The sequence below is a fragment of the Streptomyces venezuelae genome (assembly GCF_008642355.1).
Classification (GTDB): domain Bacteria; phylum Actinomycetota; class Actinomycetes; order Streptomycetales; family Streptomycetaceae; genus Streptomyces; species Streptomyces venezuelae_B.
The window spans coordinates 7892011-7945864 of record NZ_CP029193.1 but is presented as its reverse complement, the minus strand read 5'-3'; the positions used below and the strand labels follow the sequence as shown (position 1 = coordinate 7945864).

Below are 53854 nucleotides of genomic sequence, written 5' to 3'. Positions count from 1 at the left end.
GCGCGAGGAAGCCCGTCGCGTCGGCGACCAGAACCGGGTAGGGGGCTCCGCTCCACGGGAAGTCGGGTCCCGTGAGGGCGGCGGTCTGCATGTGGGGGGAGACCAAATATCGAGGACCCGCTGGGCGAGTCCCTCACCTCACCAACTCAGAGGGAAAATGTTGCCTTGCGGCAACGATCCCGCACGGGGCGCCCTCCTGGCAACCCGCTCATCCGGTGAGAAGTGCGACAGGGCGTTCGAAGAACGTCTCCAGGGAGACCGTGGCCTGCGTGCCGCTGACGCCGTCGATCGCGTAGAGGCGACGCAGTACGTCCTGGAGTTGTTCGGTCGTCGACGTGCGGACCTTCAACAGGACCGATGCGCTGCCCGCGATGACGTGGGCCTCCTGTATCTCCGCGATGGCCGCGAACGCGTCGGCGGAATCGCCCATCCACGCCGTGGATTCGACCATCACGAAGGCCAGCACCCCGCGGTCGAGGGCCGCCGGGTCGACCTCGACGGTCGTGCGCCGGATGACTCCGCGCTCGCGGAGTTTGCGCACGCGCTCGTGGGCGGCGCCCGCGGAGAGACCGGCTCCCTTGCCGAGCGCGGCGTACGAGATGGTCGCGTCCTCTTGAAGGAGCGCGATCAGCCGACGGTCGATGTCATCCACGGTCACCATGGCGCAACCATACAGCGTTCTGACATAGTCACGATCAACCGAACATCATTCGGCCTGGGACCGCGAAGGGGTATTCATGTCCGGCAATGACAGCACTTCCCTGTACGAGATCCTGGACGAGCGGTTCCGTACCGGGCGCTGCGCGAACGGCGACGACCGACTGGAGCGGCTGTACGGGGGTTGCCGGTGGGCCGAGGGGCCTCTCTACCTCCCCGCCTGGCGTCAGCTCGTCTGGAGCGACATCCCCAACGACCGGCTGCTGCGGTGGGACGAGTCGACGGGCGCGGTCTCCGTCTTCCGCTCCCCCGCCGGGCACGTCAACGGCAACACCCTCGACCGGGAGGGCCGCCTCATCAGCTGCGAGCAGGGCAACCGGCGGGTGACGCGCACGGAACCGGACGGCAGGATCACGGTGCTCGCCGAGCGGTACGAGGGAAAGCGGCTGAACAGCCCCAACGACGCGGTTGTCCGCTCGGACGGATCGGTGTGGTTCTCGGACCCGGACTTCGGGATCACCAGCGACTACGAGGGACACCGCGCCGAGCCCGAGATCGACGGCCTCAACGTGTACCGGATCGACCCGTCGACGGGCGAGGTGCGTCTGGTGGCGGACGGTTTCGGGGCGCCGAACGGACTCGTCTTCTCGCCCGACGAGCGGCAGTTGTACGTGTCCGACACGCGCGGCGGCTGCATCCGGGTCTTCGACGTGCGCGAGGACGGCACGCTCTCCGACGGGAAGGTGTTCGCCGAGGCGAAGGACGACGTCAGCCGGTTCGACAACATCCGCTTCGACGACGGCGGCCGCTTGTGGGCCGCCGCCATCGTGGGAGGGGTGCACTGCTACGACCCCGACGGCACCCTCATCGGGCGGCTGCGGGTGCCGGAGCCCGTCTCCAACATCACGTTCGGCGGCCCGAAGAACAACCGGCTCTTCATCACCGCGACCAGCTCGCTGTACTCGCTGGTCATGGCTGTCACCGGGCTGCCGCGCGTGCGTCGTTGAGGTCGAGCGTCAGAAGCGGACGTCGGAGCAGGCGTAGAAGGCGTTGCCGGTGTCCGCGATGGTCCAGACGCCGAGGATGATGTGTTGGCCGGTCTTCTGGGGAAGGACGCCGGCGTGGGTGACCGTGGAGCCGGGCTGACGGCCGCCGAAGGGCACCGCGAGGAACGGTTGCGGGTCCAGGTCGGCCCTGGTCAGCGGCTTGGTCGGGTCCCAGCCGTCCTTGGTGATGTAGTAGCGGAAGTCGGTCGTGGCGTGGCGGGCGGTGATGCGCCAGACGAAGGTGTGGCTCTGACCCGCGGTGAGCTTCGTGGTGGGCCACTTGCCGCCGCGCGGATCGTCCAGTTCGGAGAAGCGTCCGATGCCGCCCGAGCAGATGTGGCCGTCGCCGGGCCCGCGCGCGGGGAAGCCCTTGGGGCCCTCCACGCTCGGCGGCTCCCACTGGATCTGCCCGCAGTTGCGGACGGTGCCGTTGCCGCACAGTTGCTGGCGGCTGACGGGCGAGTCGGTGTAGCCGTGGGCCTGGGCGCTGCCGCTGGTGGCCAGCATGGCCGATCCCGCGAGGCCGAGGCCCAGGAGTAACGAGGTGAGCTTCTTGCGCATGAGGTGCTCCCGTGGTCCGAGAGGATGCGGTGGGGTCACACGTCCGACGCGGTCTAGACCAAGTTCGAGGCTAGTCCGGCGAGTTGAGCATGTCCATACCAATGAAGCCCCGACGGGCGGAGCCCCGGCCGACGACCCGTGGGCTCCTTCCGCCGGGGCAACCCGCACCGCTCACTCCGTGGCTTCCGCCTCCACCGGCTTGGGGATGAGGAAGGACGTCGCGAAGGCCGCCGCGATGAGGGCGACACCGGCGATCATCCCGGCCGTGTAGCCGGCGGGTGACGTCTTGTCGGCCGGTTCCGCGGCGGTCTGCACGGCGTACAGGACGGCGAAGCTGAGCCCCGCGCCGAGGTTGAAGGCGCCCGCGTTCAGGCCGGGCAGGAAGCCCGGGTTCTCCTTCGGCGAGAGCACGATGCCGAGCCCGTTGAGAACGATGTTGCCCACGCCCGCGTAGGTGACGCCGATCAGGATCGACGCGGCGAGCAGCAGCAGGCGTGAGTCGGCGTGCAGCGTGAACAGCATCAGGGCGACCGTCACGGCCGAGCCGATGAGCCCGAGGCGCAGGACGCGTCCGTAGCCGTACGTGGCCGCGAGGCGTCCGGCGAGGGGGCCCATGGCGAGGCCCGCGAGGGCGTACGGCGTCAGGGTCCACCAGGCGGACTGCTCGGCGCTCATGCCGAATCCGGCCTGCGCATCCTGCGCGAAGGCGGGGATCATGCCGTTCATCACGGCGAACACGCCGGTCATGGTGAGGACCGTGGTGAGCAGCAGGGCCCAGGTGGAGCGCTGCCGCAGGTGGCGGGTGGCGACCAGCGGGTGGCTGCTGCGGTCCTCGACGCGCCAGAACAGGGCGAAGGCGAGGGCGGCGACGACGAGGAGGCCCACGACGAGCGGCCAGTTCGCATTGCCGAGCTTGCCCGCCTCGTTGAGGGCGATCAGGGCCGCGCCGACCGAGATGACCAGGAGGGTGACTCCGGGCCAGTCCATGCGGGTGTCCGTGCTGTCGGCGGAAGCGGCGGCCTTCGACTCGGGGGTGAGGGTGGCGACGAGGAGCGTGGCGATCGCGGCGACACCGGCCATGGCCCAGAAGACGGACTGGAAGCCGTGGTGGTCGGCGAGGTAGCCGCCGGCCAGCGAGTCGACGCCCGCGATGCCGCCGTTGACGGCGGTGATGACGCCGAGGAGCGTGCCGTACTTCTTCGGCTCGTGGACCTCGTTGCGCAGCATGATCAGGCAGAGCGGCACGGTCGGTCCCGAGACGCCCTGGATGACGCGGCCCGCGAAGAGCATCGGCACGCTCTGGGCGAGGGCCGCGACGACGCAGCCCACGACCATGAGCGCGAGCATGCCCGCGAGGACCTTGCGCCGTCCGACGAGGTCGCCGAGGCGGGGCAGGAAGAGCGAGAAGAGAGCGGCCGAGGTGAAAAACGCGGTCTGGGTGAGGCCCACCTCGGCGGAGGTCGCGCCGAGGGAGTCCTCGATGTTCTTCAGGGCGGGGCTGAGCATGCTCGCGTTGAGCTGGAAGGCGAAGCAGGCCGCGAGGAGCGCGGTGACCAGGACTCCGATGCGCACCGGGCGGGAGCCGCGGGCGCCGCCCGGAGCGGCGGCGGGTTCGGTGAGGGCGTTCATGCGCTGACGTCACCGATCCGCTCGAGGGCGTCCACGATCAGGTCCCAGAAGCGTGTGTGGTCCAGGTCGACGGCGACCTGGGTGGTGCAGTCGTCCGGGGCGGGGGCGCGGAAGTCCGTCACGGTCATGCCGAGGGTGAGGGTTCCGGTGAGCTCGATGTCGACGGGAGCCTTGCGGACGGTCATGACGCTCGGGTCGATGACGTAGGCGACGGCGCACGGGTCGTGGACGGGCGGGGCGTCGAAGCCCTGGGCCTCCAGGTACATGGCGCCGAAGAAGTCGAGGAGTTCGTTGACGAAGAGGGCGGGCCCGGTGCCGACCTTGCCGATGCGCTCGATGACCTCGGGGGTGGCCAGGGCCTGGTGGGTCAGGTCGAGGCCGACCATGGTGACGGGCCAGCTCTCGTTGAAGACGATGTGCGCGGCCTCGGGGTCGATCTTGATGTTGAACTCGGCGACGGGGCTCCAGTTGCCCGTGTGGTAGCCGCCGCCCATGAGGACGACTTCGCGGACGCGCTCGACGATGCGGGGTTCCTTGCGGGCGGCCAGGGCGATGTTGGTGAGGCCGGCGGTGGGGACGATGGTGATCTCGCCGGGCTCGTGGGCCATGACCGTGTCGATGATGAGGTCGACGGCGTGGCGCTCGTCCAGGGCCAGGGTGGGCTCGGGCATGACCGGCCCGTCGATGCCGCTCTCGCCGTGGATGTCGGGGGCGTTCTCGACGTCGCGGACGAGGGGGCGGGGGCAGCCCGCGGCGAAGGGGACGCCGGTGATGTTCGCGATGCGGGCCACCGACAGGGCGTTGCGGGTGACCTTCTCCAGGGTCTGGTTGCCCACCACGGTGGTGACGGCTACCAGGTCGACATCCGGGTTTCCGTGCGCCAGGAGCATGGCGATCGCGTCGTCATGTCCGGGGTCGCAGTCCAGGATGATCTTTCGGGGCATCGCGGAACCTCTTTGTTCGGCTGAGCGGGCGCTGCGCGTGTGGTGCGTGTGCGGCGACGCTAGGGAAAACGTTCTCCCAAGACTGTGTGCACCGGCGCGAATTATGTCAATGGTCAACGACACACCCTGGCAAACTCGCCCGGAACGGACATGGGTCCGGAGCGCGTCGGCGCTCACAGAATTGGTCCAACAGGGAGAATACGCCCGGAAAATCAGCCCTGGTGACGCCGTTGGCCCGCTGATAACGTTTGCCGAAACGCATCGAAGGGTGGGCGCGGCGTGGCCGACGTAACGCTGAGAGACGTGGCCCGGGTCTCCGGCTGCTCCGTCGCCACGGTCTCCCGGGTCCTCGCGGGCACGCGCCCCGTCGGCGCGGAGACCGCGCGCCGGGTCCGGGAGGCCGCCGAGACGCTCGGCTACCGGCCGAACCACGCGGCACGCGCCCTGCGCAGCCGCTCCACCGGCACGGTCGGGCTCGTCCTGCCGCAGATCACGAACCCGTTCTACCCGGCGCTGGTGCGGGAGTTGACGCACGCCCTGCACGCCGGTGGCCGTGCCGTACTCCTCGCCGACTGCGACGACGACCCGGTGGCGGAGGCGGAGTACATCGCGGATCTGCTCGGGCGGCAGGTCGACGCGCTCCTGGTGATCCCGGCGCACGAGGAGCGCAGCAGGGACGCGGTGACCGCGGCGGCGGCCCGGGTGCCGCTCGTCCTGATGGACCGGGGCTGCGGGCCCGCCGTCGCCGACTCCGTGGCGGTGGACAACACGGCGGGCATGGCGCTCGTCCTCGACCATCTGGCCGCCGCGGGCCGCCGCCGCGTCTGCTTCCTCGGCGCGACCGGCACGGCCTCGGCCGCCGCGGAGCGCCGGGCCGCCTACGCGGCGGGTGCGGCGGCGCTCGATCCCGGGGCGCCGGACCAGGTGGCTCTCGGCGACTTCTCCGTGGAGTGGGGCAGGGCCGCGGTCGACGAGGTGTGGGCCGCCCGGCCCGACGCCCTGGTCTGCGCGAACGACCTGATCGCCATCGGCGCGCTGCAGCGCCTGCAGCAGCTGGGCGTCGACGTGCCCGGCGAGGTCGCCGTCACGGGTTTCGACGACATCCCGATGGCCGCGCTCTCGGCGCCGGGCATCACAACGGTCCGCCAGCCGGTGACCGAGCTGGCGGCGGAGGCGGCACGCCTCCTCGGCCGCCGTCTCGCGGGGGGCGAGGAGGGCAGCCCTCGCCAGGCGATACGGCTCACGCCCGAGCTGGTGGTGCGGGAGTCGAGCGTGGCGCGGCCGGCGGGCACGGCGGGCGGCACGGTTCCGGCGCCCGGGGGCGCCGCTTCTCTCCTCGCCGATTAGGTCCCGTACGCGTGCGAACTGCTCCCGCCGACCCACGGGGCTGCCCGGACCCGAGGGCTTCCACCGGGAAGACCTCGGCCTCCCCCCGCCAGCCCCACGCCCCTCAGTTCAGGGATCCCGGCACCGTCCACGCGTGCACCGGGACGTCCTCCGAGGCCAGTTCCAGGGAGCGGCGGAAGATGTCGCGGTCGTGGGCGCCCGCTCGGCGGGCGCATCGGTGCCAGTGCGCGGGGGAACGGCCGGAGGCGACACGGGCCTCGATGACGCCCAGCCACCGCTGGATCTCCGCGTCCGCCACGTCGGCCCCGGCCAGACCGCGGGCCGCGCGCGTCAGAAGGGAGCGGACCAGTTCGTGCGCGTTCCGCCGCACCGGTGCTCCGTCGGCCCGCGGCCACCACAGGGTGGCGTTCAGTCCCTGGCGGGCGGCGGCGTAGAAGTTGGCACGTGCGTGCGTGAAGGGCAGGTCGGGGACCACCGGCTCGTGGTCGGCCGCGTGGTCGAGGACGAGTCCGGTCAGCAGGGCGGTGTTGGCGGCCATGTCGGCGGGGGTGGGACCGGAGGGCAGCGCGCGCATCTCGATGCGTAGATGCCCGTCGCCGGCGGGGTCGTACACGGGACGGTTCCACCACCAGACGGTGCCCATGTGCAGCCGCAGCTCCTCCAGCTCCGCGGGCCCGCCGTCGTGCGTGGCTTCCGTCGGCGGTGTGTCGGCGCAGATCGGCGCGAGCGGGCGGTGCCTGCACGCCGCCTCCATGAGCTCGCCGACGCCCTCGCGCACCCATCCCTCGCCGAAGCCCGTCCGTTCGTACGAGTCGGACGAGGACGAGCGCCGCGTACCGAACGTCTGTTCGTACCACGGTATGCGGGTCTCGTCCCACAGCAGGCGGCCGAAGAGGACGGGCGAGTTCGCGCAGACCGCGAGCACCGGGGCGATGACGAGTTGCGCGGCGTTGTAGAAACGGGCGAAATCCGCCACCGGGGCCGTCAGGTGGACCTGCCAGGAGCTGACCGCGCCCTGCGCGCACACGGTGTCGGAGCGCATGCGGCAGCTCTGCTCCCCGTGGACGCTCAGGTCGCGCGGGGCGCGGCCGAGGGCCTCGTCGAGGATGCCGTAGCGGCGCTTCGGGGAAACGTTGTGGCGGGTGAGGTCACCGGGGCGCAGGGTGGGCAGGATGCCGGAGCAGTACGGGACCGCGCCCAGCGGCAGGGCGGCCTTCGCGACCGCCTGGAGCAGGTCGCGTGCCTCCTGGTGCAGGGCGGTGAAGGGCGCGCCGCGCAGGGGGACGGGACTGAGGTTCGCCTCCAGGTTGTACCGGTTGACCTCAAGGACGATTCGCGGGTCGGCCGCGGCGAGGCGGACCTCCTCGTTGCGTGCGACGGGAAGGCCGTCGTCCGGGTCGGCGAGGAACATCTCCAGTTCGGCGCCGAGCATGGGTTGCGGAAGGCCGAAGGAGGAGCGGGCCACCGTCTCGTCGAGGACGGCGAGGGACTGTTCCAGCCTTGCGCGGAAGAGCTGGTGGTCCTGATCCGTGAACACGGTCTGCCGCAGTTCGCGACCCATGGCCTGCTCCTAGTCCGACGCACCGACACGACAGCTCCCGTCCCGCGACGGGAGACAACCCACCGTTTGGAGTCGTTTCACAGCAGTATGTGGCGATTACCCGTCCTCGGCGCCCCGAGAACGGTGAGGCGGGGCCCGGCGCCGCAGAAGACAGGCGCCGGGGGCCCGGATGTGGGGCGGCGCGAGCGCGCGACTCCACGTCCGGGCCCGGAGGCTCAGCGGCCGACCCTCCATGTGAGTGAGTCCGTCAGCAGGGATCGCAGCTCCGGGGCGCGGACCGCGTCCGTCGGGTCCGTGGCGCGGACCGTCAGCTCGTGCGTGCGGCCGTCGGCCGGGACGCCGAGGGAGCGGGGCGAGACCACCAGGTCGCCGCGGGCACGGCGGACCTCGCGGCCGTCGACGCTCCAGCGCAGCCGGATGCCGTGCGCGGCGCGCACGCGGACCTTGCCGTCACGGCGTACCGCCTGGTCCGTGGGCGTCACCGCGGTGACGACCGACGCGTGCCGGTGGAAGCCCGCGATCATGGCTTCGCGGCCGGGCAGGTTGAACTCGCGGCCGAGGGTCCGCATGATCGAGTCCTTGGTGGGGCGGTGGAGACCGCGCGGGTGGTAGCCGCCGCCCTCGTACGCGCCCACCGTGCCGCCGTCCGGCGAGGTCCGGCCGATCCACCGGTACCACTTCTTCTTCTGGGCGGTGAGCTGCGCGGCCGTCAGCTTGCTGATGTTGCTCTCCCAGGGCTCGGCACCGGTGTACGTGCCGTACTCCTCGTACCAGTACTCGTCCGCCAGCTTGCCGAGGGAGTGGCCGGTCTCGTGGACGACGACCTGGTCGGACTGGGCGTTGTCCGAGGAGGCGGTGGCGATGCCGTCGTAGCCGTACGGCGAGGTGATGTCGTTGTAGCCCGCGCCGCCGTACTTGGTGGAGTTGGCGAGGACGATGACGAGGTCGGGGTCCGTGGCCTTCTTCGCGTACGACTCGACTTTGTTCGTGTCCACGCACAGCAGGCGCTCGATGCCGTCGCAGAAGAAGGCCGAGCCGAGCGCGGTGTCCTTCACGGTGCCGTTCGTCGGGTCGTTGGAGACGCCGGACTGCCGGGAGACCGCGTCGACCGCCCAGACGTTGAACAGGCTCTTGTACGACGCGTAGGGCTCGACGGCCGAGACCTTCGCCCACTTCGCGCGCACGTCGGCGTGGAAGTCCTCCTGCTGGGAGGCGGTGTAGCCGTCGCCGATGAAGACGACGTCGAGCTTGGTGGCGGTCGGTCCCGCCTGCACGATCGGGACGACGTCGCCGTCGCCCTTGATCTTCTTGCGCTCGGCCGACGAGAGCGCCGGGGAGGCGGGGACGTCGGTGTGGCGCGGGTGTGCGTCGGGGCCCGTGAAGTACTCGACGCGCTGGGGCTGTGCGGTGGCGGTCGGCTCCGGGGCCGGGTCGGCGGCTGCCGCCGTGCCCACGGGCCCGGTGGCCGCGGCGACCGCGGCGAGGGCGATGCCCGTGGCGAGCGCCATCCGCAGGGGCGCGCGTCTGGTGCGCATGGATATTCGATGCGTGGGGGGCATGGGCGTCCTTCCGAAGTCCGCGATATAAATGGCGGGTTAAACAGAGTTAAGGCGCGGCTCAACGTAGAGGCTCGCGGGAGTCGAGGCAATGGGTGCGCTTCAATTTGCTGCTGGGGCGGGTGAGTTCACGCCGCCGGGCCGAGCGCCGCACCCAGCGCCTGAATGAGCGGTTCCGCCCGGTGGCGCGTACGAAGAGTCAGGACTCCCGAGAGAGGACGCAGTGACGCAGAAGAGTTCCGAGGACCTGCCACCCGACGACCCGGCCGAGATCGGGCGGCGCGTCCTGCGCCTGCGCGGCGAACGAGGCCTCACCCAGCGGCAGTTGGCCGAGCCCGCCTACACCGCCGCGTACGTCTCCACACTGGAGTCCGGCAGGGTGCGACCCTCGGAGGCCGCGCTGCGCCACCTCGCCGAACGCCTCGGCGTCAGCTACGAAGAGCTGGCCACCGGCCGGCCCCCGCACCTCGCCGCCGAGTTGCGCCTGCGCCTCACCGACGCCCGCCGCGCCCTGGCCACCGGCGCACCCGAAGACGCGGCCGACCTCTTCCGCACCGTCCACGAGGAAGCCGTCACGCACACCCTCGACGAGGAACAGGCCGACGCGCTCCTCGGACTCGGCGACTGCCTCCTTGAGTCCGGTGACCTCACGGGCGCCCGCGAGCAGTTCGCCGCCGCCGAACGACTGCTCGCCGACCGGCCGCTGCCCCGCCACGTACCCGCCGTACGGGGACGCGCCACCGCCCACCTGCTCAGCGGTGAACTGCGGTACGCCTGCTACCTCCTGGAAAGCACGCTCGACGAACTCGACACGGCCGGGCTCCACGACCCCGAGGCCCTGCTGCTCCTCTACACGGCTTCCATCGCGCCCTACATGGACATGGGCGCGCACGCGCGGGCCGCCCACGCCGCCGAGCTGGCACTCGCGCTCGCCCCGCGCGTCGACGACCCCGCGCTCGTGGCGGGGATGCACCGCGGGGTGGCCCGCACGCTCATCGCGGAGGGGCGCATCGCCGAGGCCGACGCGTCGCTCGCCAAGGCCCAGGAGCTGTACCGCCAGCTGCAGATCCGCACCGAACTCGCCCACTGCCACTGGATGCGCGGCTACGTCCACGCCCAGGACGGCGACCTGGAACACGCCGAGAACGAGCTGCGCACGGCCCGCGACATCCTCGCCTCCAAGCGCGCCGCGCTCTTCACCGAGCAGGTCGAGGTCGAACTCGCGGACGTGCTGCGGCGGCGCGGCAGGACCGACGAGGCCGAGGCGCTGCTGCGGCCCCTGCTCAGCGCGGGCGACGGGGACGACGGGGGCGCCGGGCCCCTGGGAACCGGACGCGGCGCGGTCCACGCGGGCGGCGCGCACCGGCTGCTCGGCCTCATCGCCGAGGAGCGGGGCGACGCCGAGCGTGCCGAGGAGCACTACTGCGCCGCGCTGTCACTGCTCGAACGCTCCAGCGCGGTGGGCGACCTGGCCGACCTCTGCCGCCTCCTCGGTGATCTGCTGCGGCGCACGGGGCGCGTGGAGGCGGCGATGGACGCGTACCGCACGGGCCTCGGCCACCGGGCCGCGCCCGGCACGACCACGCTGGGCCCCGCACCCGCCACTCCCCCGATGTGACCTCTGCATCGAAAGATGTACGGCGATCTCCTCCACCGTCAGGACTCCCGTGATCGTTCTGGCGCCCACGATGGTGAGTACCCCTCGCCGCACGCGGTGACGAGCGGCGGCGACCGGCATCGAGGAGTGACAGTGGTTCTGGGACGGGCACTCGGCGGCGGCGTCATCATGGGCGTGGCACTCGGCGCGGGCACGGCGGTGGGGCCAGTGCTCGCGGACGGTCTCGGCCTCACCGGTTTCGCGGCGCGGCTGCTTCCCGCCGTGCTGGTCAGCGCGGTCGCGATGCCGCTCGTCGTGCTCACGCTGCGCCGCCGCGGCGGCTCCTTGCGGGACATCGGCTTCGGCGGCCCACGCGGGAGTCTGCGGGCCCTGTGCGTCGGCGCCGGGGTCACGGTCGGCGCCGCGGCGCTCGTGCTGGGCGCGGCGACGGCGGCCGGGCTGCTGGGCCGGCCCCACCTGGACGTGCCCGAACTGGCCGGGTTCCTGGTGACGAACGGCGTGGTCGCCCTGCTCCTGGAGGCGCTGCCCGAGGAGACGACGCTGCGCGGACAGACGTGGACCGCGCTGCGCGGCCGGTTCGGCGGCGTCGTCTCCGCGCTCGGCACGACGGCCGTGTTCCTCGTGGTGCCCGGTCTTTCGACCGTGGTGGAGGCCGGGATCGCGCCCCTGGTCGGCGGCGACGCGGGGCCCGTCGGCCTCGCACCGGGCGGACAGGACCCGGTCGACTACCTGATCCTGCTGACCTTCTTCGGCCTGATGCTCGTGACGGCCCGCACCGCGGTGCGGCGCGCCCCGCTGTGGGCCGGCATCGGGGCGCATCTGGCCTTCCTGACCGTCAACCGGGTCGTGTTCGAGGGGGACGAGCGCGACGCGGGCTGGTCCGTGCACGTGTCGTCCCCGGACGTGGAACTCCTCGTGCCGGTGTATCTGCTGGTCGCCATGGCCGGGTTCGCGGTGTGGCGGCGGGTGGAAAGGCGGCGCGGGGGCGTCGGTGCATCCGGACCGGGGGCGGGAGCGCCGTCCACGGCGTCCGCCGACGCGTCGCTCAGTCGTCGAGCAGCCGCCACGCGGTGAGCGCGAGCCTCGCCCGGACCAGCCCGGTGGGCTCGGTCAGGTCGACGGCCATGCTCTTCCCCCAATTGCTCGATTCGCCGGGCGACGCTGCTGTGATGCAGGTGGAGGAGGTCGGCGGCGCGTCGCAGGGAGCCGGTGGTGCAGTAGGCGTCCAGCGTCTCCAGGTCTTCCGGGCTGTCGGCGAGGGCCGCGACGGCGGCGACGTCGGGGTTGTCCCGTACGGCGTCCCGCGGAACCTGCGCGAGCAGGGCTAGCGCCCCCAGTTCGTCATAGGGCACGGCCGGCCGGAGGTGGCGAAGCGCAGGGCCGTGCGCGCCTCCCGCCACGACCGGTCGGGGCTGCCCGCGGCGCCGATGCCCGCGCGTACACCCGCCGGGAACGCGCTCCGGTCGACGGTGGGGGCCAGGGGGACCCCCACCCCGGCGAGCGGCGCAGCCTTCACCGGGCGGGCCGGGCAGATCAGGCGGCCGATCCGGTCGAGCGGAAGCCGCGCGTACGGCGACCACGCGCACCGGCAGGTCGGCGGCGAAGCCCAGGAGCCGCAGGGCGCGCGCTCGTGCGGCCTCCTCGCTGTCGGCACTGATGGCGAGTTCGACCAGGGCGGGGTCGGCCATGGTGGTGCGCGCCGGGCCGTACCGCTCGACGACCGCCGCCGGGCGGCGATGGCGAGCCGGTCCAGGAGCACCGATCGCGCGGCTCGGGGAGGTGGTGCGGCGCGCGCTGGCTGACTGAGGGGGCGGCGCGATCCGGGCGGGGCGGCGCGGATACGCCTCATGGACGCCGCCGGGGGGCGTGCTGCACGATGGGCGGGCAGACCGATGCCTGGAAGGGAGCGGCCTCTTGGCCTCCTCACCGCCCGCGTCCGCGTCATCGTCCGCCCGCCGTGCCGTCCCGTCCGCCGCCGACGTCGTGATCATCGGGGGCGGGGTGATGGGTACGAGCATCGCGTTCCATCTCGCCGAGGAGGGTGTACGGGACATCCTGGTCGTCGAGCGCGGCGAACTCGGCGGCGGGAGTTCGGGGAAGCCGATCGGCGGGGTGCGGGCGCAGTTCTCCGATCCGCTCAACATCGAGCTCGGCCTGCGCAGTCTGCGCGCCTTCCGTGACTTTCCGCACCGGCCCGGCGCGGACATCGGCCTCGACATGGTCGGCTACCTCTTCCTGCTCACCGATCCGGCCCAGGTCACCGGTTTCGAGGCCGGGGTGCGGACCCAGAACGCCCTCGGCGTGCCCAGCCGCCTGATCGGCCCGTCGGAGGCGCGGGCGCTCTGCCCCTACCTGACCACCGACGGCCTGGTGGGGGCCGCGTACTCCCCCGACGACGGACACGCTCGCCCCGCGCCGGTCGTGCGGGGGTACGCGCGTGCCGCGGCGCGGGCCGGCACCGTGTTCGCCACCGGTACCGCGGTCACCGGCATGGACGTGACCGGCGACCGCGTCACGGTCGTCCACACCGACCGCGGGCCGGTCTCCTGCTCGACGGTCGTCTGCGCCGCCGGGGCGTGGTCGCAGCGCATCGGAGCCATGGCGGGCGTGGAGCTGCCGGTCCGGCCGCTCCGCCGCCAACTCGCCTTCACGGCGCCGCTCGTCCCCGCCGCGCCGCGCATCCCGTTCACGATCGACTTCGCGTCGTCGGCGTACTTCCACAACAGCGACGACGGGCTGCTCCTCGGCCTCGCCGACCCCGGCCAGACCGAGGGTTTCGACACCACGTGGACGCCCGGGTGGCTGAAGCTGTTCCGTTCCGTGGCACGGCAACGGGCGCCCGCACTGGCGCAGATGGAGACGGCCGGCGGCTGGGCGGGCCTGTACGAGGTCACGCCCGACCACAACGCGCTGATCGGCCGCTCCGACGCACCCGTCAACTTCCTCTACGCCACGGGCTTCTCCGGTCACGGGTTCCTCCAGGCCCCTGCGGTGGGCGAGATCGTCCGCGACCTGTACCTGGGGCGGCGGCCGTGTGTCGACGTCGAGCCGCTCGGCGCGCACCGGTTCCGCACGGGGTCCCGGAGCCGCCGCCCGGAAGCCCACGTGGTGTGAACCGAAAGGACGACACGTCGATGGTCGAGCAGTGGCGGCTGCGCGCCGGGTTCGCCGAGCGGCTCTCGCGGATGTACGGGCGTGAGGTCCCCGCGTACACGACGCTGGTGGACGTGTCCCGCGAGGTCAACGAGAACGTGCTGCGCCGGCGCGGCACCGACGCCGAGCGCCTCGGCTCCATCGGGCGCGTGACCGCCGAACGGCACGGCGCCATCCGCGTCGGCACCCCGCGCGAACTGCAGCAGGTCGCCCGGGTGTTCGGCGCCCTGGGCATGCACCCGGTCGGTTTCTACGACCTGCGCGAACCCCCGGCGAGTGCCCTGCCCATCGTGTCGACGGCGTTCCGCCCGGTGGACGAGGACGAGCTGGCCCGCAACCCCTTCCGGGTCTTCACGTCCATGCTCACCGTGGCCGACGCCCGCTTCTTCGACGACGGTCTGCGTTCCCGCCTCGACGCCTTCCTCGCGGACCGCGAACTGTTCCCGCCGGAGCTGCTCGCGCTGGCCGACCGGGCGGAGGCGGAGCGGGAACTGTCCGAGGCGGACGCCGAGCGGTTCCTCGAACTCGCCGTATGTGCCTTCGAGTTGTCGGCGGACCCCATCGACGCGGAGTGGTACGCGTCGCTGGAGCGCGTCTCCGCCGTCGCCGCGGACATCGGAGGCGTGCGCAGCACCCACATCAACCATCTCACCCCGCGCGTCCTCGACATCGACGAGCTCTACCGGCGCATGACCGGACGCGGCATCGAGATGATCGACACCATCCAGGGGCCGCCGCTCTGGCCGGGGCCGGACGTGCTGCTCCGCCAGACCTCGTTCCGCGCGCTGGCCGAGCCGCGCGCGATGCGGGGGGCGGACGGCAGCGTGCGGCGCGGCGCGCTGCGGGTGCGGTTCGGCGAGGTCGAGGCGCGGGGCATCGCCCTGACCCGCGAGGGCCGCGTCCTCTACGACCGGCTGCTCGGCCTCGTCGACGAACGGGCCGCGTCCCGCCCGGCCGCCGAGCGGGGCGCGGTGGCCCGCGCCGTGTGGGCCGAGCACCTGCCCGCCACCGAACACGAACTGGCGGCGCGGGACCTCGGGTTCTTCACGTACCACGCCGTCCCCGACCGGCCCGCGGACGGCGGCGGCCCGCCCACCGACCTCGCCGGGCTCCTCGACGGCGGCTGGCTGCGGGCCGAGCCGATCGTGTACGAGGACTTCCTGCCCCGGTCGGCCGCCGGCATCTTCCGGTCCAACCTCGACGACACCGGCCCCGGGGACCGTACGGGGGAAGGTGACGGGGAAGACGGTGCGTACGACGCCGACCGGCTCTCCGCAGCGATGGGCCGCGATGTCCTCGACCCCTTCGCGCTGTACGAGCGGCAGCGGGACCGCTCCCTCGCCCTCCTCCCCCACGCACTGCGTCCCACCCGCGCACCACGTCACCAGGGAGCGTCATGACCGGCATCGCCCTGCCCGCCACCGACGAGCTGCGCGCCCGCGCCCGCTCCGCACTCGACCGCGTCGGCGTCGCCGTCCCGGAAGGCAACGGTCTGCGGGCCCGCACCCCCATCACCGGCGAGGACCTCTTCGGACTTGCCGCGACCGGCACCGCCGGGACCGAAGAGGCGCTCGTGGCGGCCCGTGCCGCCTTCCTCGACTGGCGCACCACCCCCGCCCCGCGCCGCGGCGACCTGGTCCGGCGCCTCGGTGACCTGCTGCGCGACCACAAGGACGACCTGGCGGACCTGATCACCATCGAGGCGGGCAAGATCCGCTCCGAGGCGCTCGGCGAGGTGCAGGAGATGATCGACATCTGCGACTTCGCGGTCGGTCTGTCCCGGCAGCTCTACGGACGCACCATCGCCTCCGAGCGTCCGGGGCACCGCCTGGCGGAGACCTGGCATCCGCTCGGTGTCGTCGGCGTCATCTCCGCGTTCAACTTCCCGGCCGCGGTGTGGTCGTGGAACACGGCCGTCGCCCTGGCCTGCGGCGACACCGTCGTCTGGAAGCCGTCCGAACTCACCCCGCTGATCTCCCTGGCCTGCGACCGGCTCCTTGCCCGGGCGGCCGATGACGTGGGTGTGCCCCGCGACGTGCACCGGCTCCTGCTCGGCGACCGCGCGGTGGGCGAGCAGCTCGTGGACGATCCGCGGGTCGCGCTGGTCAGCGCCACCGGGTCCACCCGAATGGGACGTGAGGTCGGCCCGCGCGTCGCCGCCCGCTTCGGCCGCTCCCTGCTCGAACTCGGCGGCAACAACGCGGCGGTCGTCGCCCCCTCCGCCGACCTGGACCTCGCCGTGCAGGGCATCGTGTTCGCGGCGGTCGGCACCGCCGGGCAGCGCTGCACGACGCTGCGGCGCCTCATCGCGCACCACGACATCGCGGAGACACTCGTCGGGCGCCTCACCGCCGCGTACGGGAAACTCCCCATCGGCGACCCCTTCGACCGGACGACACTGGTCGGCCCGCTGATCTCCGCACGGGCACTCGCGGAGATGCGGGGCGCGCTGGACCGGGTGCGCGGCGAGGGCGGCGAGGTGCTCGCGGGCGGCGCCCGTCGTCCGACGCCGTCCGCGCCGGACGCGGTGTACGTGGATCCCGCGGTGGTGCGCGTCGAGCGGCAGACGGACGTGGTCCGCGGGGAGACGTTCGCGCCGATCCTGTACGTCATGACGTACGACACCTTCGACGAGGCGATCGCCCTCCACAACGACGTGCCCCAGGGGCTCTCGTCGAGCATCTTCACCCGCGACCAGCAGGAGGCGGAGCGTTTCCTGTCCGCCGAGGGCTCCGACTGCGGCATCGCCAACGTGAACATCGGGACGTCCGGGGCGGAGATCGGCGGCGCGTTCGGCGGCGAGAAGGAGACGGGCGGCGGCCGTGAGTCGGGTTCCGACGCGTGGCGTGCGTACATGCGGTCGGCCACGAACACGATCAATTACTCGAGCCGTCTCTCCCTCGCCCAGAACGTCAGCTTCCTCTGACCCGTACCCGATGCCGGTGTGGCCGCCGGTGACCAGGGAGACGCTGGCGACAGCGCGAGAAGCGGCGCACCGGACGACCGACGGCCCTCCGGCACGGTGAACGTTTCCCGTGCCCGCCGCGTCACAGGAGCAGCCGCGTCCGGGCTCCACTCAGGAGGTCACATGCTCGCCCGTCCCCTTCGCCTACCCCTCGCGGTCGCCGTGTCCGGCGCGGTCCTGGTGACCGGTTCCGGGTGCGGCGGGGAAGCTCCTCGCGACAGCTCGGACGATGCCGCCCTCGCGGACCGTGCCCGGCAGGTCGCCAGGGCCTGGGACGGTTCCCCCGCGGCCACCGCCTGGCGCGCGGGCTATCACCCCACCGGGGAGACGGTGCGGCCGCCACGAGGCGGGCTGCGCGGCCGGGCCGACGAGCGGGCCTTCGAGGACGGGCGTTTCGTCCTGCGGGGCAAGTTGCCCGGTCCCGGACCCAGGGACGGCTGGGTGAGATGGCCCGGCGAGCGGGCTCTCGCGCGCCCGCTCGTGGGGGCGGACGAGTCGTACAGGTCCCTCGCCGTCTCCCGCGCCGCAGCCGCAGAAGAGCCGCACCTCACGGTGACCCGTGTGGAGCGGGGCGAGATGCGCGTGGCCACCAGCCGCGGGCCCGCGACGGTCCCGGCCTGGCTGTACACCCTGGACGGTTACGCCTCGCCCCTGAAGCAGGCCGCGGTCCACCCGTCGAAGCCCCCTCGGCCACCGATCGGCCGGGCCCGCGACCTGCCCGGCCTCCCGCTCGAACAACTCGTCGGCACCACCGCTGACGGGCGGGCCGTGACCGTGATCGCCCTTCACAGCGCCTGCGACGACGGAGCAGTGGTGAAGGCGCTGGAAACAGACGGCAGTGTCGTGCTGACGCCCTCCGTCGAGAAGCGGGATCGGGACGACGACGCCCTCTGCACCAGTCAGGCGGAGATGCAGCGGGTGACGGTGGAGCTGGACCGGCCGGTCGGCGAACGCGTCCTGCTGGACACACTCACCGGCCGGCCGGTTCCCTACAAGGACATGCGTGGCAGCAAGGGCGTGCGCGGCACCACGCCGTGACCCTCGCCCGTCACGGCGCCATCTCGTACGTCCCCGCCAGCGCCTCGACACGCTCCCAGACACGCGCCGAACGGGCGTCGACGACGACCGGGCGCCGGACCGCGCCGAGCGCCCACGTCTGCTGGGCCTCGGTGGCGGAGTCCTTGCCGTGCAGTTCGACGGCGTGCGCGGAGAAGTCGCGTACGAGGACGGCGAAGAGCTCGTCGAGCACGTCCTCGTCCAGGCCGGTCAGGCGCGCCTGCTCCAGGATCAGCTGGCCGTGCACGACCAGCGCGAAGAGCTGGCCGACGGCGAGGAGCAGGTCGAGGTCGCGGCTCTGCTTCTCGTCGGGGGCGGCGGTGGTGACGAACTCGCAGAGGGCGTCGGCCTGTTCGCGGAAGCGGGCGACGTTGGGCACCTCGGCGTATGCGTCGAAGGCGGTGCGCCAGTCGTGGAAGCGGATGGCGCCGAGGCCGCGGGCCGGGCCCTGTCGGAAGAGGAAGGCGTCGTCGGCCGCGTCGAGACGGGTCGGTACGGGTGCGTACTCGGCCGGGTTCAGGAGGTGGTTGCCCATGAACTTCAGGATCAGCGCGAGGTTGACGTGGACGGTCCCCTCCAGCTTCGGCAGACCGCGGATCTCGACGGCCGCCTGCGCGAAGTAGTTGTCCTTCTCGAAGCCCTTGGCCGCGATGACGTCCCACATGAGGTCGATGACCTTCTCGCCCTCGGTGGTCACCTTCATCTTCGTCATGGGGTTGAAGAGGAGGTAGCGGCGGTCGTCGGGGCCGGCCGAGCGGAAGTAGTCGACGGCGCGGTCGCTGAAGAGCTTCATCCCGACGAGGCGGACGTAGGCGTCGGTGAGCTCGCGACGCACGTGCGGGAAGGCGGTGACGGGGCGCCCGTAGAGGATGCGGTTGTGGGCGTGGGTGACCGCCTCGTACATCGCGTGCTCGCAGATGCCGATCGAGGCGGTGCACAGGTTGAACTTGCCGACGTTGACGGTGTTGAGGGCGGCGTCGAAGGCGGCGCGGCCGGTGTGCAGCACGTCGTCGGGGCCGACCGGGTAGTTCTCCAGGCGGAACTCGCTCACGTACTTCGACGAGTCGACGACGTTCTTGACCAGGTGGTAGGCGTCGTGGCGGCTGTCGGCGGCGAAGAAGACGTAGCCGTCGGGGCCCTCGATGTCAGTGCGGCGGCCGAAGACGGAGACGAGTCCTGCGGCGTTGCCGTTGCCGATGTAGTACTTGGAGCCGGTGGCCCGGAAGCCGCCGTCGCCGTCCGGCTCGAGGAGCATGTCGGTGGAGTAGATGTCGGCGCCGTGACTCTTCTCGGACAGGCCGAAGGCGAACACCTCGCCTTGCGCGAGGAGTTCGGCCGCGCGCGTGCGGGCGGCCGGGTTCTCGCTCTGCCAGACCGGGCCGAGGCCGAGGATGGTGACCTGCCAGGCGTACCAGTAGTCGAGGCCGTAGAAGCCGAAGATCTCGTTGAGCGCGGCGATGCGGGCGGTGTCCCAGCGCTTGTCGTCCTGCCCCTCGCCCGCGGCGGACGCCGGGGTGAGGAAGGTCGCGAACAGCCCTTCCTTCGCGGAGAACTCCAGGAAGTCGGCGAGCCAGGCGCGGGTGCGGTAGTCCTCGATCAGCTTGCGCTTGCCGCGGGCCTCGAACCAGTCGACGGTCGCGCGCAGCAGCCTGCGGGTCTCGGGGTCGAAGTGGGTCGGGTCGTAGGTGTTCGGGTTGAACAGCAGCGGGTCGGCCATGGCGGTTCGCCTTTCCAGGAGGTAGGGGGGTGCGCTAGCGCTCGGGGTCGAGTCGGTGGAGGGTGGCGAGCACGTCGTCGAGCCAGGCGAGGGTCATCCGCTCGTACGCGATGCCGCCGCGCAGCACGACGTGCTGGAGTTCCTGTCCGGCGTCGAGTTGCGCGCGGGCCTCGGCCCCGGGCGTGTCGCGGGCCGCGGCGTCCGTGCCCGTGCCCGATCCCGTGCCCGATCTCGTGAAGTCGCGCCGCTCCCCCGCGAGGTAGTGCGCGAGGCGGTCGGCGTGGGCCTGGCGGTGCCGCTCCACCTCGTGGATCAGCGCGGCCGGGTCGTCGAAGGCGGCGCCGCGGATCTTCACGGCGAGCTCGTGCCGGACGCTCTCGGGTTCGATCGGCTCGTGCAGCCACTGGGAAAGCACGGCCCGGCCGGCCGGCGCGACGGAGTACTCCTTCTTGTCCGGCCGGTCCTGCTGGACCACCTCGCGGACGTCGATCCAGCCGTCGCCCTCCATGCGTTTGAGGACGCGGTAGATCTGCTGGTGGGTGGCCGCCCAGAAGTAGCCGATGGACCGGTCGAACCGCCGGGCGAGTTCGTATCCGGAGCCCGGCTTCTCCAGCAGGGAGACGAGAATCGCGTGCTCGAGCGCCATGCCCGAATCCTTCTATGCAACTCGTTGCATAGACAAGCGGCACAGGTCAGGTGAGACGCGGCTCACCTGCACGATCACCCGCCCCACCCCTACACGGACTGGCTCCACGCCTCGCGATGAGCCGGGGTCCGCGCAGGCTCAGCCCGTGGCCAGGCGTTGCACCGCCGCCAGTGCGCGGTCCGCGTGGGCGCTCATCCGGAACTCGCTGCGGACCACCTCCACCACCGTGCGGTCCTTGCCGATGACGAACGTGGCCCGCTTCGTGGGCGCGAGCGAGAAGCCGCGGGTCACGCCGAACCGGCCGCGCACCACGCCCTCGGGGTCCGCGAGCAGCGGGAAGCCCAGGGTGTGACGCTCCGTGAACTCCCGTTGCCGGTCGACCTCGTCGCCGCTGATGCCCACGGGCCGCGCGCCGGCGGCGTCGAACTCGGCGGCGAGGTCACGGAAGTGGCAGGCCTCCGCCGTGCACCCGGGGGTGAGGGCCGCCGGGTAGAAGAACAGCACCACCGGGCCGTCCCGGAGGAGTTCGGAGAGGCTGAGCGGCGTGCCGGTCTCGTCCGGCAGCGTGAAGTCCTCGACGGTGTCGCCCACCGCCACGCGCGCCGTCACGCCCGGGTCCTGTGCGACGTGCGGGTGATCGGCGCCACGGTGCCTCCTCGAGTGCGGGAGCGAAACCCTACTCGACCGGCGGCGCACGCCGTTCGGCAGCCCGCCCCACGCCGTTGACCTCCCGAAACGGTGTCGTGCGATGCTGGGGATCACCGACAGGCACCGAGCGAGCGACGGGGAGTACGGGCGACACGATGGCAGTGGTACGACGGACGGCGAAGGGCATCTGGGACCGCTACTCGGCATCCGACCCCGGGCTCCTGCGGCTCATGGCGGGACTGCGCACGGTCGGGGCGATCCTCCTCGCGCTCGCCGTGCTCGCGCCGCTCGGCACGTCGGTGACGCACCTCGTCGCGGGCGCGATGACGGCGATGGTCGCCACGTTCGCGATCCAGGAGAAGGAGGTGCGGGGCCAGGCGATCACCCTGGCGCTCGGGCTGCCGGTCGCGCTCGCGGCCATCTCGCTGGGGGCGCTGCTCAACTCCCGCGTCGTGGCCGGGGACGTGTTCTTCATCGTCCTGATCTTCGGTGCGGTCTACTGCCGCCGGTTCGGCGACCGCGGCACCGCGCTCGGGCTCATCGGCTTCCAGGTCTACTTCGTCTCGCTCTTCGTCAGCGCGTCCACGTCTGCGCTGCCCACGCTCTATCTGACTCTGACCATCGCCTTCGCGAGCAGCGCGGTCGTGCGGTTCGCCGTGGTGCCGGAGACCCCGGAGCGCACCCTGGCGCGGCTGCGCGAGGCGTTCCGGGCACGGCTCGCCCAGCTCATCGCCCACCAGATCGAACTGCTCGACGCGGACACGGACTCCGGCGAGGGCCCGGAGAAGGTCCTGGACGACCTGCGGCGCAGCACCGCACGGCTGCACGAGGCCGCGCTGATGATCCAGGGGCGGCTGGACGAGGGCTCGCGCGACGCGGCGGCGGCGGCGCTGCTGCAGCGCAGGGTGGCCGACGCCGAGATCGCCGCGGAACGCCTCGGCGTCCTGCTCCTCAACGCCCGCAGCGCGGAACGCGTGGAGACGCTCACCCTGCACCTGCCGAGCGCCCCCGTCCCCCTCTCCCGGCGCGGCCGCATCGGTCCCGACGCGGGCACCGCCCTGCGCAGGGACCTGCGCGCCCTGCACCTGCTCGTGGTGCGCCTGGTGCCCGACGACCGCGGCACGGCGCTGCCGTACGTACGCAACCGGCTGCTCGGCTACCGCGAGGAGCAGGGCCTGCCGCAGGGTTCCCCGGCGATCCAGGACTGCTTCCGTGCGATCGGTGAGGCGGCGCGCGCCATCCTGGGGCTGCGGCTCGCGACCGACGGGGCCCAGGACGAGGAGTACGACAGCCCGGAGGTCATGCGGTCGCGTGAGGAGTTCGAGGCCGAGGAGATCTCGATATCCGGTGAGGCCGCGGAGGCGGCGGAGGACCAGACCGGACTGCGGCGGCCGACCACCCGGGCGGCCGTGCAGGTCTCGGTCGGCTCCGCGCTCGCCATCGTGGGCGGCGAGTTCCTGTCCACGCAGCGGTGGTACTGGGCGGTGCTGACCTGCTGGGTCGTCTTCCTCAACACCGCGTCCACGGGCGAGATCATGGTCAAGGGCTACCGTCGCCTGGTCGGCACGGTGCTCGGCGTGGTGGCCGGGGTGGCGCTGGCCGGCGCCGTCGGCAACCACACATGGGCGGCGTTCGCCCTCGTCGTGCTCTGCGTCTTCGGCATGTTCTTCACCGCGCCGCTCTCCTACGCGATGATGTCGTTCTTCGTCACGGCGATGCTCGGCCTGCTCTACACCCTGCTCAACACGTACAGCCTCGACGTCCTGGTGCTGCGGATCGAGGAGACGGCGCTGGGCGCGGCCTGCGGGATCATCGCGGCGGTCCTGGTGCTTCCGGTGCGTACCTCGCACCGCACCGACGAGGAGCTCGGCACGGTTCTCGGGCGGCTGCGGGACGTCGTGTCGGCCGCCGTGTCGCAGCTCAGTGGCGGGCCCGCGGTCGACCTCGTGGACCTGGCACGCGACCTGGACACCGCGCTGGACGATCTGCGCAGCTCCACGAAACCGCTGACGCACCCGATCGCCCCGCTGCGGGCCCGCAGGCAGACGGCCCGCTACATCGTCGCGCTCCTGGAGACCTGCGCCTACCACGCCCGTTCGCTGGCGGCGACGGCCGAGTTGGTGCCCTCCAGCAAGAGCGTCGCGGCCGACGCGCGCCTCGCGCTCGCCGGGCGCCGCATCACGCACAACATCGACCTGATCGCGGCCCAGGTGCGCGACGAGGAGCCCGACGGCGTCATCGAGTCCGGGTCGAGCATCGCCTCGATGCTCGACAGCGGCCGCCACGAGGTGCTGCGGACCGGTTCGGTGGCGTTCCGCGTGCTGCGGCACCTGCAACGGCTCGACGAGGGCATCGTCGGTCTGGCCCGCCCGTTGGGGGTTCCGCTCGCGGCGCCCGAGTCAGCCTCCGAACCCGAGCGTCGTCTCCCGTGACGCGTTGCCGTGCGCGTCGACCGCCCTCACCCGCGCCACGTACCGTGTGCCCTTCTCCGTGGCGGGCAGCGGGATGTCCAGGGAGTTGGGGCGGGGCATGAAGTAGTACTCGGAGAGGACCTTCGACGAGAGCAGCTTCGTACCGGTCGCCGGGTTCTCGATGTCGACGCGGTAGTGGTGCACCATCTGATCGTCGCGCGCCTGCCGGACGCGCAGGGTCCGGCCGCCGTCGGCGAGGGCGAGCGGGCGGCGGTCCGTGAACTTCGGTGCGGTCGTGTTGCGGCGGGCGTCGGTGTAGGTGAAGGCGTCCTTGGTCTCCTGCGGGCTTCTGCCCTTGAGACGTACGGTCCAGGCCGGTCCTGCGAGGGTGCCGGCGCTGGCGTACGGGGGCTGCCAGTCGGCCGACCATTTGCCGCCGGTGTAGATGTCGTGCTTGTCGGCGGCCATGTTGACGCGTGCGATCTCCGTGCGGTCGCGGTACACCTCGACGAACAGGGCCTGCGCGGTCGGCGCCTCGAAGCGGTCCGCGAGGCCCGTCTCCGTGATCGCCTGGTAGCCGTGGTCCATCTCCACGTACGACATCGAACCGTCGTTGACGGCGGTGAAGTCGCGCTGGTGGACGGAGCGTTCGTCGTTGATGTTCAGGTGCGAGTGGCCGGAGAAGTAGATCACCTGCGGGTGGGCGGCGAGATCTTCGGCGAGCCGCGGGTTCGAGGCCTGCTGACCGTCCATCGCGGTGCCGGGAGCGGGCCGGTGACCCTGCACGAGGACGGGGGTGCGGGCGTTCGCCGGGTCCGCGGAGATCTCGGCGAGCCGCTTCTTGAGCCAGGCGCGCTGCGCGCGGTCCGAGTCGTACGTCTCCGTGTTCACGGTGAGCACGTGCAGGCCGCGCACGGTCGACTCGTAGTAGCCGCCGCCCGCGTCGGGGAACCAGGCGCGCGGGTAGTGGGCGCGCATGTCGGCGAGGCTCGCGTCGTGGTTGCCGTGGGAGAGCAGCACCTGCGTGTCGTCCATGCCCTTCCGCTCCAGGTTGGCGCGGAAGATCTCGGAGACGATGCGGTGGTCGCCGCCGCGGCCGTCTCCGTTGTCGTTGATCATGTCGCCGTTGGAGAGGATCGCGTCCGGCTCCGGGAAGACCGACCCGATGGTGTCGAAGAAGCTCTCGTACTTCTTGTCGTTCTTCTCGTGGCCCCCGATGTGCACGTCGGACATGACGACGAGCCGCGCGACGGGCTTCTCCTTCCCCCGGACGAGATAGCCGGCCGACACCGGGACACTCGACCGGCCCCCGCGGAACGCGACGGCGGTGACGTTGGTGTCCTTCGTCAGGCGCAACGCCTGCCCCGGCACGACGGCGCGGTCCGCGCGGGTGGGCGTCGTGCCGTCCAGGGTGTACCGGATCGTGGTGCCGCGTTCGGCCCGCAGCGTCAGGGAGACGGGCCGCTCGTATCGTCCGCCCGGTGTGCCGAAGGTGGGCGGGGCGGTCGGGGTGGTCGGGGTGGTCGAAGCGGTCGGGGCGGTCGCGTGGGCGCCGGCCGGGAGCAGCAGCGCCAGGGACGCGGCGGCGATCACGAAGGGGGTACGTCTCACAGGGGCCCGGGTCCTTGCCTATGGCCGGGCCTACGATGCGTGCCGCCCGGCGTGAACCCCCGTGACGCTAGGCCTCGTTGGTGAGGCACTGGGTCCAGACCAGTTACCTTCCGGTGACTTGACCATGAACGGCGTACCCGTCAACGACGCTCCCGGGCACCGCTGCCGTCGGCGGGCGCCCCGCCGGGCGCACCTGTGGGACCGGCGCACCCGGCACGCGCCGCCCGCCCTATTCGTGCGCGAGCATCCCCGCCCGCAGGCGGGCCAGCGTCTTGGCCAGCAGGCGTGACACGTGCATCTGCGAGATGCCCATGACGCTGCCGATCTCCGCCTGCGTCATCTCGTGGCCGAAGCGCATCTCGATGATGCGGCGCTCCCGTTCGTCGAGTTCCGCGAGGAGCGGCGCCAGGGCGTGGATGTTCTCGATGACCTCGATGGCGGGGTCCGGCTCCCCCATGACGTCGGCGAGCGAGCGGTTGTTCTTGTGCGTGGTCCCGTCCTCGCTCCCGCCGTGCCGGGAGTCGAGGGATCCTGCGGCGTAACCGTTGGCTGCCACGATCACTTCGAGGACCTGTTCCTCAGTCACCGACAGGTCCTCCGCGAGTTCCCGGACGGTCGGCTCGCGGCCGAGCGCGGCGAACAGCTGCTCGCGGGACTTGACCAGTTCGGTGCGGAGTTCCTTGAGCCTGCGCGGTACGTGGACGGCCCAACTGGTGTCGCGGAAGTGGCGCTTGATCTCGCCGAGGATGCAGGGGACGGCGAACGACACGAACTCGAAGCCGCGGCGCACGTCGAACCGGTCGATCGCCTTGATCAGACCCACCATGCCGACCTGGACGATGTCCTCCAGCTGCCCGTTGCCGCGGTTGCGGAACCGGCCGGCGACGTAGTGGACCAGGGAGAGGTTCATCTCGATCAGGGTGTTGCGTGCGTACAGGTAGTCGGGCGATCCCTCCTCCAGGGTCTGGAGCCGGTCGAAGAAGAGTTTCGACAGCTCGCGGGCGTCCTTCGGTGCGACCTGGTCGGCTTCCACGACGCGGGGCAGTCCCACGATCTCGTCCCGCGTCCGCCGTATCGGCTCCGCGGCGTCGTCGACGGCGTCGTCGACACCCTTCTGCCGAAGAAACATCGTCTGGTTCTCCACGTTCTCGACGTTCTCGACGTTCTCGACTTCCATGCCTCGGCTGTCCGGCATCCCGGCCCGCGGACTCAGCTCGCCACCACCGTGAACGGGATGCCTTCGCGGTCCGCGAGGACGGCCTCGCGCCGGTGCGGGGGCCCCTGCGGCGGGGTGATCACCCGGCCGCCCCGGCCCACAGCGGCGGCCGCGGCCGAGTCGACGTCGGGCACGCGGAAGCAGGCGTGCCAGCGGTGGCGGCCCTCAAGGCCCGGCGGTGTGCCGTCCCGCAGCGCCGCGACGGTGCGCAGTCCGTCGCGGACCAGGATCTGCCCGTCGACGTACTCCACCTCGCAGCAGTCGCAGGAGGAGTCCGCCCAGTTGAGCGCGCCGCCATAGAAGAGCGCGGCGGCGAAGATGTCCCGGGTGAGCAGTTCGAGCCGGGCGACCGGACCCTCGCCCACCGTCCAGCGCTCGTCGGGAGCCTGCTCGCGGAGTCCGAACACAGCGTCGTCGGGGCCCGCCGCGACCACGACACGTCCGGCGCCGGTCGCCAGTGGGCCGACCGCCACGGTGGCGCCGCGCTCATGGAGCCTCGCCACCGTGACGTCGACGTCCTCGACGGCGAAGTACGGCATCCAGCCGGCGTAGACGCCCAGGTCGGACGCGGTCTCGCTGAGGGTGCCGACCGGCTTTCCGGCCTGTAGGGCGAGGGAGCGAGGGCGGCGCGGCGAGCCGAGCAGCGGGACGTGGCACCAGCCCAGCACCCGGCTGTAGAACTCCTCGGCGGCCCGGATGTCCCGCGAGGCGAGGCTCAGCCAACAGGGTGCGCCGCGGGCTTTCCCGAGGGTCGGCGGCAGGCTCCCGCCGGACAGGGCCGGCTTGCGGGCGCCGGTCGGGATGAGGCGGGTGCCGCCGGTCCTGCGCGCCGAACCGTCGCCCATCCACACGCGTCGGTCCGTCCTGTCCCGGCCGTTCGCGACCGGGCCCGATGCCTCGCCCCGGGCCCGCCGCTCCCGGTCTCTGTCCATATCGATGTCCCTGTGCACAGCGCTCTCTTTTCACCCGGTATGTGCGGTCCCGGCAGTGGTTCCGCAAACGGAAGCTCGCGTACCGGGACCTTCCGCAGGGATCCTGGGGACTTAGGCCCTGCGGGCGGTGGCGCGAAAGGCCCGGCCATGCGTTTGCACCGGACCTGCGCTGCTGACATGGTCACGGTCATGCCGATCTTTGCCGCACCCGACGGAACCCAGCTCGCCTACCGCGTCCTCGGGGACGGAGGGGGTACCCCCGTGGTCTGTCTGCCGGGCGGGCCGATGCAGGATTCCGCGTACTTCGGCGACCTGGGAGGCCTTGCCGCGCGGCGGCCGCTGCTCCTGCTGGATCTTCGCGGCACCGGCCGCTCCGCCGTGCCGGAGGACCGCTCCTCGTACCGCTGCGACCGCCTCGTGGCCGATGTCGAGGCGCTGCGCGTGCACCTCGGTCTGGAGAGGCTGGATCTGCTGGCGCACTCCGGGGGCACGAATCTCGCGGTGCTCTACGCGGCCCTGCACCCGGAGCGCGTCGGCAGGCTCGCGCTGATCACGCCGAGCGTGATGGCCGTCGGCATCGCGGTCGACGGCTCCGTGCGGCGCGAGACGGCGCTGCTGCGCCGGGACGAGCCGTGGTTCCCTGAGGCGTTCGCCGCGTTGGAGGAGATCGTGGGCGGCCGGGCCACGGCCGAGGCATTCGAGGCGATCGCGCCGTTCGCCTACGGCCGCTGGGACGAGGCGGCGCGCGCCCATCGGGCGGCGGAGGACGGGCAGCGCAACGACGAGGCGGCCGCCGCGTTCGGCGCCGAGGGCGCCTACGACCCGGAGGGCACCCGGGCCGCGCTCGCACGGCTGGAGTGCCCGGTGCTCGTGCTCGCCGGGGAGGCCGACCTGAACTCCCCTACGCCCGCGATGGCCGAGCTCGCGAAGCTGTTCCCGGGCGCCGAGCTGGTGGTGCAGCCCGGCGCCGCGCACTTCCCCTGGCTGGACGACCCGGCCGCGTTCGTGGCGGCGACCGGGTCGTTCATCGGCTAGGGGGCCCAGGCCCCTGCCTCACCAGATCCGTACGCGCTCCGACGGGTCGAGCCACAGTCCGTCGCCCTCCACCGTGCCGAACGCCTCGTGGAACTCGTCGAGGTTGCGGACGATGTTGGCGCGGAACTCCGGCGGCGAGTGCGGGTCGATCGTGAGGTACTGCTGCTCCTGCTCCTTGCGGCGCTTGGTCCGCCAGCAGTACGCCCAGTTCTTGAAGAGCCGCTGCGATCCCGTCATGCCGTCGCTCTCGGGCATCGGCGCCCCGTCGAGGGAGATCAGGTACGCGGTGTGCCCGATGGTCAGGCCGCCCAGGTCGCCGATGTTCTCGCCGACGGTGAGCGAGCCGTTGACGAACTCGCCGGGGAGGTTGCGGGGCGAGAAGGCGTCGTACTGCTTGACGAGCGCCTTCGACTTCGCCTCGAACGCCGTCTTGTCGTCGGCGGTCCACCAGTCGTTGAGGTTGCCCGCGCCGTCGTACTGCGCGCCCTGGTCGTCGAAGCCGTGGCCGATCTCGTGGCCGATGACCGCGCCGATGCCGCCGTAGTTCTCCGCCGGATCGGCGTCGGGCGAGAAGAACGGCTTCTGCAGGATGCCCGCGGGGAAGCAGATCTCGTTGGTGCCCGGGTTGTAGTACGCGTTGACCGTCTGCGGCAGCATGAACCACTCGTCGCGGTCGACCGGCGAACCGATCTTGGCGAGCTCCCGGTCGGACTCGAACGCGGCCGCCGCCTGCGCGTTGCCGAGGAGGTCGTCGGGCGAGACCTGGAGCGCGGAGTAGTCGCGGAAGGTGTCGGGGTAACCGATCTTGGGACGGAAGGTCGCGAGCTTCTCGTACGCGCGCTCCTTCGTCTCGTCGGTCATCCAGTCGAGGCGGGCGATCGACTGTCGGTAGGCCTCCAGGAGGTTGGCGACGAGGTCGTCCATCTTGGCCTTGGAGGCCGGCGGGAAGTGCCGTGCCACGTACTGCTTGCCGACGGCCTCCCCGATGGAGCCCTCCACGAACGCGACGGCACGCTTCCAGCGGGCCCGCATCTCCGGGGTGCCGTTGAGGGTGCGGCCGTAGAACTCGAAGTTGTTCCGCACGAACTCGTCCGTGAGGTACGGCGAGCAGGCGCGCAGCACGCGCGTGAGCAGCCAGTCCCGCCACTGCTCGATCGGCACCTCGGCGAGGAGTCCGGAGAGGTGGGTCAGGTAGGACGGCTGGCGGACGCAGGTCTCGGCGATGGTGGCGTCCGAACCACCGAGCGCGGTGGCGTAGCCGTGCCAGTCGAACTCCGGCGCCAGGGCGACGAGCTCGTCGGCGGTGGTGAGGTTGTAGGTCTTGAGGACGTCGCGGGTCTCGGCGCGCTCCCAGTGGCCCGCGGCGAGCTTCGTCTCCAGCGCGAGGACGGTCCGCGCGGCGGCGGCCGGGTCGGCGTGCTTGCCGAGGGTGAGGAGCTCGGTGAGATACGCGACGTACTTCTCGCGGATCTCGGCGAACTTGTCCTCCCGGTAGTACGACTCGTCGGGGAGGCCGAGTCCGCCCTGGAGGATGTTGAAGAGGTAGCGGTCGGAGTCGCGGTCGTCGGTGTCGACGTACGCGCCGAAGAGGCCGGAGCCGCCGATGCGCTCGAAGCGGCCGATGAACGCCGCGAGCTCCCGGGTGTCCCGCACGGCCAGCGCCTCGTCGATCAGGGGCTGGGCCGGGGCGAGACCGCGGGCGGCGATGGTGTCCTCGTCCATGAAGGAGGCGTACAGCGCGGCGATCTTGCGGGCGTCCTCGGAGACCTCGCCCCGGCCGGCCGAGACCTCGTCGGCCAGCTCCTGGATGATCGTCTTGACCTGTTGCTCCGCGGTGTCGGCCAGCTCCACGAAGGGGCCCCAGCTGGAGCGGTCGTCGGGAATCTTCGCGGTGTCCAGCCAGACGCCGTTGACGTGGCCGAAGAGGTCGTCCTGCGGCCTGATGTCGGGGTTCATGCCCGGGCGGGCGTCATCCAGAATGCTCATCCAGGCAGCCTATGCGAGGGGTCGCCCCGGCACGACGGGCTTCGGACGCCGTTCGGCGGGGAGCGAACAGCGAGCCGCTCCCGGGCGGCCCGGCGGCACGCCAACTCGCGCGCAAAACATCTCATTAGGAGCGATAAAGTGTCGCGTCAACCTTCGTACGCCTGTGACATCCCAGGAGCACCTCTGTGACCGTAGCCATCGTCCCGTCCCAGGAAGACGCCGCGTCCCACGAAGGCGCCGCTTCCGCCGAGGCCACCGCCGACACGGCCGCGCTGATCGCCGAGGACGCCCGCGACTTCGGGGTCTACGCGCGCACCGGCGGCTGGGCCTTCGGTCTCAAGGTCGCCCGCAGCGTGCGACCCGGCGGGCAGGGCGCGGGCGAGACGCCGAAGGTCTCCGCGAAGGAGTTCGCGGAGCTCGCGGGCTGCTCGGCCGACCGCGTCATGCGGTACTACAAGGCGTGGGACAAGGCCGCCGACGACGGGATGGTGCCGCACTTCGAGGCGCTCTCCCCCGGCATGGACGTGGACCTGCCGGACGCCGACGTCTGGTTGTCGTACTACACCGCCCGCTCCAGCGCCCTGACCCAGCGCGGCGAGGCCATCACGCAGGCGGCCGAGGCCGAGGGCATCCGCCCCACCAAGGCCCTGGAGGTCGCGGAGAATCCGACCGCGCTGCGCGCCGCGATCCTCGCCGACCCCGGCACCGCCGAGGCGGCGCGCAAGGCGCTGATGGACCGCCTCGACGAGGACCCGGCGCTCCGCACCGAGCTGGTCCGCGACATCGTCCGCACCGACGACCTCAAGAAGGCCGTGGCCGCCGAGTCCAAGGCCGGCGACCGCGTCGACTACGTCCGCCAGATCGTCGAGAAGGGCCAGGTCAAGACGCCCGCCGGGCAGATGATCGACGCTCCGGCGGAGCTGCGCGAGGAGGCCGAGCGCCACCTGTCCCTCATCGACGAGCTGGACGACGGCGAGGAGTCCGGCGAGTGGGCGCGCGAGGCGTACGACACCGTGCGCGACCTGGTGGCGCAGACCGTCCAGAGCGACCCGGAGCTGCGGGTCCAGGAGCGGCGCGCGAAGTTCTACAGCAGCCTGCAGAAGGCCACGAAGGTCTTCGAGGAGCTGACGTTCGACGACGTCGATGACATCGACGACATCTACGAGGACGACATGGTGAAGCGCCTAGAGGACCTCCAGCAGGCCATCGGCGCGTGCATCACGGCCCTCCAGACGGCGATGCCCGTACGTCCCGAGGCCGATCAGGACGGACGCGCGTAGCACTCGAGTCGTACGCGAGGACCCGCACCGGGAGGGATTCGCCGCCCGGGGCCCGGCTCATAGCTTTTCGATCATGCCGTTGTGCCGGACGATCGAAGGGCTGCGCATCCATGTACGTCAAGGCATTCGCCCCGGAGTACCAGGGCGAGCTGGGCTCGGAGCTGAGCGTGAACTCCTCGTACGAGGACGTGCGCGCGTCGGCCGGCCGTGCGCTGTCCCGGGCGGGCGGCGCGGCCGAGCGGGCGCGCGCGGCGCTGGCGCTGGCGGAGGCGAGCAGACGGCTCGGCCGGGTCGACGACGCGGGTGCCGCCTGGCGGCAGAGCTACCGCAGTGCCCGCGCCGCGGGGGACGCGGGGGCCATGGCGTGGGCGCTGTGGAGCGGAGGCACCCTCGCGCGGCAGTGCGGGGCGCTGCGGCTCGCGCGGCGGCTGCTCGCCCACTCCGTGGAGCTGGCCGCGGGCAGCGGTGACCGGCTGGCGCACGGCTACGCGCTCGCGGGTCTCGCCGAGACGGGCCGTATCCAAGGGGATTACGCGGCCGTCGCCGCGCTCCACGAGGAGCTGCTCGAACAGGGGCGGGCGCACGGCGAGGCGCGGCACATGGTGTGGGCGATGACCGGGATGGCGCAGATGCACCGCAACCGCGGCGAGCACGCGAAGGCCCTGGAGCTGTTCGAGGAGTCGGTGCGGATCGCGACCGACGCGGACGACGCGCGGGGGCGCGCCTGGTCGCTGCGGGGCGTGGCCGACGTGCTGTCCCTGCGGGGCGACCCGGGCCGTGCCCTGGAGCTGCTCTCCGAGGCGGAGGGCGTGTGCCGGGCCATGGATCTGGCGAGCGCGCTCGCCTACAACCACAAGATGCGCGGCAACGTCCTGTACCGGGCCGGGCGGTACGAGGCGGCGCGGGAGACGTATGCCGTCGCCCTCGACGAGTTCACCGCGATGCGGGAGCCGCGCGGCACCGCGCTGTCCCGGCTCGGCCTGGTCAAGTGCCGGGCGCGGCTGGGGCGCGACCATGCGGCGACGCTCGCCGAACTGTCGGCCCTGGAGGCGGACTTCGACCGGATGGGGCTGCGGCACGCCCGCGACATGGTCGTCGCGTTCCGCGCGGAGACGGCCCCCGCCGTCAGGGTGCCGGCGTGATGCGGATTCCGACCGTGCCCTTCAGGCCTCGCCGGATCCGGCTGCCGAAGAGGGTGAGGAAGCCGGGTACCCCGTACTTGTGCAGGATGAGGGTGCGGTAGCGGGCCGTGACGTCGGGCGGGCAGATCTCGGCGGTGGCGGGCACCTGCTCGCCGGTCGGCCTGCCGCGCCGGTCGCACGGGCCGACCATGACGTCCGCGCGCCCACGGATCCGCTTCACCTTCCAGGACTCGCCGGGCGTCCAGATGCCGAGGGCGTCGCCGTCCTCGACGACCCAGACGGGCGTCGGCACCAGGGTGCCGTCCTTCCGGTAGGTGCTGACCAGCAGGTACTTTCCGGAGCTGAGCTGTGCCAGCGAGGTGTCGGGCATGCCCTGAGTCTAGGGGCGCGCCGCACGCGAGCCGCGTAACTCCTTATATTGGTTACATGGAACAGCCCCCCGGCCTCGTGCTGCGCTCCTTCAGCGGGTCCACCTTCCGGTTCGACCCCGGTGCCCTCTGCCTGGAGCTCCTGCCCACCGGCGGTCCGGGCGAGTACCGGCGGTACGAGGTGCTGCACGCGCCCGGCGACCTGGCCGACTGGGCGGAGCGGTCACGGCTGACGCCCACCCCGGTCCTCCGGATCTCCGACGGCGAGGTGGCGGACGCCCGGCGGCTGCGCGACGCGCTGTTCCGCGTGACGACCGCGCGGGCCCTGGACGAACCCGTTGACCCTGCCGACATCGCCGCCGTCAACACGGCGGCGGCCCACGCTCCGCTGATCCCGGCCGTCGGGCCGGACGGCGCGCGGTCCTGGGCCGGGCCCGCGGACGGCACCCGGCTGCTCGCCACGGTCGCACGGGACGCGGTGGACCTCCTGACCGGGCCGTTCGCGCACCGCATCCGCACCTGCTCGGCCGGGGACTGCGCCCTGGTCTACGTCGACACCTCGCGTCCCGGCCGCCGCCGTTGGTGCTCGATGGAACACTGCGGCAACCGCCACAAGGTGCGGACGCTGCGTGCGCGCCGCTCCGAGGAGGGCTGACGCGGGCGGGTCAGGGCAGGGGCCCTCGGCCGCGGTCGGAGGCGTCCGCGTCGCACGGACCGTACAGCGCGGCCGGGGCCCCCGAGGCCAGCGCCCAGTAGCGGTCGCCGTACGACCAGTGCCACCACTCCGTGGGGTAGTTGACGAGGCCCGCGCCGGTCAGGGCGGCGCCGAGGACGGCACGGTGGGCGCGCGCCTCTGCGCCGATGTGCGGCGCGTCGGTGTAACAGGCGCCCTCGCTCTCCTCGGGGTCGGCGTTCATGCGGGTGCCGAGGTCGAGTTCGCGTCCTTCGGCGTCGGCGAGCGTCAGGTCGACGGCCGCGCCCGCGCTGTGCGGGGCGATGTCGGGCGGGGAGACGTAGCGGCTGGCCGCGGCGTGGATGTCGTCGGCGGGCCGTTCCGGGTGGAGGGCGCGCAGCTGGTCCACGTACTCCTCGAAGTAGTGGCGTTGCAGAGCCGGCGGCCGGTAGCCCTCGACGAACAGCAGCCGCAGGCCCGTCGGGAGCAGCTCCTCGGCGTGCAGGAGCCGTCGCAGGACGCCCTCGCGGAGCAGCGCGAACGAGGTGTCGTCCCCTGCCTGTTCCCGGAAGTCGACGAGCAGTGAGCGGCCGCTCCCCTCGCCCTTCGCCGTCCGCACGTCGACGAGCCGTTCCCCGCACTCCCGCACGGGCACGGCGGCGACCAGCGGGTCCGACATCAGCACGATGTCACCGGAGGCGCCCGCGGCGGCTGTCGAGACCGTCGTCACGCCGCACCCCACGGGGACACGTCGACCACCGCGTCCACGGGCAACGGCCCGTAGAGGTGCGGGAATTCCTCCGCACCGGGCCGCGGCGCCTCGAACCGCACCGGCGCGGTGAGACGTTCGCTGTCGATACCGAGGACCACCAGCTCGTCGGGCCCGTCGTACCCGCCGTAGACGAACGCGGCGACCCCGGGCAGCTGCTCGGGCAGCGAGCAGTGGATGAAGCCCACGTCGCCCAGCGTCTTGCCGCGGGTCGACATCTCGTACGTCCCGGTCTTCCTCGCGGCGTCCCACAAGGCGCGCTCGGTGATGTGCAGCAGTCGTGTCATGGATCAACGGTACGCGGACGGCGCGACCGTCGGTGTCAGGGCCGTACGGCCTCCAGCGCCTCGGCGACGGCGGTGAGGAACCGGGCGTGTTCCCGCGCGCTCGGGGGCAGTTCCGGGTTCCAGGAGAGGGCGGGAATGCGCGGCCCGAGGGCGTCGCCGAGGGCCGCCGCGTTGCCCCGTACGTCGGTGAGGACGAGGTCGGGTTCCAGTGCGGCCGCCTCGGCCCAGGTCGTCGTCGACCAGTTCGCGCCCTGCCCCGGCGCGGGGTCCACGAGGCCGACACCGAACCCGGCGAGGGCGGCGAGGTCGGGCCAGGCGTAGGGCCTCGCCAGGTGGACGGAGTCGGGTCCCGCCGGGGAGAGGGCGAGGACACGCGAACGTACGGGGACCGCGGCGACAGCGGTCAATCTCCGCTCTGCGGAGACGAGTTCGGCGTCCGCCGCCGGGTCGGGCCCGGCCCCCAGACTGCGGGCGAGGGCGATGAGGCGGTCCCTGATCCCGGTGAGGCTGCGGCCACCGCCGACGTCGAGGACGACGAGCGGGATCTGTTCCTCCAGGTGCTTGGCGGCCTCCGGGTCGATGCCGTAGACCTGGCCGCCGCCGTAGGTGAGGGCCACGACCAGGTCGGGCCGGGCGGCGAGGAGGGCGTCGAGGTCGAGTGCGGGGCCCGCGCCGAAGTAAGGGAGGTCGGCGAGGGGGAGGCTGCCTGTCTTGGCCGGGTCGGGCAGGGCCGGGTCGTCGTGTGCGGAGCCGAAGATGCCGACGGGCCGTATGCCGTGGTCGTGCAGGGCCGCACCGGTCGGCACGTAGGCGACGAGCCGGGACGGGCGGCGCGCGGCCCTCACCAGGTGGTCCCTGTCGTCCGTGAACTCCCAGCCGCTGGCCGTGTGTTGTGCCATGATCGCCGACTCCTCCTGTCGTCCCGTGCCGTGGCCCGTCCCATCGTGGCCGTCCCGCTGCTACCTGCCCGGGCGCACCCCGGCGTACACGGGTCGGGGGCTCACTCCGCCGGGGGGCCTAGGCCTCGCGCAGGTACCGATCCCGGTCGTGCGACAGATGTGGGGGCGGAGGGCGGGTTCGTAGTTTCGTCGGTGTCGGGCGCGAGCGCGCACCGAGCCGGGGAGGCACACATGAACACGCACGACACGCAGCGGAGCGCCAGGGAGAGCCACGAGGGCGACACGGAAGCCCTCAGGCTGGCCGTCGTCGTCGCGAGCACGCGGGAGGGCCGCTTCGCACCGACCGTCGCCGCCTGGTTCCTGCGCCAGACCGCGCACCGCCACGATCTGGCCGTCGACGTGATCGACCTGGCCGAGGCGCGCCTCCCGGAGGGGCTGTCCGGGCGGCCGGGCCCGGAGGTCTCCGAGGTCGCCGGGCGCATCGACGCGGCGGACGCGTTCGTCGTCATCACGCCCGAGTACAACCACAGTTATCCCGCGTCGCTGAAGACCGCGATCGACTGGCATTACGCGCAGTGGCGGGCCAAGCCGGTGGGCTTCGTCAGCTACGGCGGCCTGTCGGGCGGCCTGCGCGCCGTGGAACACCTGCGGCAGGTCTACGCGGAGCTCCACGCGGTGACGGTCCGCGACACGGTGAGCTTCCACGGCGCACGGAGCTGCTTCGACGCGTCCGGCGAGCCGCTGGACCCCGCCGGCCCGGAGGCCGCGGCCAAGACGATGCTCGACCAACTCATCTGGTGGGGCCGCACGTTGCGCGACGGAAAGACGGTGCGTCCGTACGCGGCCTGAACCGCTCCGCCCCCTCCGCGAGGCATCGTCACCATCGCCGGGCGCCGCCTCAACCTCTGCCCCACCTCGACTCGACGTCTTTTCCACGGAGTTCGGGAATCATCCGGCATGTCCTCGCCCACTTCTCCGAACGGATCCTCACATGCCTGCTTACGTCATCGTCGACGCCGAGGTCCTCGACATGGAACGCGCCGCCGAGTACCGGACGTTGGCGGAGCCGTCGGTCCGGCTGTACGGCGGCCGCTACCTGGTCGAGGGCGCCCTGCCCGAGGCCGCGGAGGGCACATGGCCCGCGTCCCGGATCGTGGCCGTGGTCGAGTTCCCGGACATGGCCCGGATCAAGGAGTGGTACGGCTCGCCGGAGTACACCAGGGCGAGGGCGGTCAGGGAGTCGGCGATCGACATGCGTCTGCTGTTCGCGGAGGGCGGGCCGGTGTAGAGCGCGCAGGCGTAGGGCGCGTGCCGCCGGACCGTCTTGTCGCCGCCGGGCATGGCTTCGGGCTGGTGACCGACCGGCTCACCTTCGCAGCCAGTGCCCCGCGCCCCGCACCCAGTCGGTGAACAGGGCCTCGTCGCCGAGGACTTCGATTCCTTCGGCGGGGGTCGGGGTGCGGCGTTGGTAGAGGAGGAGCAGGAGGTCGGTGAGCGGGCCGCGTACTGCTGTGGTCGACTTCTCGTGGGCGTGCGAGACGGTGATCGGCGCCCCGGTGAGGTCGATCAGCCACTCCCCCGTCCCTTCCGGGGCGTCCGTGACATGGAAGTGCAGTGTGCGGCCGGGGCTCAGCAGTGTCCGCAGCTCGGCCTCCGACGCGTAGGCCTGGGGCAGCGTGCTGAACTCCAGCCACTCTTCGAGGCCGTCGAGGGCCACGTCCGGGTCGAGGGTGTACGTTCCGCCGACCGCGGCGGTCGCGTCGAAGCGGTGGACGACCGTCTCGTACGTCATGCGGCGCGCCCAGAAGAGGGGTGTGCCGCCCGGCGCGACGGTCCACACCCGCACCTCGGGCCCCGCCTCGCGCAACGTGTCCGCGAACTGCGCCGCGCCTTCGGTGAGCCAGGCGGACAGCGCAGGGACGTCGTCGTCCGCTTCGGGTGTGACGAGGTTGACCTGCTCGTCCGGCACGGGCCCGGTGGCGCGGGTCCGGACGACCGTCTCAGCCCAGCGGTGCGCGCCGCCCACGTGACGCATGAGGTGGGCGAGGGTCCAGCCGGGGCACCCGGGCACGGGCGCGGTCGCGTCGGCGCCCGCCACGGTCGAGGTCAACTGGGCGGTCTGGTCGGTGATTCGGTCGGCGTAGCGGTCGAGGACCGCGTGGAGGCTCGGACGCGTCATGGCGTCACGGTAGACCACGGACCGCAAGGTGCTGGGCACGAACCAGGGGGTTGAGAGGACGGAGGGGGCGGTGGCGCGGCATACGGGTGGGAGTGAGGATAGGGGCTTTGCCTGCGGGGAGGGCGTCCGGTTGCCGGTCATATGGACTCGACCGAGGTCGGTGAGGTGGGTGGGGCCGGTGACGTCTGTGGGTCCGGTGGCGTGGGTGAACCGGTCTGCACCGCAACGCCGCCCGTCGGCGGCTCCGGGCTCGCTGACGGGACCGGCGCCGTCGAGGTCGTCGGGCCGGGCGCCGTCGCCAGGAACTGTGTCGCCGCCAGTTCCCCGTACAGCGGGTCCGCCGTCACGAGTTCCGCGTGCGTGCCCACCGCGCGTACCCTGCCCGCGTCCATCACCACGATCCGGTCCGCCAGAGTCACTGTGGACAGGCGGTGGGCGACGACCAGCACCGTGACCTCGCGGGACACCTCTGCCACCACGTCCCGCAGCGCCAGCTCGTTGACCGCGTCCAACTGCGAGGTCGCCTCGTCGAGCAGCAGCAGGCGCGGCTTCCGCAGCAGCGCCCTGGCGATCGCCACCCGCTGGCGCTCGCCCCCCGACAGCTTGGAGCCGCGGTGGCCGACGACCGTGTCCAGGCCCTCCGGAAGCCGCTCGACGACCGCGTCGAGCCTCGCGCGCACCAGGACTTCCCGTATCTCTGAGTCCGTGGCGTGGGGCGCCGCGAAGAGAAGGTTCTCGCGCAGGGTGCCCGCGAGCACGGGCGCGTCCTGCTCCACGTACCCGATGGTGGCCCGCAGGTCGGCCAGCGGCCACTCGCGTACGTCCTTGCCGTCGACCAGGACCCGGCCGCCCGTCACCTCGTAGAACCGCTCGATCAGACCGAACACGGTCGTCTTGCCCGCGCCCGAAGGGCCGACGAACGCCGTCATGCCCGGACCCGGCACGTCGAAGGTCACGCCGTGATGGACGTACGGGAGGTCGTCGCGGTAGCGGAAGGTCACGTCGTCGAAGGCGACGGAAGCGGCGCCGTCGGGTGCCGTCGACGCGGCCCCCCGGGCCCCCTCCGCCGTCCCGCGCCCCGTCCGCTCCGTCCGCTCCGTCTCCAGGCGCTCCGCCTGCACGATCCGTGCGATCGCCGCAGACCCCACCTGGTACTGCGACGCCGCCTCCACCAGGCGCGACACCGGGTCGATCAGATAGAAGAGGAACAACAGGAACGCCACCAGCGTCGAGACGGAGATCGCGCCGGACGCGACCCGCGCGCCGCCGATCCCGAGCACCGCGAGGAACGACACCTGCACGGCGAGACCGACCGAACTCCACGCCACCGACTGCCACTTCGCCGAGCGCACACCGTGCCGCCACGCCTCCTGCGCGGCCGCCTCCACCGCGGCGGACTCGCGCTGCTCGGCACCGGACGCCTTCAGCGTACGGAAGGCGCCGAACGCCCGCTCCAAGGCCGTGGAGATCGTCCCCACCGCCTCCTGCGCGCGCTGGGTCGCCCGCGCGATCTTCGGCATGACGAGGGAGACCGCGCCGCCGATCAGCACGATCACGCCGAGCGTGACGCCGAGCAGCACCGGGTCCATCAGGCCCATCATCACGATGGTCGCGACGAAGGTGAGTCCTCCGGAGGCGGCGGACACCACGGACTGGGTCGTCACCGCCCGCAGCAGCGTCGTGTCGGAGGTGACGCGGGACATCAGATCGCCCGGCTGGGTCCGCTCCACCTCACCGAGGCGCAGTCGCAGCAGCCGCCCGATGAGCGTGCGTCGGGCCGCGAGCACCACGGACTCGGCGGTGCGCTCCAGTATGTACGCGCCGACGGACTCGATCGCCGTGCCGAGGACCACCAGCGCGGTGAGGAGGATCAGGATCCCGGCGATGGAGTCGTCGCCGCCGAGCCTGTCCACGAGCGACTTGGCCGCCAAGGGCTGCGCGAGGCCGGTCGCCGAGCCGATCAGTGTCAGGAAGGCGCCGAGCGCGACGGCTCCCCGGTGCGGGCGGAAGTGGCGGTACAGGGCGCGCCACGTCTCCTTCGCGGGAAGCCGCTCCGGCTTCTCGGTTCCCGCGGGGGACGTGGTTCTGGGGGTGGGAGCTGCGTCGGTCACGTCGGACAGGACGCAACGAGGACTGATCCACCTGACTCACGTGCGGGTGTCACCGAACTGGGATGCGACGAGTCGCCGTCCCGCATGATTCGGGCCGCACGTCACTACCCGGGGTGCCGTAAGGAAGTTAGCCGATCAGCCGCGTGCGGTGCAGAGACGATTCTGCACAGGGAAGCGTGGCGTGGGAGTCACGAGCGGGAGCAGAGGTCTGACGTGCGGGAGCTGCGAGGGCGCGGACAGGGGGAGGGTGCCGGAGTGCTGGTCGGACGGGCCGAGGAACTGGGGGCGCTCCGCAGGATGCTCGCTCAGGGCCGGCTCGTGACCGTGGTGGGCGGCGCGGGGATCGGCAAGAGCCTGCTCGCCGAGCACGCGGCCGCCGCGGTCGGGAGTGCGATGCCGGACGGTGTGGTGCGGGTGCGGTGGTGGGACGGCATCCCCACGCGTCGCCGGTCGGTCGCGGAGGCGGTCGTGGACGCGATGGACGGGGGGAGGGAGGGCGCGGCGGAGGGGGTGTGGGGGGTTGCGGCGGGGTCGGGGGGCGGGTCTGGGGCCGGGCCCGGGTCCGGGCCCGGGTCCGGGTCCGGGGCCGGGCGCAAGTCAGGGTCCGGGCCCGGGTCCGGGTCCGGGGCCGGGCGCAAGTCAGGGTCCGGGCCCCGGCCTGGGTCCGAGTCCAGGCGCGGGTTCGGGTCCGGGTCCGTCGGGGTCGCGGAGCTCATGGACCGGCTGCAGTCGCGGCGGATGCTCGTGGTGCTGGACGACTTCGATCCGGTACGGGGTGAGTGCGTGCGCGTCGTACGGGCGCTCCTCGACGGGGCCCCGGAGGTGCGGGTCCTGGCAGCGGGACGTCATCCGCTGGGCCTGGGCGAGGAGGCGGTGCTGCGACTGGGGCCGCTGGGGGGTGGGCCGGCCGGCGCGGGCCTCGTGGACTCGGGGCGCGTCGGGGATGTGGACGGCGCCGGGTGTGCGTGCGGCCTCGGGCATGCGGACGGCACCGTGCATGCTGACCGGGCGGGGCACACTGAGGGCGCCGAGGAGGTTGACCGCGCCGGGGACGCCGACCGCGCGGGGCACGCTGATCGGATCGGGGGCACGGGACGTTCCGAGCGCATGGAGCACGCCGAGGGCACGGGCGAGGTCGAGGGCACGGGACGCACTGACCGTGCGGGGCACACCGAGATCGTCGGCGGGACCGAAGGCACGGGGCGTACCGAGCGCACGGGACGTACCGAGCGCACGGGTCGCGTCGACCGAACCGAGGCCGCAGAGCGCACCGAACGCGCCGGGCCCGCCGCCACGCTCTTCCTTGCCCGGGTGCGGGACGCCCGACGTCGCGCGGACCGCGACGACGCGCCTCCTCGTGACCGCCCCGGGCCACACCCCACGCCCGGCGAGCGCGTGGACGAGCTGCGGCTCGCGGATGACATCTGTCGGCGGCTCGAAGGGATACCGCTGGCCATCGAGCTGGCGGCGGCGCAGGCGGCGCAGTACACGCTGCCCCAGCTCGCCGGGATGCTGGAGCGCGCGCAGGGCTGGCTCGGCGTGGCGGACGCGCCTCTGCGCAGGCACAGGTCGTTGCGCGCCGCCGTCGGAGCGGGGTACGCGCTGTGCGGCACCGCGGAACGGACCGTATGGGCCCGGCTCAGCGTGTTCGCGGGGAGCTTCGACGAGGACGCGGCCGCGTACGTGTGCTCGGGCGGCGGTCTCGACGCCCAGGACGTACCGGCGTCGCTCGCCCGCCTCGTGCTCGCCTCTGTCCTCGAACCGGTCCGTGACCCCGGCGGCGTCCTCGCGCCGCGCTACCGGATGCCCGCCGCGGTCCGCGGGTTCGGCGCCGAACGGCTGCAGTCCGCCGGGGAGACGGCCGCGGCGGTCAGCCGCCACCTGTACTGGTACGGCCATGTCGCCTCCACCGCCCACCACTTGTGGAGCAGTGGGCTGCACGAGCAGGCCGTCGCACTGGTCCGCGACGAGGAGGCCGACCTGCGTGCGGCGCTGGCCGGGGAGCCGAGCGCCACGGACCCGGTGTCCACGACGCTGGCGGTCGCCGTGGACCTGTGGTTCTGGTGGGCGGTGTGCGGTCACGCCGAGGAGGGCCGCGCGCTGTTGCGTCGGTTGTTGCCGCTCGTCCGGCCCGAGACGCGGATGTACGGGCAGGCGTTGTGGCTCGCGGGGTGGCTCGCCGTGTGCGCCGGTGCCCCAGTCGGCGAGGCGGCCGAACTGCTGGGCCGGGCGTGGCGCGTGGCCGTGTTCGCCGGGGACGACGCCACCGTGGGGCGGGTCTCGCACGTGCTGGGCGCGCTGGCCCTGGCGGACGGGCGGACCGAGCGGGCCATCGCCTATCTGCGGACGGCGGCCGACACGATTCCCGTGCACGCCGAGCACGGGCCACCGGTCGCCGTCAGCCTGGCGCTGCTGGCCGTGGCGGAGGCCGGGGTGAGGCCGACGGAGGCGTGGCGCAGCGTCCGGCGCGCCTCGGCGGGGCCGCAGGCGCGGCACGATGTGTGGACCCGGTCGATGACGCTGTATGCGCAGGCTTTCGTCGACCATTTACGTGGCAGGCGCAGCCGCGCGTGGCGCAGGGCGCACAAGGCGTTGGCCGGGGCGGTGGGCGTGGCGGAGGCGGCCGCGCCGCGCGGGCCGACGGGTTCTGGCGGGAGCGCCCCGGACGTGGCGGGTGCGGCTGTGCAGGAGCGAGTGGTGGCCGTTCTGACGGGGCCGCCCGGCGCCGCGCTCATCCGTCAGCTGATCGCCGCCATCGAGTCGGGCCCGCCTCCCATGCGGGAAGTGGGAACGCGGGTGAGCGAACGCGGCGGCGATCCGGCCCCGCGCAGCGAACATGCGCCCGCCCCACCCACGCCAGGCGCGCCCTGAGAACTCGAAGCGCCACCATTTGGTCTTCGCACGGACCTGTGGCGCCCCCTTCGGCGCCTCACGGTCACCCGAACGCGTCCATGCCGCGCCCGCGTGCCCTCGCCCCACCGCCGTAACGTCCGATTTATCCCTGCTCGTACGTTCTCAGGCAAGAAAGCGAGACCCCTCCCCCATGTCGAGATCCGTGCCCGCCCCCACGGCCCCGGGCCGTTCCGTCGCCCTCTTCCTGCTCGCCCTGTTCACCGCGGTGAGCGGGTTCCTCGGCGCTCCGGGGCAGGCTCACGCGGCTCAGGCGACCATCCTTGCCGCCACCGCGCCGGCCGTCGTCGACGAGTCGTGCACCAGCAGCGATCCCGCCGTGTGCATGATCCGGGAGATGACTCCGGAGCAGCGCGCGCAGGCGCGCGAGACCCGGATCCGCTACCACCGGCTGCTCGACGACATGGAGCGCGTGGCCGACGAGATGCACGCCGCGGGCCGCTCGGACGAGGAGATCGCCCGCAAACTGGTGGACATGCGCAACGAAGCCAAGGACATCACGCGCGCGGGCATGTCACCCGAGGCCGTTCAGGCCCTGGAGGCGCGCAACATGAAGAAGTACGGCAACCCGCTCGGCCCGACGGCGGAGCAGCAGTACGTCAAGTACGGCAGCTGGCGCGCCGTCATCGCGGCCGCCACGCGGAGCAGCGCGGCCGTGGACCGCGAGCTCGGCCTGGAGCCTCGCGGCTGATGACACGCCTGTCGGACTACGACCGGCACGGCCGGGTGTGGGACCTGGACCCCGGTTCGGGGCTCCTCTCCCCCGCGTCCGGCGGCGGCTGCCACGGCTTCGTCCACCTTCCCGGGGAGGGCGAGCAGGCGGCGGCCGCGCTGTACGGCGCCGGGGAGGGCACCGGGACGCTGTGGCTCCAGTTCGGGGCGCGAAGGTGGGACTGCGCGTCGGTCTCGGTCCGGCAGGCCTCGTCGGCCGACGGCACGCGGCACTTCTCCGTCATCGGCTCCGGCGGCGCCACTGAGTTCGAACTCCCTTACGCGGCACCGGATTCCGGTCCCTTCGACCCGGCGTACGACTGGCTGGACGAGCTCGCCGACGACTTCTACCTCTGGGTGGCGGACCGGCTCGCCACCGCCGCGTCGCGTCAGACACTGCTGGAGCACTTCCGGGCGGGGTTCTCCGCCCCTTGAGGGGTCTCCCGCAGAACGCCCGCGGCGCAGGCCGCGACCACACAGAACGCCACCGGCAGGAAGAACGTCAGGTTGAGCGGCACGAAGTGGGTCAGCGGGCCGATGACCGCGGGTCCCGCGAGCATGCCGAGGTAGCCGAGCCCCGCCACCCGCGAGACGTTGACACCCGCGGCCTCGGGGTCCGCGTGGCCCGCGGCACTGAACAGCTGGGGGATGCACCCGGAGAGGCCCGCGCCGAACACGGTCCAGCCCACCAGGGCGAGCGGGATCCAGGGGGACAGTGCCGCCACCGTCAGGCCCGCCGCGGCCACGGCCGCGCCGTACCGGAGGATGGCCACCGGGCCGCACCGCGCGGCCACCCGGTCGGCGAGCAGGCGGCCGACGGTCATGGCCGTGGCGAAGGCGCCGTAGGCGAGCGCCGCGGTCGCGGCGGGCGCGTCGAGCACGTCGCGCAGGTGCAGGACGCTCCAGTCGTTCGCCACCCCTTCGCAGAGCATGAGCATCAGGGCGAGGGCGGCGAGGACCCAGATCCGGCGCGGTGTCGCGCGCCGAGCGACAGAGGACGCGGCTGGTTCCGGTGTCCGCGGTGACGCGGCGTCCGCGGATCGGGGACGCAGCAGGGCCGGAGCGGACACGGCCGCCGCCACGGCACCGAGCGCGGCCACCGCGCCGAGCGTCGCCGCCGGGCTCCAGCCCCAACTGAGCGTGCGGGCTCCGACCAGCGCGGCGAGGACACCGCCGATGGAGAACGTCGCGTGGAAGGCGGACATGACGGGCCGTCGGTAGCCGCGCTCGACCTGCACGGCGTGGGCGTTCATGCTGACGTCCAGGCAGCCGTTGCCGAGGCCGAGGGCCAGCAGCGCGGCCCCCAGCGTCCACACGTTCGTGGCGAGCCCCGGCAGGACCACGGCGGCGGCGCACAGGGCGGCACTGACGGGCACCACGGTGCGGGCGCCGAGCCGGTCGGTGAGCGGGCCGACGATCTGCATGCCCACGAAAGCACCGGCGCCGAGCAGCAGCAGGAGCCAGCCGAGCACGGCGTGGCTGATCCCGGCCCGGTCCTCGACGGCGGGGATGTGGACGATCCACATCCCCATGAGGAAGCCGTTCAGCGCGAAGTAGGCGAAGGTGGCCAGGCGGCCGGCTCGCAGTGTTCTCTCCATGCCTTCGAACATAACGAACAGGAACGTTGTTCGGAAGATTGATCTGCGAACAGTTTTGTTGTTTGATGTGGGGGTGGCCAGTACAGATCGACTGAGGCAGATCACCGACGCCGTGCGCGAGGCGGGGCGGCTCGGTGTCGCGGAACTCGCCCGGCTGACGGGCGCCTCCGAGATGACCATCCGCCGCGACCTGGAGGCCCTGGCGGAACAGGGCGTCCTGGAGCGTTATCGCGGAGGCGCGCGGAGCCTGCTGCTGCGCGGCGAGGAGCCGCCGTTCGTCCTGCGGGAGCAGGAAGGCCTCGCGGCGAAGCGACGCATCGCCGCCGCCGTGGCCGGACTGATCGCGGACGGGGAGTCCGTCGTCGTCGACAGCGGTACGACCTGCCTGGAGGTCGCCCGCGCCCTGGAGCACCGCCGTCTGACCGTGATGCCGCTGTCCCTGCACGCGGTGAACGCCCTGTCGGCCGCGCCGCAGGTGACGCTGCTCGTGCCGGGCGGGCGGCCACGCCCCGGCGAGCTGGCCCTCACCGGCCCGCTGACCACCGCGTCGCTGGCCGCACTGCGCTTCGACACCGCCGTGATCGGCTGCTGCGGCCTGACGGCGGCGGACGGCCTCACCGCCTACGACCTCGACGACGCCGCCGTGAAGCGCGCCGCGATCGGCTCCGCCCGCCGCGTCATCGCCGTCGCGGACGCCGCGAAGCTCTCCCGTACCGCCTTGGCCTTCGTCGCGGCCGCCGACGCCCTGCACGCCGTCGTCACGGACGACGCGGCACCGGACGCCGAGACCGACCTGCTCGCCGCGGCGGGCGTGACCGTACGAAAGGCATGACCCCCATGAACAACCCTCACCGCCCTCTCGACGCCGCTTCCGACGTCGTGCTCTTCGACATGTTCGGCGTCATCGCGCGCCACCAGTCCGAGGCCGGCAAGGAACGTCTGGCAGCGCTCGCGGGCGGACCCGCACCGGCCTTCTGGGACGCCTACTGGGGGCTGCGTCAGCCGTACGACCGCGGGGACGTGAACGGCGTCGCGTACTGGAAGCGGGTGGCCGACGCCCTCGGCACCGCGTTCGACGAGGCCCGCGTCGCGCGGCTCATCGAGGCCGACCTCGCCAGTTGGAGCGCCGTCGACGACACGATGGTCACCCTCGTCGAGGAGCTGACGGCCGCGGGACAACCCGTCGCGCTGCTCTCCAACATCCCGGAGGAACTGGCCGCCCATTACGAAGAGCGGCATTCCTGGCTCAAGCACTTCCAGGTGTGCGCCTTCTCGTGCCGCATAGGCCACGCCAAGCCGGAACCCGGCGCCTACCGCTGGTGCCTGGAGGCGCTCGGCGCCGAGCCCGGACGCGTCCTCTTCGTGGACGACCGCGAGGAGAACATCCGCGCCGCCGAGGCCGTCGGCGTGCGCGGCCACCTCTTCACGACGCCCGCCCGGCTGCGCGAGGTGCTCCGCCTCAGCGCGTGATCGCGCCCAGCAGCGCCTTCGCGCACAGGTCCCTGACCTGCTCACGCGTCAGGTCCGGTTCTTCCAGCCATTCCAGACAGACCGCCACCATGAACGCGAGCCACCCGCGCACCGCGAGACGCAGCGCGGGCAGATCCTGGGTGACGTCCGACGCGGCCGGGTCCGCGGCGAGAGCCGCGAGGATCTGCCGCTCCTGCGCGGCGAGACCGTTGCGGTAGACCTCGCGGACCAGCGGGTCGCCCGCCGCCTCGGCCCGGTGGAAGGCGCGGAAACCCTGCGCGTGACTCTCCACATACCCGAGGAACGCGTCGAGGCCGGCGCTGACCTGTTCGTGCACCGGCAGCCCGGGGACCGCCGCCGTCAGGCGCAGCATGCGCTCGCTCTCGCGGCGCACCACGGCGGCGAAGAAGTCCCTCTTGGTCGGGAAGTAGTGGTACAGGAGCCCCCGCGAGACACCGGCGATCTCCGCGACCCGCTCGATCCACACGTCGTCGTACGGCTTCTGCGCGAAGAGCCGCGCCCCGACCGAAAGCAGCTGCTCGCGCCGCTCCTCGGTGCTCAGTCTGCGGCGCGTGCGCTCCTGGGGATTCGCGGCCATGCAGGCACCTTACTTGACGCGAATTCAATAGGGGCACCAGACTGGTATCTCCTGTTGAATCCACGTACAACAGGCCCAACGGGCCCGTCGGACAAGGGAGATGGGCACATGGCGCAGACGACACGGTCCGCTGCGGCGAACGGACCTGACGGGCGGCATTCCCCGGCCCCTCCCCCGAAGGGTTTCCGCAGCGCCGAGCTCGGCTGGCCCGAGCTGCATCGAATACCGCATCCGCCGCACCGGCTCCCGGTGGTCGGCGACATCCTGGGCGCCGACGTCCGCACGCCGGTGCAGGACTCGATGAAGCTGGCGCGCCGGCTCGGGCCGATCTTCAGGCGCAAGGCGTTCGGCAAGGAGTTCGTCTTCGTGTGGGGCGCGGAGCTCGCCGCGGACATGGCCGACGAGTCGCGGTTCGCCAAGCACGTGGGCCTGGGCGTGGCCAACCTGCGGCCGGTCGCGGGCGACGGCCTCTTCACGGCGTACAACCACGAGCCCAACTGGCAGCTGGCGCACGACATTCTCGCCCCCGGGTTCAGCCGCGACGCAATGGCGGGCTACCACCCGCTGATGCTGGACGTCGCACGGCAGCTGACGGCGCGCTGGGACGAGCGGGAGGCGGCGGGCCTGGCGGTGGACGTGCCGGGGGACATGACGAAGCTGACGCTGGAGACCATCGCCCGTACCGGGTTCGGGCACGACTTCGGCTCCTTCGAACGGTCCGCGCCACACCCCTTCGTGTCGGCGATGGTCGGCACGCTCTCCTACGCCCAGCGGCGCAACGTCGTGCCGCCGCTGCTGGCCCCGCTCGTGCTGCGCGGCGCGGACCGGCGCAACGACGCGGACATGGCGTACCTCAACCGCACGGTCGACGCGGTGATCGCGGCCCGCCGCGCGGAGACCGGTTCGGAGTCGAACGGCATGGGTGACCTGCTCGACCGCATGCTGCAAGTGGCCCACCCGGAGACCGGGGAGCGGCTCACTCCGGAGAACATCCGCCGTCAGGTCATCACCTTCCTGGTCGCCGGGCACGAGACGACGTCCGGCGCGTTGTCGTTCGCGCTCCATTACTTGTCACGCTCTCCGAAAGTGCTCGCCCGCGCGCGGGCCGAGGTCGACGAGGTCTGGGGCGCGGACGGCGAGCCCGCGTACGAGCAGGTGGCCAAGTTGCGTTACCTGCGCCGGGTGCTCGACGAGTCGCTCCGCCTCTGGCCGACCGCTCCGGGGTTCGCCCGAGAGGCCCGCACGGACACCGTCCTCGGGGGTGAGCATCCGATGCGGCGCGGCGCGTGGGCGCTGGTCCTCGCGACGATGCTGCACCGCGACCCGGCCGCGTGGGGCGGGCACCCCGAGGAGTTCGACCCCGACCGGTTCGCCCCCTCGGCCGTACGCGCACGCCCCGCCCATGTCTTCAAGCCGTTCGGGACCGGTGCCCGCGCCTGCATCGGACGTCAGTTCGCGCTGCACGAGGCGACCCTGGTGCTCGGACTGCTGCTGCGCCGCTACGACCTGCACGCCGACCCGGGCTACCGGCTGCGCGTCGCCGAGCGTCTCACCCTGATGCCGGACGGCCTGACGCTGCGTCTGTCGCGCCGCGCCCGAGCCGCGTAGAGCGCCATTGTCAGACCCGTGCGCAAGAGTGGAGGTGGCATCCCCCGATGCCACCTTGCCATCCAGCGCAGAGGAGTCGCTCGACATGACCGGCACGACGTCCGAGGAACTGCTCGCCGCCCAGGCCTGCTTGCGCCTGCTGCACACGGCGCGCGCCGCACTCTCCGACTCCGCGTCGGTCTCCCCCGTGGCGGCGGCGACGCTGCTCGCGGGGCCCATCGCGGAGGCCGACGAGGCGCTGCGCCGCGCGGGCCTCGCGGGCAACGAGGCGGCGCTCATCGACCGGATCTACGACCTCGCGCCGCCTCCCCCGCGCTCCGCCGATCCGGGCCCGCCGTCCGGGGAGCGGTCGCGGATGTCCCACTCCTGCGCGGGAGAGGGCAGCGCGTCATGAGCGCGGACCAGGGCAACGCCTCGTACGGGCACAAGGAGTTCAAGCGCTCCAAGAGCCACTTCGCGGACCGCGTCACGGCGGACGGCAGGGACGGCTGGCCCGTGGAGGCCGGGCGGTACCGCCTCGTGGTGAGCCGGGCCTGCCCGTGGGCGGGCCGTTCCCTCATCTCGCGGCGGCTCCTGGGTCTGGAGGGCGCCGTCTCCCTGGCCGTCACCGACCCGATCCAGGACGATCGGAGCTGGCGTTTCACGCTGGACCCGGACGACCGCGACCCGGTGCTCGGCATCCGCTATCTGAGCGAGGCGTACGAAGCGCGGGAGACCGGCTATCCGGGTGGCGTCAGCGTTCCCGCGCTCGTCGACGTACCGAGCGGCAAGCTGGTCACGAACGACTTCCAGCAGATCACGCTGGACTTCGCCACGGAGTGGACGGCGCTCCACCGCGAGGGGGCGCCGGACCTGTATCCGGAGCCGCTGCGCGACGAGATCGACACGGTGATGGACGGCATCTACCGCGACGTCAACAACGGCGTGTACCGCTCCGGTTTCGCCCCGGACCAGGAGACGTACGAGTCGGCGTGCCGTGACGTCTTCCGCCGCCTCGACCTGGCCTCCGAGCGCCTTTCGAACCGCCGCTATCTGGTCGGGGACACGATCACCGAGGCCGACATCCGTTTCTTCTGCACGCTGGTGCGGTTCGACGCCGTCTACCACGGCCACTTCAAGTGCAACGTACGGAAACTCTCCGAGGACCGGGTCCTCTGGGCCTACGCACGGGATCTCTTCCAGACCCCCGGCTTCGGCGACACGATCGACTTCGACCACATCAAGCGGCACTACTACCAAGTGCACACCGGCATCAACCCGACCGGCATCGTGCCGCTCGGCCCCGACCCCTCGGGGTGGCTGACACCGCACCACCGCGAGGAGTTGGGCGGCCGCCCCTTCGGGGACGGTACGCCTCCGGGGCCTGTGCCTTCCGGGGAGGAGGTACCGGCGACGGGTCGCCCCTGAGGTCGCTCCGCGACGCGCCCCCCATGACATTCGGGTCACGGACGTGGCGTCGGCTCCTTGTCGGGCTTCCAGGTGAACTTGTCGCCGCCCACCCAGCGCACGGTGTCAGGGTCGTCGAGGTCGTGCACGGTGATGCCTGCCATGGCGGCGGCGTCGAGGACGTCCGTGACGGTCTTCGCCTTGCCCACCACCTCCCCGTCGATCTCCACGATCCGGAACGGGGGGTGGCCGGGCTGGACCCCGAGGACCGTGATCCGGGGATGCGCCATGTACAGGTAGCTTTCGGTCATGTCCGGAACTCTTCCATGACGCCCTCGGGACCCGCCTCGCCAGTCGTCCGCTCGGGCTAGAGGGTCGCGGCGCGGGGCCGCAGCGCCCGCTCGACCGCCTGCGCCACGTGCCCCGCGCCGTCCTCCGCCGCCAGCAGCCGGGCGAGGCGTCGGGCGGTGCGCGCATGCGTGCCCTCGCGCACGGCGCGACCGATCGCGTCGGCCAGGGCGGGTGCGGTGAGGTCCTCGAAGGGGACAGGAGCGGTCGCCGCCCCCAGGGACGCGAGGCGGGCGGCCCAGAACGGCTGGTCGGCCGCGACCGGCACGGGGACGGCGGGAGCGCCCGCGCGGAGCGCCGCCGCCGACGTGCCCGCCCCCGCGTGGTGCACCACGGCCGCCACCCTGGGGAACAGCAGGGCGTGCGGCACCTCACCGATCGTCAGGATGTCGTCGCCGGAGCCCGCGAGGCCCGCCCGTCCCGACTGCAGCACGCCGCGCAGCCCCGCCGTGCGCAACGCGCTCACCGCGATCTCGCTCAACCGCTCGCCGTCGCCCTCGCCGCCCGCCATGCTGCCGAACCCGATGAACACCGGTGGCGGCCCCGCACTGAGGAAGTCGTCGAGTTCCGGCGGCAGCCGGTCCGCCGGATCGTGATGCGGCCACCAGTTGCCGACGACCTCGAGGCCGGGGCGCCAGTCCGCGGGCCTCGGCACGACGGCCGGGCTGAAGCCGTGCAGCACCGGCCAGCGTGCCCGCTCCTGTCGGGCGCGGACACGGCCCGGCGCGGCGGCGGGCAGCGAGAGACGGGCACGCAGGTCGCGGACCGCGTCGGCGTAGACGTGGTCGACCATGCGGAGGGAGAACGCGCCGAGCGCGCGGTTCCCGATCCGGCCGAGCGACCGTGTGCCGCCGACGACCGGCGCGAACGCCCGGGTGGGATGCGTCGGTTGGAGGTACGCCCCCACCGCCGGTATGCGCATGGCCTCCGCCAGCTGCCAGCCGAGAGGCGCGGTGGTCGCGGAGAGCAGGAGGAGGTCGGCGCCGCGTACGGCGGCGTCGACGAGACCGCCGCCCAGCCCTTGCACGAAGGTCGAGGCCGACCGCATCAGCTCCGTGCGGCTGCCCGCGCGCCGGCCGGTCGCCGGGGAGTCCGGCAGCTCGCGGAAGCGCAGGCCCGCGGCCTCGACGAGCGGCGCGAAGGAGCGGTGGGAAGCGAGCGCGACGTCGTACCCGGCGGCGCGGAGCCCGGCGCCGAGGCCGGTGTAGGGGGCGACATCGCCGTAGGAACCGGCTGCGGTGATCAGTAGGCGTGTCATCGGACCTCTTCGGGCAGGGAGGAGCGGGAGGACTCGGAGGCGCGAACCCTGCCACCCTCACCCTCACCCTCAGGTTCAGGGTGAGGGTGGTGCAGACCGGTCTCGTTCTCAGGTCGACCCCGAGGTCCCGTGCGGCGCTCGGCGTTGGCCACTACCGCCGCGCGCAGATACGCGGCGAGCCCCGGCCGTTGTTGCGACGGCGGCACGACGAGCGCGAACGCGCGGGCGTCGGAGACGAAGTCGTCCGCGATGCGCCGGTGCATGTCGGACGGGCACGGCGTGAACCAGCGGGCGATGTGCCGCCGATGCGCCTCGGCCAGCTCCATTGCCCGCTCCCCACCCGCGGGCTCTTCGGCATCAAAGGCGGCGAGCAGCTCCTCCCGCCACCGCGCGGCCTCCCGCATGAGCTCCGCCCAGTCCTCCTTGGTGTGTTCGGCGGCACTCCGCATCGCCGTTCGATGCCCGGGGCTGTCCTGCCACTTCAGCCCGGCCTCGGTGGCGTAACTGAGATCGAACGCGACCTCGCCGAACACCTCGAACCGCTCCCGGGGGTCGAGGGTCACCCCGGTCCGCTGCACCTCCATCGCCCGCTCGGCGACCTCGACCAGCCGTTCCAGCCGGTCGATCTGTTCGCGCAGCGCCTGGCGCCTGGCCCGCAGCCGACCGAGGGCGTCGGCGTGCGGATCGGCCAGGATCTCGGCGATCTCGTCGAGGGTGAAGCCGAGCTCGCGGTAGAAGAGGATCTGCTGGAGCCGGGCCAGGTCGGCCTCGCCGTAGAGGCGGTAGCCGCTGTTGCTGCGCTCGCCGGGCGTGAGCAGTCCGGCCCGGTCGTAGTGGTGCAGGGTGCGGACGGTGACGCCGGCGAAGCCTGCGACCTGCCCGACGGTGTACCTCATGGACCTCACCTTTCGTCGACGCTCAGCGTGAAGCCTGACGCGACGTGAGGGTCAACCCGGGCCTTCGACCCCGAACCCCCCGCACGATCCCGCACCCCCCTACCCCAATTGGTAATGGTATCCATTTTCATATAGCGTGCGGACGTCCGCGAACAGCCCCCGACCATCCCACCCGGGAGGATCCCCATGGCCGTACCCAAACGGAAGATGTCCCGCAGCAACACCCGGCACCGCCGCGCCCAGTGGAAGGCGGCCACCGCGCAGCTCGTGCCCGTGACCGTCGACGGCGTCGCACAGATGGTGCCGCAGCGGCTGGTCAAGGCGTACGAGCGAGGCCTGATCCGCCCCAAGGACTAGGGCCTTTCGCCCGGCTCGGGCCGGGCTCGGATCAGTTGCCGCAGCAGGTGCGCGCAGGCCGCCGCCTCGTCCCCGTACCGGGCCAGCGGCTGGTGCGTGCCCCTCTCGTACGTCCCGACCTCCCACTCCCCGGCCTCGCCCGCCCCGCCCCCGTCTCTGCGCAGATAGACGAAGTCGGGGGGCGTGGGGGACGGCTCGTGGACGCCGTCGATCCAGTAGTAGCCGTCGGCGACCCCGGCGGCGCGCAGAGCCGCCGCGGCCTCACGGGCGTCCACAAGCCGCACTCCCGTCGCTAGCCGTTGGCGGGCTCGAGGTACCCGTGGTCCAGCAGCCACTTCACGTTCAGGCGCTGCCCCTCGCCCGGGTCCAGGAAGGCCGGGTCCAGCTTGATCTGCCGGCCACGCCCCGGCTGCTCGAACCATGGCGCGATGCTGCCCTGCCACACGTGGAACGGCTTGGTCACTTCGTAGACGCGGTAGTCGCAGGCGACGGCGGCGTCGCGGGTGTTGAGGTTCTGCGGGGGCAGGGCGCGCTTCGCGTACGGGTCGCCCGCGGGTGCGAGATACCCGCCGAACTCCGAGCCGAAGCGGTCGAGCTCCTCGCCCCGCTCCAGGAGCTCGCGGTGCTTGTCGATCCGGCCGTTGACGGTGTCGAAGCCGTCGTTGGGCGGGTACTTCCAGCTGCCGGTGTCCGCCGGGCCCTCCCAGTACT

The 53854-nt window shown here is 72.5% G+C and carries 54 protein-coding genes and 1 pseudogene (2 of these 55 running past the window's edge); 25 read left to right on the top strand and 30 right to left on the bottom strand.

Annotated features, from left to right (window positions below; translation table 11 throughout):
• Together DEJ47_RS35900 and DEJ47_RS35895 are read right to left on the bottom strand one after the other, a co-directional pair.
• Nucleotides 1-91, bottom strand: the beginning of a protein-coding gene (locus tag DEJ47_RS35900) for a PP2C family protein-serine/threonine phosphatase (RefSeq protein ID WP_161237604.1). It extends 1550 nt beyond the left edge of the window; 91 of the gene's 1641 nt are visible here — the first part of the coding sequence; the start codon lies at nt 89-91; its stop codon lies off the left edge, out of view.
• Nucleotides 92-208: 117 nt separating this feature from the next.
• A complete protein-coding gene (locus DEJ47_RS35895; protein ID WP_150176113.1) occupies nt 209-652 on the bottom strand; it encodes an Lrp/AsnC family transcriptional regulator in 444 nt (147 codons plus the stop codon).
• An 85-nt stretch (nt 653-737) separates the two neighbouring features.
• On the opposite strand from DEJ47_RS35895, the gene DEJ47_RS35890 reads away from it, so the two are divergent.
• Nucleotides 738-1664 carry an SMP-30/gluconolactonase/LRE family protein gene (locus tag DEJ47_RS35890; RefSeq protein ID WP_150175283.1) on the top strand — a complete coding sequence of 309 codons (927 nt, stop codon included), beginning with the start codon at nt 738-740 and terminating at the stop codon, nt 1662-1664.
• A gap of 9 nt (nt 1665-1673) precedes the next feature.
• Here DEJ47_RS35890 and DEJ47_RS35885 read toward each other — a convergent pair whose 3' ends face one another.
• From DEJ47_RS35885 to DEJ47_RS35875, 3 genes are all read right to left on the bottom strand, one after another.
• Nucleotides 1674-2264, bottom strand: coding sequence for a lytic polysaccharide monooxygenase (locus DEJ47_RS35885; protein ID WP_150175282.1), 591 nt, complete (start codon nt 2262-2264; stop codon nt 1674-1676).
• A 171-nt stretch (nt 2265-2435) separates the two neighbouring features.
• Nucleotides 2436-3893, bottom strand: coding sequence for an MFS transporter (locus DEJ47_RS35880; protein ID WP_150175281.1), 1458 nt, complete (start codon nt 3891-3893; stop codon nt 2436-2438).
• Complete coding sequence (locus DEJ47_RS35875; RefSeq protein ID WP_150175280.1) at nt 3890-4837, bottom strand: nucleoside hydrolase; 948 nt, start codon at nt 4835-4837, stop codon at nt 3890-3892. The genes DEJ47_RS35880 and DEJ47_RS35875 overlap by 4 nt, the downstream gene beginning before the upstream one ends.
• Before the next feature lie 279 nt (nt 4838-5116).
• Between DEJ47_RS35875 and DEJ47_RS35870 the strand changes: the two genes are divergently transcribed.
• Nucleotides 5117-6184 carry a LacI family DNA-binding transcriptional regulator gene (locus DEJ47_RS35870; protein ID WP_150175279.1) on the top strand — a complete coding sequence of 356 codons (1068 nt, stop codon included), beginning with the start codon at nt 5117-5119 and terminating at the stop codon, nt 6182-6184.
• 103 nt (nt 6185-6287) lie between these two features.
• On the opposite strand, the gene DEJ47_RS35865 is transcribed toward DEJ47_RS35870, so the two are convergent.
• Nucleotides 6288-7745 (bottom strand): glutamate--cysteine ligase, encoded by a 1458-nt coding sequence (locus DEJ47_RS35865; protein WP_150175278.1) that lies wholly within the window; start codon nt 7743-7745, stop codon nt 6288-6290.
• Between the two features lie 215 nt (nt 7746-7960).
• Complete coding sequence (locus DEJ47_RS35860) at nt 7961-9280, bottom strand: M64 family metallopeptidase (protein WP_150175277.1); 1320 nt, start codon at nt 9278-9280, stop codon at nt 7961-7963.
• Between the two features lie 244 nt (nt 9281-9524).
• Here DEJ47_RS35860 and DEJ47_RS35855 point away from each other — a divergent pair, with 244 nt between their 5' ends.
• Nucleotides 9525-10919, top strand: a complete 1395-nt coding sequence (locus DEJ47_RS35855; protein ID WP_223828652.1) for a helix-turn-helix domain-containing protein — start codon at nt 9525-9527, stop codon at nt 10917-10919.
• 15 nt (nt 10920-10934) lie between these two features.
• A pseudogene (locus tag DEJ47_RS35850) lies at nt 10935-11687 on the top strand (hypothetical protein); the annotation flags it as partial.
• Here the strand turns inward: DEJ47_RS35850 and DEJ47_RS37750 are convergent.
• Complete coding sequence (locus DEJ47_RS37750; RefSeq protein WP_398338023.1) at nt 11645-12121, bottom strand: hypothetical protein; 477 nt, start codon at nt 12119-12121, stop codon at nt 11645-11647. The pseudogene DEJ47_RS35850 and the gene DEJ47_RS37750 overlap by 43 nt on opposite strands.
• Between DEJ47_RS37750 and DEJ47_RS37745 the strand changes: the two genes are divergently transcribed.
• Nucleotides 12089-12247 (top strand): hypothetical protein, encoded by a 159-nt coding sequence (locus DEJ47_RS37745; RefSeq protein WP_398337984.1) that lies wholly within the window; start codon nt 12089-12091, stop codon nt 12245-12247. The two genes, DEJ47_RS37750 and DEJ47_RS37745, sit on opposite strands and share 33 nt — an antisense overlap.
• Here DEJ47_RS37745 and DEJ47_RS37260 read toward each other — a convergent pair.
• Nucleotides 12244-12573: a hypothetical protein gene (locus DEJ47_RS37260; RefSeq protein WP_223828651.1), complete on the bottom strand. Its 330-nt coding sequence runs from the start codon at nt 12571-12573 to the stop codon at nt 12244-12246. The genes DEJ47_RS37745 and DEJ47_RS37260 overlap by 4 nt on opposite strands.
• A gap of 260 nt (nt 12574-12833) precedes the next feature.
• Here DEJ47_RS37260 and DEJ47_RS35840 point away from each other — a divergent pair, with 260 nt between their 5' ends.
• From DEJ47_RS35840 to DEJ47_RS35825, 4 genes are all read left to right on the top strand, one after another.
• Entirely contained in the window at nt 12834-14033 is a 1200-nt protein-coding gene (locus DEJ47_RS35840) for an NAD(P)/FAD-dependent oxidoreductase (RefSeq protein WP_223828650.1), read from the top strand.
• A 20-nt stretch (nt 14034-14053) separates the two neighbouring features.
• The gene (locus tag DEJ47_RS35835; RefSeq protein ID WP_150176110.1) at nt 14054-15472 is read left to right on the top strand and encodes a 2-oxoadipate dioxygenase/decarboxylase family protein; all 1419 of its coding nucleotides are present in this window, start codon (nt 14054-14056) and stop codon (nt 15470-15472) included.
• On the top strand, nt 15469-16998 hold the full coding sequence (locus tag DEJ47_RS35830) for an aldehyde dehydrogenase family protein (protein WP_150175275.1): 1530 nt from the start codon (nt 15469-15471) through the stop codon (nt 16996-16998). The genes DEJ47_RS35835 and DEJ47_RS35830 overlap by 4 nt, the downstream gene beginning before the upstream one ends.
• 162 nt (nt 16999-17160) lie before the next feature.
• Entirely contained in the window at nt 17161-18075 is a 915-nt protein-coding gene (locus tag DEJ47_RS35825; protein ID WP_150175274.1) for a hypothetical protein, read from the top strand.
• 10 nt (nt 18076-18085) lie between these two features.
• Here DEJ47_RS35825 and DEJ47_RS35820 read toward each other — a convergent pair whose 3' ends face one another.
• The 3 genes from DEJ47_RS35820 to DEJ47_RS35810 form a co-directional block, all read right to left on the bottom strand.
• Complete coding sequence (locus DEJ47_RS35820) at nt 18086-19810, bottom strand: acyl-CoA dehydrogenase family protein (protein ID WP_150175273.1); 1725 nt, start codon at nt 19808-19810, stop codon at nt 18086-18088.
• 34 nt (nt 19811-19844) lie between these two features.
• Nucleotides 19845-20456, bottom strand: coding sequence for a PadR family transcriptional regulator (locus tag DEJ47_RS35815; RefSeq protein ID WP_150175272.1), 612 nt, complete (start codon nt 20454-20456; stop codon nt 19845-19847).
• A 138-nt stretch (nt 20457-20594) separates the two neighbouring features.
• Nucleotides 20595-21065 carry a peroxiredoxin gene (locus DEJ47_RS35810; protein ID WP_150175271.1) on the bottom strand — a complete coding sequence of 157 codons (471 nt, stop codon included), beginning with the start codon at nt 21063-21065 and terminating at the stop codon, nt 20595-20597.
• 194 nt (nt 21066-21259) lie between these two features.
• Here DEJ47_RS35810 and DEJ47_RS35805 point away from each other — a divergent pair, with 194 nt between their 5' ends.
• Nucleotides 21260-23536: an FUSC family protein gene (locus tag DEJ47_RS35805; RefSeq protein WP_223828649.1), complete on the top strand. Its 2277-nt coding sequence runs from the start codon at nt 21260-21262 to the stop codon at nt 23534-23536.
• Here the strand turns inward: DEJ47_RS35805 and DEJ47_RS35800 are convergent.
• The 3 genes from DEJ47_RS35800 to DEJ47_RS35790 form a co-directional block, all read right to left on the bottom strand.
• Entirely contained in the window at nt 23504-25126 is a 1623-nt protein-coding gene (locus DEJ47_RS35800) for a metallophosphoesterase (protein WP_150175270.1), read from the bottom strand. The genes DEJ47_RS35805 and DEJ47_RS35800 overlap by 33 nt on opposite strands.
• 229 nt (nt 25127-25355) lie before the next feature.
• Nucleotides 25356-26303: a SigB/SigF/SigG family RNA polymerase sigma factor gene (locus DEJ47_RS35795; RefSeq protein ID WP_223828648.1), complete on the bottom strand. Its 948-nt coding sequence runs from the start codon at nt 26301-26303 to the stop codon at nt 25356-25358.
• A gap of 32 nt (nt 26304-26335) precedes the next feature.
• The gene (locus tag DEJ47_RS35790; protein WP_150175269.1) at nt 26336-27274 is read right to left on the bottom strand and encodes a VOC family protein; all 939 of its coding nucleotides are present in this window, start codon (nt 27272-27274) and stop codon (nt 26336-26338) included.
• Nucleotides 27275-27463: 189 nt separating this feature from the next.
• Here DEJ47_RS35790 and DEJ47_RS35785 point away from each other — a divergent pair, with 189 nt between their 5' ends.
• Nucleotides 27464-28309, top strand: a complete 846-nt coding sequence (locus DEJ47_RS35785) for an alpha/beta fold hydrolase (protein ID WP_150175268.1) — start codon at nt 27464-27466, stop codon at nt 28307-28309.
• An 18-nt stretch (nt 28310-28327) separates the two neighbouring features.
• Here the strand turns inward: DEJ47_RS35785 and DEJ47_RS35780 are convergent, their stop codons facing one another.
• Nucleotides 28328-30295: a M13 family metallopeptidase gene (locus DEJ47_RS35780; RefSeq protein ID WP_150175267.1), complete on the bottom strand. Its 1968-nt coding sequence runs from the start codon at nt 30293-30295 to the stop codon at nt 28328-28330.
• Nucleotides 30296-30567: 272 nt separating this feature from the next.
• On the opposite strand from DEJ47_RS35780, the gene DEJ47_RS35775 reads away from it, so the two are divergent.
• Nucleotides 30568-31575 (top strand): hypothetical protein, encoded by a 1008-nt coding sequence (locus DEJ47_RS35775; protein ID WP_237527581.1) that lies wholly within the window; start codon nt 30568-30570, stop codon nt 31573-31575.
• Nucleotides 31576-31685: 110 nt separating this feature from the next.
• A complete protein-coding gene (locus DEJ47_RS35770; RefSeq protein ID WP_150175265.1) occupies nt 31686-32717 on the top strand; it encodes a tetratricopeptide repeat protein in 1032 nt (343 codons plus the stop codon).
• Here DEJ47_RS35770 and DEJ47_RS35765 read toward each other — a convergent pair.
• The gene (locus tag DEJ47_RS35765; protein WP_150175264.1) at nt 32701-33087 is read right to left on the bottom strand and encodes a PPOX class F420-dependent oxidoreductase; all 387 of its coding nucleotides are present in this window, start codon (nt 33085-33087) and stop codon (nt 32701-32703) included. The genes DEJ47_RS35770 and DEJ47_RS35765 overlap by 17 nt on opposite strands.
• Nucleotides 33088-33143: 56 nt before the next feature.
• Here DEJ47_RS35765 and DEJ47_RS35760 point away from each other — a divergent pair, with 56 nt between their 5' ends.
• Entirely contained in the window at nt 33144-33740 is a 597-nt protein-coding gene (locus DEJ47_RS35760) for a CGNR zinc finger domain-containing protein (protein WP_150175263.1), read from the top strand.
• A 10-nt stretch (nt 33741-33750) separates the two neighbouring features.
• On the opposite strand, the gene DEJ47_RS35755 is transcribed toward DEJ47_RS35760, so the two are convergent.
• From DEJ47_RS35755 to DEJ47_RS35745, 3 genes are read right to left on the bottom strand one after another with little or no spacing between them, the layout of a single operon-like run.
• Entirely contained in the window at nt 33751-34437 is a 687-nt protein-coding gene (locus DEJ47_RS35755) for a M15 family metallopeptidase (protein WP_150176107.1), read from the bottom strand.
• Nucleotides 34438-34484: 47 nt separating this feature from the next.
• Nucleotides 34485-34814, bottom strand: a complete 330-nt coding sequence (locus DEJ47_RS35750; protein WP_150175262.1) for a DUF952 domain-containing protein — start codon at nt 34812-34814, stop codon at nt 34485-34487.
• Between the two features lie 35 nt (nt 34815-34849).
• Nucleotides 34850-35713, bottom strand: coding sequence for an ABC transporter substrate-binding protein (locus DEJ47_RS35745; protein WP_150175261.1), 864 nt, complete (start codon nt 35711-35713; stop codon nt 34850-34852).
• Nucleotides 35714-35944: 231 nt separating this feature from the next.
• Between DEJ47_RS35745 and DEJ47_RS35740 the strand changes: the two genes are divergently transcribed.
• Entirely contained in the window at nt 35945-36562 is a 618-nt protein-coding gene (locus DEJ47_RS35740) for an NADPH-dependent FMN reductase (protein ID WP_150175260.1), read from the top strand.
• A gap of 142 nt (nt 36563-36704) precedes the next feature.
• Entirely contained in the window at nt 36705-37001 is a 297-nt protein-coding gene (locus DEJ47_RS35735; protein ID WP_150175259.1) for a DUF1330 domain-containing protein, read from the top strand.
• Nucleotides 37002-37079: 78 nt separating this feature from the next.
• On the opposite strand, the gene DEJ47_RS35730 is transcribed toward DEJ47_RS35735, so the two are convergent.
• The 3 genes from DEJ47_RS35730 to DEJ47_RS37480 form a co-directional block, all read right to left on the bottom strand.
• The gene (locus DEJ47_RS35730) at nt 37080-37892 is read right to left on the bottom strand and encodes a maleylpyruvate isomerase family mycothiol-dependent enzyme (RefSeq protein WP_150175258.1); all 813 of its coding nucleotides are present in this window, start codon (nt 37890-37892) and stop codon (nt 37080-37082) included.
• A 137-nt stretch (nt 37893-38029) separates the two neighbouring features.
• Nucleotides 38030-40003 carry an ABC transporter ATP-binding protein gene (locus DEJ47_RS35725; protein ID WP_150175257.1) on the bottom strand — a complete coding sequence of 658 codons (1974 nt, stop codon included), beginning with the start codon at nt 40001-40003 and terminating at the stop codon, nt 38030-38032.
• Between the two features lie 639 nt (nt 40004-40642).
• Nucleotides 40643-41074 (bottom strand): hypothetical protein, encoded by a 432-nt coding sequence (locus DEJ47_RS37480; protein ID WP_150175256.1) that lies wholly within the window; start codon nt 41072-41074, stop codon nt 40643-40645.
• 36 nt (nt 41075-41110) lie between these two features.
• Here DEJ47_RS37480 and DEJ47_RS35710 point away from each other — a divergent pair, with 36 nt between their 5' ends.
• From DEJ47_RS35710 to DEJ47_RS35700, 3 genes are all read left to right on the top strand, one after another.
• Nucleotides 41111-42874 (top strand): ATP-binding protein, encoded by a 1764-nt coding sequence (locus DEJ47_RS35710; protein WP_150175255.1) that lies wholly within the window; start codon nt 41111-41113, stop codon nt 42872-42874.
• 172 nt (nt 42875-43046) lie between these two features.
• Complete coding sequence (locus tag DEJ47_RS35705) at nt 43047-43604, top strand: hypothetical protein (protein ID WP_150175254.1); 558 nt, start codon at nt 43047-43049, stop codon at nt 43602-43604.
• Complete coding sequence (locus DEJ47_RS35700; protein WP_150175253.1) at nt 43604-44059, top strand: hypothetical protein; 456 nt, start codon at nt 43604-43606, stop codon at nt 44057-44059. Before DEJ47_RS35705 ends, DEJ47_RS35700 begins: the two co-directional genes overlap by 1 nt.
• Here DEJ47_RS35700 and DEJ47_RS35695 read toward each other — a convergent pair.
• Nucleotides 44014-45222: an MFS transporter gene (locus DEJ47_RS35695; RefSeq protein WP_150175252.1), complete on the bottom strand. Its 1209-nt coding sequence runs from the start codon at nt 45220-45222 to the stop codon at nt 44014-44016. The genes DEJ47_RS35700 and DEJ47_RS35695 overlap by 46 nt on opposite strands.
• Nucleotides 45223-45295: 73 nt before the next feature.
• Between DEJ47_RS35695 and DEJ47_RS35690 the strand changes: the two genes are divergently transcribed.
• A complete protein-coding gene (locus DEJ47_RS35690; protein WP_150175251.1) occupies nt 45296-46054 on the top strand; it encodes a DeoR/GlpR family DNA-binding transcription regulator in 759 nt (252 codons plus the stop codon).
• Nucleotides 46055-46059: 5 nt separating this feature from the next.
• The gene (locus DEJ47_RS35685; RefSeq protein WP_150175250.1) at nt 46060-46692 is read left to right on the top strand and encodes an HAD family hydrolase; all 633 of its coding nucleotides are present in this window, start codon (nt 46060-46062) and stop codon (nt 46690-46692) included.
• On the opposite strand, the gene DEJ47_RS35680 is transcribed toward DEJ47_RS35685, so the two are convergent.
• Nucleotides 46682-47290 carry a TetR/AcrR family transcriptional regulator gene (locus DEJ47_RS35680; RefSeq protein ID WP_150175249.1) on the bottom strand — a complete coding sequence of 203 codons (609 nt, stop codon included), beginning with the start codon at nt 47288-47290 and terminating at the stop codon, nt 46682-46684. The two genes, DEJ47_RS35685 and DEJ47_RS35680, sit on opposite strands and share 11 nt — an antisense overlap.
• Before the next feature lie 108 nt (nt 47291-47398).
• On the opposite strand from DEJ47_RS35680, the gene DEJ47_RS35675 reads away from it, so the two are divergent.
• The 3 genes from DEJ47_RS35675 (at nt 47399) to DEJ47_RS35665 (ending at nt 50305) form a co-directional block, all read left to right on the top strand.
• Entirely contained in the window at nt 47399-48898 is a 1500-nt protein-coding gene (locus DEJ47_RS35675) for a cytochrome P450 (protein WP_150175248.1), read from the top strand.
• Between the two features lie 85 nt (nt 48899-48983).
• The gene (locus tag DEJ47_RS37250) at nt 48984-49292 is read left to right on the top strand and encodes a hypothetical protein (RefSeq protein WP_223828647.1); all 309 of its coding nucleotides are present in this window, start codon (nt 48984-48986) and stop codon (nt 49290-49292) included.
• The gene (locus DEJ47_RS35665) at nt 49289-50305 is read left to right on the top strand and encodes a glutathione S-transferase family protein (RefSeq protein ID WP_150175247.1); all 1017 of its coding nucleotides are present in this window, start codon (nt 49289-49291) and stop codon (nt 50303-50305) included. The genes DEJ47_RS37250 and DEJ47_RS35665 overlap by 4 nt, the downstream gene beginning before the upstream one ends.
• 35 nt (nt 50306-50340) lie before the next feature.
• Here DEJ47_RS35665 and DEJ47_RS35660 read toward each other — a convergent pair whose 3' ends face one another.
• From DEJ47_RS35660 to DEJ47_RS35650, 3 genes are read right to left on the bottom strand one after another with little or no spacing between them, the layout of a single operon-like run.
• Complete coding sequence (locus DEJ47_RS35660) at nt 50341-50595, bottom strand: hypothetical protein (RefSeq protein WP_150175246.1); 255 nt, start codon at nt 50593-50595, stop codon at nt 50341-50343.
• A gap of 56 nt (nt 50596-50651) precedes the next feature.
• Entirely contained in the window at nt 50652-51890 is a 1239-nt protein-coding gene (locus DEJ47_RS35655; protein ID WP_150175245.1) for a glycosyltransferase, read from the bottom strand.
• Nucleotides 51887-52786 (bottom strand): MerR family transcriptional regulator, encoded by a 900-nt coding sequence (locus DEJ47_RS35650; protein ID WP_150175244.1) that lies wholly within the window; start codon nt 52784-52786, stop codon nt 51887-51889. Before DEJ47_RS35650 ends, DEJ47_RS35655 begins: the two co-directional genes overlap by 4 nt.
• Nucleotides 52787-52972: 186 nt before the next feature.
• Here DEJ47_RS35650 and rpmF point away from each other — a divergent pair, with 186 nt between their 5' ends.
• The gene (gene rpmF, locus DEJ47_RS35645; protein ID WP_150175243.1) at nt 52973-53143 is read left to right on the top strand and encodes a 50S ribosomal protein L32; all 171 of its coding nucleotides are present in this window, start codon (nt 52973-52975) and stop codon (nt 53141-53143) included.
• Here rpmF and DEJ47_RS35640 read toward each other — a convergent pair.
• Complete coding sequence (locus tag DEJ47_RS35640) at nt 53140-53418, bottom strand: hypothetical protein (RefSeq protein WP_150175242.1); 279 nt, start codon at nt 53416-53418, stop codon at nt 53140-53142. The genes rpmF and DEJ47_RS35640 overlap by 4 nt on opposite strands.
• A 17-nt stretch (nt 53419-53435) precedes the next feature.
• On the bottom strand, nt 53436-53854 hold the 3' portion of the coding sequence (locus tag DEJ47_RS35635) for a TNT domain-containing protein (RefSeq protein WP_150176106.1). It continues 265 nt past the right edge of the window; 419 of the gene's 684 nt are visible here — the last part of the coding sequence; its start codon lies beyond the right edge, outside the window; it ends in the stop codon at nt 53436-53438.

What these genes read in the sequence shown, in the direction of transcription:
- DEJ47_RS35830 (WP_150175275.1), top strand. Translation starts at nt 15,469, where the DNA reads ATGACCGGCATCGCCCTGCCCGCCACCGACGAGCTGCGCGCCCGCGCC.
- DEJ47_RS35680 (WP_150175249.1), bottom strand. Translation starts at nt 47,290, where the DNA reads ATGGCCGCGAATCCCCAGGAGCGCACGCGCCGCAGACTGAGCACCGAG.
- DEJ47_RS37745 (WP_398337984.1), top strand. Translation starts at nt 12,089, where the DNA reads ATGCAGGTGGAGGAGGTCGGCGGCGCGTCGCAGGGAGCCGGTGGTGCA.
- DEJ47_RS35735 (WP_150175259.1), top strand. Translation starts at nt 36,705, where the DNA reads ATGCCTGCTTACGTCATCGTCGACGCCGAGGTCCTCGACATGGAACGC.
- DEJ47_RS35710 (WP_150175255.1), top strand. Translation starts at nt 41,111, where the DNA reads ATGGAGCACGCCGAGGGCACGGGCGAGGTCGAGGGCACGGGACGCACT.
- DEJ47_RS35875 (WP_150175280.1), bottom strand. Translation starts at nt 4,837, where the DNA reads ATGCCCCGAAAGATCATCCTGGACTGCGACCCCGGACATGACGACGCG.
- DEJ47_RS35730 (WP_150175258.1), bottom strand. Translation starts at nt 37,892, where the DNA reads ATGACGCGTCCGAGCCTCCACGCGGTCCTCGACCGCTACGCCGACCGA.
- DEJ47_RS35835 (WP_150176110.1), top strand. Translation starts at nt 14,054, where the DNA reads ATGGTCGAGCAGTGGCGGCTGCGCGCCGGGTTCGCCGAGCGGCTCTCG.
- DEJ47_RS35890 (WP_150175283.1), top strand. Translation starts at nt 738, where the DNA reads ATGTCCGGCAATGACAGCACTTCCCTGTACGAGATCCTGGACGAGCGG.
- DEJ47_RS35785 (WP_150175268.1), top strand. Translation starts at nt 27,464, where the DNA reads ATGCCGATCTTTGCCGCACCCGACGGAACCCAGCTCGCCTACCGCGTC.
- DEJ47_RS35675 (WP_150175248.1), top strand. Translation starts at nt 47,399, where the DNA reads ATGGCGCAGACGACACGGTCCGCTGCGGCGAACGGACCTGACGGGCGG.
- DEJ47_RS35685 (WP_150175250.1), top strand. Translation starts at nt 46,060, where the DNA reads ATGAACAACCCTCACCGCCCTCTCGACGCCGCTTCCGACGTCGTGCTC.
- DEJ47_RS35885 (WP_150175282.1), bottom strand. Translation starts at nt 2,264, where the DNA reads ATGCGCAAGAAGCTCACCTCGTTACTCCTGGGCCTCGGCCTCGCGGGA.
- DEJ47_RS35695 (WP_150175252.1), bottom strand. Translation starts at nt 45,222, where the DNA reads ATGGAGAGAACACTGCGAGCCGGCCGCCTGGCCACCTTCGCCTACTTC.
- rpmF (WP_150175243.1), top strand. Translation starts at nt 52,973, where the DNA reads ATGGCCGTACCCAAACGGAAGATGTCCCGCAGCAACACCCGGCACCGC.
- DEJ47_RS35805 (WP_223828649.1), top strand. Translation starts at nt 21,260, where the DNA reads ATGGCAGTGGTACGACGGACGGCGAAGGGCATCTGGGACCGCTACTCG.
- DEJ47_RS35880 (WP_150175281.1), bottom strand. Translation starts at nt 3,893, where the DNA reads ATGAACGCCCTCACCGAACCCGCCGCCGCTCCGGGCGGCGCCCGCGGC.
- DEJ47_RS35780 (WP_150175267.1), bottom strand. Translation starts at nt 30,295, where the DNA reads ATGAGCATTCTGGATGACGCCCGCCCGGGCATGAACCCCGACATCAGG.
- DEJ47_RS35665 (WP_150175247.1), top strand. Translation starts at nt 49,289, where the DNA reads ATGAGCGCGGACCAGGGCAACGCCTCGTACGGGCACAAGGAGTTCAAG.
- DEJ47_RS35700 (WP_150175253.1), top strand. Translation starts at nt 43,604, where the DNA reads ATGACACGCCTGTCGGACTACGACCGGCACGGCCGGGTGTGGGACCTG.
- DEJ47_RS35650 (WP_150175244.1), bottom strand. Translation starts at nt 52,786, where the DNA reads ATGAGGTACACCGTCGGGCAGGTCGCAGGCTTCGCCGGCGTCACCGTC.
- DEJ47_RS35820 (WP_150175273.1), bottom strand. Translation starts at nt 19,810, where the DNA reads ATGGCCGACCCGCTGCTGTTCAACCCGAACACCTACGACCCGACCCAC.
- DEJ47_RS35790 (WP_150175269.1), bottom strand. Translation starts at nt 27,274, where the DNA reads ATGGACAGAGACCGGGAGCGGCGGGCCCGGGGCGAGGCATCGGGCCCG.
- DEJ47_RS35865 (WP_150175278.1), bottom strand. Translation starts at nt 7,745, where the DNA reads ATGGGTCGCGAACTGCGGCAGACCGTGTTCACGGATCAGGACCACCAG.
- DEJ47_RS35740 (WP_150175260.1), top strand. Translation starts at nt 35,945, where the DNA reads ATGAACACGCACGACACGCAGCGGAGCGCCAGGGAGAGCCACGAGGGC.
- DEJ47_RS37250 (WP_223828647.1), top strand. Translation starts at nt 48,984, where the DNA reads ATGACCGGCACGACGTCCGAGGAACTGCTCGCCGCCCAGGCCTGCTTG.
- DEJ47_RS35655 (WP_150175245.1), bottom strand. Translation starts at nt 51,890, where the DNA reads ATGACACGCCTACTGATCACCGCAGCCGGTTCCTACGGCGATGTCGCC.
- DEJ47_RS35770 (WP_150175265.1), top strand. Translation starts at nt 31,686, where the DNA reads ATGTACGTCAAGGCATTCGCCCCGGAGTACCAGGGCGAGCTGGGCTCG.
- DEJ47_RS35825 (WP_150175274.1), top strand. Translation starts at nt 17,161, where the DNA reads ATGCTCGCCCGTCCCCTTCGCCTACCCCTCGCGGTCGCCGTGTCCGGC.
- DEJ47_RS35750 (WP_150175262.1), bottom strand. Translation starts at nt 34,814, where the DNA reads ATGACACGACTGCTGCACATCACCGAGCGCGCCTTGTGGGACGCCGCG.
- DEJ47_RS35860 (WP_150175277.1), bottom strand. Translation starts at nt 9,280, where the DNA reads ATGCGCACCAGACGCGCGCCCCTGCGGATGGCGCTCGCCACGGGCATC.
- DEJ47_RS35795 (WP_223828648.1), bottom strand. Translation starts at nt 26,303, where the DNA reads ATGGAAGTCGAGAACGTCGAGAACGTCGAGAACGTGGAGAACCAGACG.
- DEJ47_RS35660 (WP_150175246.1), bottom strand. Translation starts at nt 50,595, where the DNA reads ATGACCGAAAGCTACCTGTACATGGCGCATCCCCGGATCACGGTCCTC.
- DEJ47_RS35745 (WP_150175261.1), bottom strand. Translation starts at nt 35,713, where the DNA reads ATGGCACAACACACGGCCAGCGGCTGGGAGTTCACGGACGACAGGGAC.
- DEJ47_RS35760 (WP_150175263.1), top strand. Translation starts at nt 33,144, where the DNA reads ATGGAACAGCCCCCCGGCCTCGTGCTGCGCTCCTTCAGCGGGTCCACC.
- DEJ47_RS35815 (WP_150175272.1), bottom strand. Translation starts at nt 20,456, where the DNA reads ATGGCGCTCGAGCACGCGATTCTCGTCTCCCTGCTGGAGAAGCCGGGC.
- DEJ47_RS35755 (WP_150176107.1), bottom strand. Translation starts at nt 34,437, where the DNA reads ATGTCGGACCCGCTGGTCGCCGCCGTGCCCGTGCGGGAGTGCGGGGAA.
- DEJ47_RS35705 (WP_150175254.1), top strand. Translation starts at nt 43,047, where the DNA reads ATGTCGAGATCCGTGCCCGCCCCCACGGCCCCGGGCCGTTCCGTCGCC.
- DEJ47_RS35765 (WP_150175264.1), bottom strand. Translation starts at nt 33,087, where the DNA reads ATGCCCGACACCTCGCTGGCACAGCTCAGCTCCGGAAAGTACCTGCTG.